This is a genomic window from Flavimobilis sp. BM9 (assembly GCF_058313055.1).
This window is the reverse complement of record NZ_JBZEMO010000002.1, coordinates 395,447-443,312: the sequence shown is the minus strand read 5'-3', so window position 1 is coordinate 443,312 and position 47,866 is coordinate 395,447. Positions and strand designations below refer to the sequence as shown.

At 71.9% G+C, this 47,866-nt stretch carries 43 protein-coding genes (1 of these 43 only partly in view); 20 read left to right on the top strand and 23 right to left on the bottom strand.

Annotated features, from left to right (window positions below):
- Positions 1 to 448: 448 nt before the first annotated feature.
- The gene (locus AC4F3Q_RS06105; protein WP_491039183.1) at positions 449 to 1,513 is read right to left on the bottom strand and encodes a LacI family DNA-binding transcriptional regulator; all 1,065 of its coding nucleotides are present in this window, start codon (positions 1,511 to 1,513) and stop codon (positions 449 to 451) included.
- A gap of 109 nt (positions 1,514 to 1,622) precedes the next feature.
- Here AC4F3Q_RS06105 and uidA point away from each other — a divergent pair, with 109 nt between their 5' ends.
- The 4 genes from uidA (at position 1,623) to AC4F3Q_RS06085 (ending at position 7,043) form a co-directional block, all read left to right on the top strand.
- Complete coding sequence (gene uidA, locus AC4F3Q_RS06100; RefSeq protein WP_491039182.1) at positions 1,623 to 3,401, top strand: beta-glucuronidase; 1,779 nt, start codon at positions 1,623 to 1,625, stop codon at positions 3,399 to 3,401.
- 26 nt (positions 3,402 to 3,427) lie between these two features.
- Positions 3,428 to 4,861 (top strand): glucuronide transporter, encoded by a 1,434-nt coding sequence (gene uidB, locus AC4F3Q_RS06095; RefSeq protein WP_491039181.1) that lies wholly within the window; start codon positions 3,428 to 3,430, stop codon positions 4,859 to 4,861.
- Positions 4,862 to 4,887: 26 nt separating this feature from the next.
- Positions 4,888 to 6,123 carry a D-mannonate dehydratase ManD gene (manD, locus tag AC4F3Q_RS06090; protein WP_491039180.1) on the top strand — a complete coding sequence of 412 codons (1,236 nt, stop codon included), beginning with the start codon at positions 4,888 to 4,890 and terminating at the stop codon, positions 6,121 to 6,123.
- 89 nt (positions 6,124 to 6,212) lie between these two features.
- Positions 6,213 to 7,043 (top strand): pentapeptide repeat-containing protein, encoded by an 831-nt coding sequence (locus tag AC4F3Q_RS06085; protein ID WP_491039179.1) that lies wholly within the window; start codon positions 6,213 to 6,215, stop codon positions 7,041 to 7,043.
- 24 nt (positions 7,044 to 7,067) lie between these two features.
- Here the strand turns inward: AC4F3Q_RS06085 and AC4F3Q_RS06080 are convergent, their stop codons facing one another.
- Complete coding sequence (locus AC4F3Q_RS06080; protein WP_491039178.1) at positions 7,068 to 7,838, bottom strand: hypothetical protein; 771 nt, start codon at positions 7,836 to 7,838, stop codon at positions 7,068 to 7,070.
- Between the two features lie 163 nt (positions 7,839 to 8,001).
- On the opposite strand from AC4F3Q_RS06080, the gene AC4F3Q_RS06075 reads away from it, so the two are divergent.
- The 3 genes from AC4F3Q_RS06075 to AC4F3Q_RS06065 all read left to right on the top strand — a co-directional run bounded on the left by AC4F3Q_RS06075 (position 8,002) and on the right by AC4F3Q_RS06065 (position 10,769).
- The gene (locus tag AC4F3Q_RS06075; RefSeq protein ID WP_491039177.1) at positions 8,002 to 8,310 is read left to right on the top strand and encodes a hypothetical protein; all 309 of its coding nucleotides are present in this window, start codon (positions 8,002 to 8,004) and stop codon (positions 8,308 to 8,310) included.
- Positions 8,311 to 8,371: 61 nt separating this feature from the next.
- A complete protein-coding gene (locus tag AC4F3Q_RS06070) occupies positions 8,372 to 9,625 on the top strand; it encodes an MFS transporter (RefSeq protein ID WP_491039176.1) in 1,254 nt (417 codons plus the stop codon).
- A gap of 163 nt (positions 9,626 to 9,788) precedes the next feature.
- Positions 9,789 to 10,769, top strand: coding sequence for a glycerate kinase (locus AC4F3Q_RS06065; RefSeq protein WP_491039175.1), 981 nt, complete (start codon positions 9,789 to 9,791; stop codon positions 10,767 to 10,769).
- Positions 10,770 to 10,964: 195 nt separating this feature from the next.
- On the opposite strand, the gene gtfA is transcribed toward AC4F3Q_RS06065, so the two are convergent.
- Positions 10,965 to 12,449, bottom strand: a complete 1,485-nt coding sequence (gene gtfA / locus AC4F3Q_RS06060; protein ID WP_491039174.1) for a sucrose phosphorylase — start codon at positions 12,447 to 12,449, stop codon at positions 10,965 to 10,967.
- Positions 12,450 to 12,542: 93 nt separating this feature from the next.
- Between gtfA and AC4F3Q_RS06055 the strand changes: the two genes are divergently transcribed.
- Positions 12,543 to 13,574: a LacI family DNA-binding transcriptional regulator gene (locus AC4F3Q_RS06055; RefSeq protein ID WP_491039173.1), complete on the top strand. Its 1,032-nt coding sequence runs from the start codon at positions 12,543 to 12,545 to the stop codon at positions 13,572 to 13,574.
- A 107-nt stretch (positions 13,575 to 13,681) separates the two neighbouring features.
- Here the strand turns inward: AC4F3Q_RS06055 and AC4F3Q_RS06050 are convergent, their stop codons facing one another.
- The 3 genes from AC4F3Q_RS06050 to AC4F3Q_RS06040 all read right to left on the bottom strand — a co-directional run bounded on the left by AC4F3Q_RS06050 (position 13,682) and on the right by AC4F3Q_RS06040 (position 15,878).
- Positions 13,682 to 14,398 (bottom strand): hypothetical protein, encoded by a 717-nt coding sequence (locus AC4F3Q_RS06050; RefSeq protein WP_491039172.1) that lies wholly within the window; start codon positions 14,396 to 14,398, stop codon positions 13,682 to 13,684.
- 154 nt (positions 14,399 to 14,552) lie between these two features.
- Positions 14,553 to 15,296 carry a hypothetical protein gene (locus AC4F3Q_RS06045; protein WP_491039171.1) on the bottom strand — a complete coding sequence of 248 codons (744 nt, stop codon included), beginning with the start codon at positions 15,294 to 15,296 and terminating at the stop codon, positions 14,553 to 14,555.
- A 60-nt stretch (positions 15,297 to 15,356) separates the two neighbouring features.
- A complete protein-coding gene (locus tag AC4F3Q_RS06040) occupies positions 15,357 to 15,878 on the bottom strand; it encodes an ASCH domain-containing protein (RefSeq protein ID WP_491039170.1) in 522 nt (173 codons plus the stop codon).
- Positions 15,879 to 15,940: 62 nt separating this feature from the next.
- Here AC4F3Q_RS06040 and AC4F3Q_RS06035 point away from each other — a divergent pair, with 62 nt between their 5' ends.
- The 4 genes from AC4F3Q_RS06035 to AC4F3Q_RS06020 all read left to right on the top strand — a co-directional run bounded on the left by AC4F3Q_RS06035 (position 15,941) and on the right by AC4F3Q_RS06020 (position 22,314).
- A complete protein-coding gene (locus tag AC4F3Q_RS06035; RefSeq protein WP_491039169.1) occupies positions 15,941 to 16,834 on the top strand; it encodes an EamA family transporter in 894 nt (297 codons plus the stop codon).
- Between the two features lie 412 nt (positions 16,835 to 17,246).
- The gene (locus AC4F3Q_RS06030; protein ID WP_491039168.1) at positions 17,247 to 19,526 is read left to right on the top strand and encodes an exo-beta-d-1,3/1,6-glucosidase; all 2,280 of its coding nucleotides are present in this window, start codon (positions 17,247 to 17,249) and stop codon (positions 19,524 to 19,526) included.
- 230 nt (positions 19,527 to 19,756) lie between these two features.
- Positions 19,757 to 21,538, top strand: coding sequence for a hypothetical protein (locus tag AC4F3Q_RS06025; protein ID WP_491039167.1), 1,782 nt, complete (start codon positions 19,757 to 19,759; stop codon positions 21,536 to 21,538).
- Between the two features lie 71 nt (positions 21,539 to 21,609).
- Entirely contained in the window at positions 21,610 to 22,314 is a 705-nt protein-coding gene (locus tag AC4F3Q_RS06020; protein WP_491039166.1) for a DNA alkylation repair protein, read from the top strand.
- Between the two features lie 60 nt (positions 22,315 to 22,374).
- On the opposite strand, the gene AC4F3Q_RS06015 is transcribed toward AC4F3Q_RS06020, so the two are convergent.
- Complete coding sequence (locus tag AC4F3Q_RS06015; protein WP_491039165.1) at positions 22,375 to 22,737, bottom strand: winged helix-turn-helix transcriptional regulator; 363 nt, start codon at positions 22,735 to 22,737, stop codon at positions 22,375 to 22,377.
- 105 nt (positions 22,738 to 22,842) lie between these two features.
- Here AC4F3Q_RS06015 and AC4F3Q_RS06010 point away from each other — a divergent pair, with 105 nt between their 5' ends.
- Positions 22,843 to 23,487, top strand: coding sequence for an NAD(P)-dependent oxidoreductase (locus AC4F3Q_RS06010; RefSeq protein ID WP_491039164.1), 645 nt, complete (start codon positions 22,843 to 22,845; stop codon positions 23,485 to 23,487).
- Positions 23,488 to 23,685: 198 nt separating this feature from the next.
- Here the strand turns inward: AC4F3Q_RS06010 and AC4F3Q_RS06005 are convergent, their stop codons facing one another.
- Positions 23,686 to 24,345, bottom strand: coding sequence for a pentapeptide repeat-containing protein (locus tag AC4F3Q_RS06005; RefSeq protein WP_491039163.1), 660 nt, complete (start codon positions 24,343 to 24,345; stop codon positions 23,686 to 23,688).
- A gap of 31 nt (positions 24,346 to 24,376) precedes the next feature.
- Positions 24,377 to 24,961 carry a TetR/AcrR family transcriptional regulator gene (locus AC4F3Q_RS06000; RefSeq protein WP_491039162.1) on the bottom strand — a complete coding sequence of 195 codons (585 nt, stop codon included), beginning with the start codon at positions 24,959 to 24,961 and terminating at the stop codon, positions 24,377 to 24,379.
- 134 nt (positions 24,962 to 25,095) lie between these two features.
- Here AC4F3Q_RS06000 and AC4F3Q_RS05995 point away from each other — a divergent pair, with 134 nt between their 5' ends.
- Positions 25,096 to 26,070 carry an NAD-dependent epimerase/dehydratase family protein gene (locus AC4F3Q_RS05995; protein WP_491039161.1) on the top strand — a complete coding sequence of 325 codons (975 nt, stop codon included), beginning with the start codon at positions 25,096 to 25,098 and terminating at the stop codon, positions 26,068 to 26,070.
- Positions 26,071 to 26,148: 78 nt separating this feature from the next.
- On the opposite strand, the gene AC4F3Q_RS05990 is transcribed toward AC4F3Q_RS05995, so the two are convergent.
- From AC4F3Q_RS05990 to AC4F3Q_RS05960, 7 genes are read right to left on the bottom strand one after another with little or no spacing between them, the layout of a single operon-like run.
- Positions 26,149 to 28,170, bottom strand: a complete 2,022-nt coding sequence (locus tag AC4F3Q_RS05990) for an FtsX-like permease family protein (protein ID WP_491039160.1) — start codon at positions 28,168 to 28,170, stop codon at positions 26,149 to 26,151.
- The gene (locus tag AC4F3Q_RS05985; RefSeq protein WP_491039159.1) at positions 28,167 to 28,859 is read right to left on the bottom strand and encodes an ABC transporter ATP-binding protein; all 693 of its coding nucleotides are present in this window, start codon (positions 28,857 to 28,859) and stop codon (positions 28,167 to 28,169) included. The genes AC4F3Q_RS05990 and AC4F3Q_RS05985 overlap by 4 nt, the downstream gene beginning before the upstream one ends.
- Positions 28,856 to 29,428: a PadR family transcriptional regulator gene (locus tag AC4F3Q_RS05980; RefSeq protein WP_491039158.1), complete on the bottom strand. Its 573-nt coding sequence runs from the start codon at positions 29,426 to 29,428 to the stop codon at positions 28,856 to 28,858. The genes AC4F3Q_RS05985 and AC4F3Q_RS05980 overlap by 4 nt, the downstream gene beginning before the upstream one ends.
- Positions 29,429 to 29,485: 57 nt before the next feature.
- A complete protein-coding gene (locus AC4F3Q_RS05975) occupies positions 29,486 to 30,316 on the bottom strand; it encodes an ABC transporter ATP-binding protein (protein WP_491039157.1) in 831 nt (276 codons plus the stop codon).
- A complete protein-coding gene (locus AC4F3Q_RS05970; RefSeq protein ID WP_491039156.1) occupies positions 30,313 to 31,377 on the bottom strand; it encodes a FecCD family ABC transporter permease in 1,065 nt (354 codons plus the stop codon). Before AC4F3Q_RS05970 ends, AC4F3Q_RS05975 begins: the two co-directional genes overlap by 4 nt.
- Positions 31,374 to 32,414: a FecCD family ABC transporter permease gene (locus AC4F3Q_RS05965; RefSeq protein ID WP_491039155.1), complete on the bottom strand. Its 1,041-nt coding sequence runs from the start codon at positions 32,412 to 32,414 to the stop codon at positions 31,374 to 31,376. Before AC4F3Q_RS05965 ends, AC4F3Q_RS05970 begins: the two co-directional genes overlap by 4 nt.
- Positions 32,411 to 33,466, bottom strand: coding sequence for an iron-siderophore ABC transporter substrate-binding protein (locus AC4F3Q_RS05960; RefSeq protein WP_491039154.1), 1,056 nt, complete (start codon positions 33,464 to 33,466; stop codon positions 32,411 to 32,413). Before AC4F3Q_RS05960 ends, AC4F3Q_RS05965 begins: the two co-directional genes overlap by 4 nt.
- Positions 33,467 to 33,695: 229 nt before the next feature.
- On the opposite strand from AC4F3Q_RS05960, the gene AC4F3Q_RS05955 reads away from it, so the two are divergent.
- Entirely contained in the window at positions 33,696 to 34,145 is a 450-nt protein-coding gene (locus tag AC4F3Q_RS05955; RefSeq protein WP_491039153.1) for a DoxX family protein, read from the top strand.
- A gap of 97 nt (positions 34,146 to 34,242) precedes the next feature.
- Here the strand turns inward: AC4F3Q_RS05955 and AC4F3Q_RS05950 are convergent, their stop codons facing one another.
- The 3 genes from AC4F3Q_RS05950 to AC4F3Q_RS05940 all read right to left on the bottom strand — a co-directional run bounded on the left by AC4F3Q_RS05950 (position 34,243) and on the right by AC4F3Q_RS05940 (position 37,221).
- Positions 34,243 to 35,286 (bottom strand): zinc-binding dehydrogenase, encoded by a 1,044-nt coding sequence (locus AC4F3Q_RS05950; protein WP_491039152.1) that lies wholly within the window; start codon positions 35,284 to 35,286, stop codon positions 34,243 to 34,245.
- A gap of 82 nt (positions 35,287 to 35,368) precedes the next feature.
- Positions 35,369 to 35,944, bottom strand: coding sequence for a hypothetical protein (locus AC4F3Q_RS05945; RefSeq protein ID WP_491039151.1), 576 nt, complete (start codon positions 35,942 to 35,944; stop codon positions 35,369 to 35,371).
- Between the two features lie 26 nt (positions 35,945 to 35,970).
- A complete protein-coding gene (locus tag AC4F3Q_RS05940) occupies positions 35,971 to 37,221 on the bottom strand; it encodes an AGE family epimerase/isomerase (protein WP_491039150.1) in 1,251 nt (416 codons plus the stop codon).
- A 211-nt stretch (positions 37,222 to 37,432) separates the two neighbouring features.
- Here AC4F3Q_RS05940 and AC4F3Q_RS05935 point away from each other — a divergent pair, with 211 nt between their 5' ends.
- Entirely contained in the window at positions 37,433 to 38,992 is a 1,560-nt protein-coding gene (locus AC4F3Q_RS05935; protein ID WP_491039149.1) for an Ig-like domain-containing protein, read from the top strand.
- Here the strand turns inward: AC4F3Q_RS05935 and AC4F3Q_RS05930 are convergent.
- A complete protein-coding gene (locus AC4F3Q_RS05930; RefSeq protein ID WP_491039148.1) occupies positions 38,970 to 39,575 on the bottom strand; it encodes a methylated-DNA--[protein]-cysteine S-methyltransferase in 606 nt (201 codons plus the stop codon). The genes AC4F3Q_RS05935 and AC4F3Q_RS05930 overlap by 23 nt on opposite strands.
- Entirely contained in the window at positions 39,572 to 41,257 is a 1,686-nt protein-coding gene (locus tag AC4F3Q_RS05925) for an AlkA N-terminal domain-containing protein (protein WP_491039147.1), read from the bottom strand. Before AC4F3Q_RS05925 ends, AC4F3Q_RS05930 begins: the two co-directional genes overlap by 4 nt.
- Positions 41,258 to 41,482: 225 nt before the next feature.
- Between AC4F3Q_RS05925 and AC4F3Q_RS05920 the strand changes: the two genes are divergently transcribed.
- The 3 genes from AC4F3Q_RS05920 (at position 41,483) to AC4F3Q_RS05910 (ending at position 44,437) form a co-directional block, all read left to right on the top strand.
- A complete protein-coding gene (locus AC4F3Q_RS05920; protein ID WP_491039146.1) occupies positions 41,483 to 42,706 on the top strand; it encodes an MFS transporter in 1,224 nt (407 codons plus the stop codon).
- Between the two features lie 112 nt (positions 42,707 to 42,818).
- Positions 42,819 to 43,277, top strand: coding sequence for a nitroreductase/quinone reductase family protein (locus AC4F3Q_RS05915; RefSeq protein WP_491039145.1), 459 nt, complete (start codon positions 42,819 to 42,821; stop codon positions 43,275 to 43,277).
- A 71-nt stretch (positions 43,278 to 43,348) separates the two neighbouring features.
- Complete coding sequence (locus AC4F3Q_RS05910; RefSeq protein ID WP_491039144.1) at positions 43,349 to 44,437, top strand: magnesium and cobalt transport protein CorA; 1,089 nt, start codon at positions 43,349 to 43,351, stop codon at positions 44,435 to 44,437.
- A gap of 21 nt (positions 44,438 to 44,458) precedes the next feature.
- On the opposite strand, the gene dnaB is transcribed toward AC4F3Q_RS05910, so the two are convergent.
- On the bottom strand, positions 44,459 to 45,823 hold the full coding sequence (gene dnaB / locus AC4F3Q_RS05905; protein ID WP_491039143.1) for a replicative DNA helicase: 1,365 nt from the start codon (positions 45,821 to 45,823) through the stop codon (positions 44,459 to 44,461).
- 329 nt (positions 45,824 to 46,152) lie between these two features.
- On the opposite strand from dnaB, the gene AC4F3Q_RS05900 reads away from it, so the two are divergent.
- Positions 46,153 to 47,493: an MATE family efflux transporter gene (locus AC4F3Q_RS05900; RefSeq protein WP_491039142.1), complete on the top strand. Its 1,341-nt coding sequence runs from the start codon at positions 46,153 to 46,155 to the stop codon at positions 47,491 to 47,493.
- A 117-nt stretch (positions 47,494 to 47,610) separates the two neighbouring features.
- Here AC4F3Q_RS05900 and rplI read toward each other — a convergent pair whose 3' ends face one another.
- Positions 47,611 to 47,866 carry the 3' portion of a 50S ribosomal protein L9 gene (gene rplI / locus AC4F3Q_RS05895; protein ID WP_168446795.1) on the bottom strand. It continues 194 nt past the right edge of the window, so only the last 256 of its 450 coding nucleotides appear in the window; the start codon falls outside the window, past its right edge; the stop codon is at positions 47,611 to 47,613.

The window sequence follows — 47,866 nt, the reverse complement described above, 5'->3', positions numbered from 1 at the left end:
CGAACCCGTCACACCGGTAGGAGTACGCCGGGTCATAGGAGACCGACGAGCCCGGCTGACACATCGCCGGGTCGATCACCCTGCTCTCGACAAGCGGCGGACCCTCGATTGGACGCTGTCGAGGCCCCAGCCTCATGTACCTATCCCGCATCACTTTCTCGCTCTCGAATGTCTGAGGCGGGCAGGCGCCTCCCGCACCCGCCTCACCGATCGCCCGCATCCACACCTCACGTGTGCACCGAGGCGATCCGTGCGCAGGAAGGTGAGGTGGGCCGCGCACCGATCGCCCGCATCCACACCTCACGCGTGCATCAGGGCGATCGGTGAGCGAAACAGGGAGGTGAGCCGGGACGAGAGTGATCGGCGAGAGAGGGAAGAAGCGCCGGGCCGGCAGACGATCGACACAGAGCGAGTGGGGACAGGGCGGACAGGGAACCGCCCGCCGGCCTCAGGCTGCGGGCGGCGTCGGCGTCCAGGCGCGTTGGCGGCGCGGGCGCGGGCCCGTCGACTCGCGGACGCGCAGCGCGGCCGGCAGCAGCGCGGGGCGCCGCGGCACGACCGTCCGGGCGCCTCGCAGCCCTACGGTGCTGAGCTGTTCGACGAGCATCGTGACGGCGTGCTTCCCGAGCGCGGCGAGCGGCGCGGCGACCGTCGTCAAGGCTGGCGAGCAGAAGTCCGCGCCGAAGATGTCGTCGAACCCGACGACCGACACGTCCCCCGGGACGGCCACGCCCCACGACTGCACCGTCTGCATGAAGCCGATCGCGATCAGGTCGTTGTACGCGACGACCGCCGTCGTGCGCGCCTCCGCGAACGCGCGGGCTGCCGCGCGCCCGCCGTCGATCGTCGGGGCGAACGGGCCGAGCCTGCGCACGCGCAGGCCGAGCTCGTGCCCCGCCTCCTGCGCCGCGCGCCACCGCATGCCGTCTGCCCACGACGCCTCAGGCCCCGCGAGGTACGTGATCGTGCGGTGGTCGAGCTCCGCGAGGTGCTCGACGGCGCGGCGCATGCCGCGCCCGTTGTCCGTCACGACGCTCGGCACGTCCGTGACGACCCTGTTGAGCACTACGGCGGGCTGACGCCGCGCGATCGCGCGGATGGACGTGTCCGAGAGGCGTGACGTCGCGAGCACGATCCCCTCGACGATGCCCGCCGTGCGGTCGAGCGCCTGGCGCTCGACCTCGGTCGACTCGTTCACGTCCGCGACGAGGAGCGTGTAGTCCTGCTCCGCGGCGGCACGCTCGGCGCCGCGGATGATCTCGAAGAAGAACGGGTTCGTCAGGTCGGACGCGACGAGCGCGACGAGCTTCGTGCGCGATCCCTGCAGGGCCTGCGCGAACGGGTTGCTGCGGTACCCCATCTGCTCGGCGACCTCGTGGATGCGCGCGGCCGTCGCCGCAGCGACGCGGCCGGGCCGGGAAAACGCCCGCGAGACGGTCGACGGGGCGACTCCGCAGGCCGCAGCCACGTCGTAGATCGTGGGCGGCTTGGCGCCTGTGTCGTCGTCGACCATGCGGCGAACGTACGGCACGCGGCAATCCATGGCAACCGCTTGCCGCGCCCCTGCGCGCAGGCGCTGAATGGCTCTACCAACCCCACCACCCCTGCGAGAGGAACCGACGATGCTTCGTCCTCAGGACACCACCACCCGCGAGCGCAAGTCCCTGAACGGCCTGTGGGAGCTGCGCCTCGACGGGACCGGCGCGGGGCACGACGCACGCTGGTTCGCCGCCCCCCTCGAGGGGTCGGTCGCGATGCCCGTGCCCGCCTCCTACAACGACATCCTCACGGACCCGGCCGCCCGCACCCACGTCGGCGACGCCTGGTACCAGACGACCGCCCGCGTCCCGCGCGGCTGGGCCGGCCAGCGCATCAGCCTCCGCTTCGACTCCGCCACGCACCGCGCGGTCGTCTGGGTCGGCGACACCGAGGTCGCACGCCACGAGGGTGGCTACACGCCGTTCGAGGTCGACATCACCGAGCTCGTCACGCCGGGCGAGGAGATCCGCGTGACCGCGGCCGTCAACAACGAGCTGACGTTCCAGACGATCCCCCCGGGCATCGTCGAGGACACCCCGCAGGGCCGCCGGCAGCGCTACTTCCACGACTTCTTCAACTACGCGGGCCTGCACCGCAGCGTGTGGCTCACCGCGACGCCGCGCACGCGCGTCGAGGACGTCACGGTCACGACGACGATCGACGGCACGACCGGCGTCGTCGGGTACGACGTCGTCACGGACGGCCCCGAGGACGTCACCGTGGTGACGGTCCTGCGCGACGCCGACGGCGTCGAGGTCGCGCGCGCCGCAGGCACGAGCTCCGAGCTGCACGTCGCCGACGCGCACCTGTGGGCGCCTGGCGACGGCTACCTGTACGAGCTCGAGATCCGCCTCGAGAACGGCGGCGAGCTCATCGACTCCTACCTTCAGACGGTCGGCATCCGTACGGTCGAGGTCGTCGGCACCGAGTTCCGCATCAACGGCGAGCCGTTCTACTTCACCGGCTTCGGCAAGCACGAGGATTCCCCCGTGCGCGGCAAGGGGCACGACGACGCGTTCCTCGTCCACGACTTCGCGCTCATGGAGTGGATCGGAGCCAACTCGTTCCGCACCTCGCACTACCCGTACGCGGACGAGGTCTACGACTACGCCGACCGCCAGGGCATCGTCGTGATCGACGAGGTCGCGGCCGTCGGCCAGAACATGGGCCTCGGTGGCGGCATCTTCGGCACGCAGGGCTACACGACCTTCTCCCCCGAGACCATCAACGACACGTCGCGCGAGGTGCACGCCCAGGCGATCCGCGAGCTGTTCGCCCGCGACAAGAACCACCCGTCCGTCGTGCTCTGGTCGATCGCCAACGAGCCCGAGTCAGACACGGACGCCGCACGCGCCTACTTCGAGCCGCTCTTCGAGCTCGCCCGGTCCCTCGACAGCACGCGCCCGATCGGGTTCGTCAACGTCATGCTCGCCCCGCACGGCAAGTGCCAGGTCTCCGAGCTCGCTGACGTCATCATGCTCAACCGCTACTACGGCTGGTACGTCAACACCGGCGACCTCGCGGCCGCCGAGGAGGCGTGGACCGCCGAGCTCGAGCAGTGGGCGGGCGACGGCAAGCCGATCATCATCACCGAGTACGGCGCCGACACGATGGCCGGCCTCCACTCCCTGCACCAGACGCCCTGGAGCGAGGAGTACCAGGTGGCCTACCTCGAGATGAACCACCGCGTCTTCGACAAGGTGCCCGCCGTCGTCGGCGAGCACGTGTGGAACTTCGCGGACTTCCAGACCTCCGACGGTGTGTTCCGCGCCGACGGCAACAAGAAGGGCGCGTTCACCCGCGACCGCCGCCCCAAGGCCGCCGCGCACGCGCTGCGCAGCCGCTGGACCGCCCGCCCCTGACCCTCCCCACGATCGAGGAAACGACCATGACCAGCAACGTCGCTGGGGTCTCACCGTCCGTGAACCCTGCCCTCACCGCCCCTCGCGCGGCCACCCCCACGCGGGGACTGCGGATGCGCCAGCTCGTCGGCTACGCCGCCGGCGACGCCGCGAACAACCTCGCGTTCTCCATGACGTCGATGTTCCTGCTGCTCTACTACACGGACGTCGTCGGCATCTCCCCCGCAGCCGCGGGCACCCTGTTCCTCGTCGTCCGCGCCTGGGACGCGTTCGCCGACATCTACGCCGGCCGGCAGGTCGACAAGACGATGACCCGGTGGGGCAAGTTCCGGCCGTTCTTCCTCTTCGGGTCGCTGCCCGTCCTGCTGCTCTCGGTCGCCACGTTCACCGTCCCCGGCGGGCTCGGTGGCACCGGCAAGCTCGTCTACGCCTACCTCACGTACGCGGCGCTCGGCCTCGCCTACTCGCTCGTCAACATCCCCTACGGCTCGCTCGCCTCAGCGATGACGCAGGTCCCGGAGGAACGCGCAAAGCTCGCGAGCTTCCGCACGATCGGCACGGCGACGACGATCATCATGCTGTCGTTCGTCGTCGCTCCTCAGATCCGTAACTCCGACAACCTGCAGCAGTCGCTCACGCTCACGACCCTCCTGTTCGTCGTCGTCGGGTTCGGGCTGTACATGCTGCTCTTCTCGACGGCACGCGAGACCGTCGTGCGCGACGTCGCGCAGGTCTCCCTCAAGCAGAGCCTCGCCACCCTGCGCGGCAACCGCCCGCTGCTCATGCTGTGCACGAGCGCGCTCATGTTCCTCGTCGGGATGTTCTCGCTCCAGACCGTGCAGGCGTACTACGCCCGCGACGTCCTCGGCGACGCGAACATGTTCATCGTCCTGACGGTCGTGTCGACCGGCGCGATGTTCGTCGTGGCACCGTTCATCCCGCGCATCGTGCGTCGCTTCGGCAAGAAGCGCTCCTACATCGTCGCGTCGCTCGTCGCGATCGTCGGGGCCGTCGGCGTCGCCGTCAGCCCGCCGTCGATCCCCGCGTTCGCGGTCGTCTCCTTCGGTCTGTACGGCATCGGCCTCGCCGCGGTGAACACCCTCATGTGGGCCCTCGAGGCCGACACGGTCGAGTACGGCGAGTGGCGCAGCGGAGTGCGCACCGAAGGCACGACGTACGCCGTCTTCTCGTTCGTCCGCAAGCTCGGCCAGGCGATCGGCGGCGCAGCCGCCGCCTACGCGCTCGGCTGGATCGGGTACGTGGCCGACGCCGACGTGCAGACCCAGGGCACGCAGGACGGCATCCGCCTCGTCGCAGGCTTCGTTCCCGCCGCGTTCATCGCGCTCGGCGTGCTGATCATGCTCGCCTACCCCCTCACCGAGAAGGTCTTCGGCCAGATGGTCGCCGAGGTCAAGGCGCGCCGCGAGGCGCTCTCGACCACGCCCGACGCCGACGCCTGAACCCCCCGCCCCCAAGGAGCAGGATCATGAAGATCATCGCCGCTGACGTCATCGTCACGAGCCCCAACCGCAACTTCGTCACCCTCAAGATCACGACCGACGACGGCGTCACCGGCCTCGGCGACGCGACCCTCAACGGACGCGAGCTCGCGGTCGTCGCCTACCTCAAGGAGCACGTCGCACCGCTCCTGATCGGTCGCGACCCGCACCGCATCGAGGACACGTGGCAGTTCCTCTACCGCTCCGCCTACTGGCGTCGCGGGCCCGTGACCATGGCCGCGATCGGCGCAGTCGACATGGCGCTGTGGGACATCAAGGGCAAGGTCGCCGGGCTGCCCGTGTACCAGCTGCTCGGCGGTGCGAGCCGCACCGGGCTCATGGCGTACGGGCACGCGTCCGGCAAGGAGCTGCCCGAGCTGTTCGGCTCGATCCGCTCCCACCAGGAGCAGGGCTACCGTTCGATCCGCGTGCAGACCGGCGTGCCGGGCCTCAAGGCGATCTACGGCATCGCGTCGCAGGCCGCGCTCGACGGCAACGACGAGCGCTACGACCACGAGCCGGCGCGCCGCGGGGCGCACCCGGCCGAGGAGGACTGGGACACGCGCGCCTACCTGCGCCACCTGCCCGGCGTCTTCGAGGCGGTGCGCAACGAGTTCGGGCCGGACCTTCCGCTGCTGCACGACGGCCACCACCGCATGACGCCCATCCAGGCTGCGAAGCTCGGCAAGTCGCTCGAGCCGTACGACCTGTTCTGGCTCGAGGACTGCACGCCTGCGGAGAACCAGGAGGCCCTGCGCCTCGTGCGGCAGCACACGACCACACCGCTCGCGATCGGCGAGATCTTCAACACCGTGTGGGACTTCCAGGGGCTCATCAAGGAGCAGCTCATCGACTACGTGCGTGCCGCCTCCACGCACTTCGGCGGGATCAGCCCGCTCAAGAAGGTCATGGACTTCGCGGCGCAGTACCAGGTCAAGTCCGGCTTCCACGGACCGACCGACATCTCCCCCGTCGGCCTCGCCGCGCAGATGCACGTCGGGCTCGCGATCCACAACTTCGGCATCCAGGAGTACATGCAGCACGGCGAGCGGACGAACGAGGTGTTCCAGCAGTCCTTCACCTTCACGGACGGCTACCTGCACCCGGGCGACCAGCCGGGCCTCGGCGTCGAGCTCGACGTCGACGAGGCGGGCAAGTACCCGTACGAGGTCGCATACCTCCCGTACAACCGCCTCGCGGACGGCACCGTCCACGACTGGTGACCTCGCGGTCCGCCGGCCCGGCACGCTGGACGTGCCGGGCTGGCGATTTGTCGTGGTCAGCGCCTCGTCCCCGCTCCTAGCCTGGTCGGGTGACCCCTCCCGACCGTGAACGGCTCGACGCGCGCACAGACCTGCGTGCCGACTGCGCCGCCTGCCTGGCGCTCTGCTGCGTCGCGCTCGACCTGTCCCGCTCGTCGGACTTCCCTGTCGACAAGCCAGCCGGCACCCCGTGCGGCCACCTCGACGCCACCGTGTGCGGCATCCATGACCGGCTGCGCCCCTCGGGATACGCCGGCTGCGTCGCCTACGACTGCTACGGCGCCGGGCAACGCATCACCGCCCTGCATCCCGGCCGCAGCTGGCGCACCGACCCTGCCGCCGCGGGCGCGATGTTCGCGCTGCTCCCCCGCCTCAGGCACGTCCACGAGCTGCTCCGGCTCCTCCTCGAGGCTGCCGAGCTGGGGTTCCCGAGCGCCGCGCTCGACCGCGCGATCGAGCGGTCCGAGCAGCTCGCCCACGCGCTGCCTGCTGAGATCCTCGCGGCCGACGCCGGAGCGCACCACGACTCGGTCGTCGCCGTCCTGCGGCACGTCAGCGACGAGGTGCGCGCGGCCCACGCGGGCGACCGCGCGCCGTCGGACCTTGCGGGTGCCGACCTCGTCGGTGCCGACCTGCGCCGGGCCGACCTCTTCGCGGGCAACCTCCGCGGCGCCGTGGCGGTGGGGGCGGACCTGCGCGGTGCCGACCTGCGCTGGGCGGACCTCACGGGGGCTGACCTGCGCGGTGCACGCCTCCACGGCGCGGACCTCAGCCAGACGCTGTTCTGCAGCCAGGCTCAGCTCGAGGCCGCTACCGGCGACGCGCTGACCAAGATCCCCGGGCGGCTCCGCCGGCCGGCCCACTGGACCGCGGCACGCTGAGCACGTCGCGCGACGGGCGCGGCGTCAGCGCGGGTCGGGGATCTCGACGGGCTCGCCCCAGCGGGAGAAGGTCTGCGTCGTCGTCGCAGACATGCCCGCCATCGATGCCGTCGCGACGGACTCGACGCCGAGGAAGTCCTCGTCGACCGTGAACCAGACGTCGCTCATCGACGACCCGGCGAACGTGAACGTGTCCGTGCAGTCGTAGCGGGTCTGCACGCCGTCACTGCCCTTCGTCGACCACGTGTCGCACGTGCCGAGGTAGGTCTTGATCATGAGCGGGTCGCTGAAGACGCGGGCGAGGCCGATCGCGGCGTCGACGAGCTGGTCGCCGCTGCCCTCCTGGACCCAGGTGCCGGCCTGGAGGAACCAGCCGGTCTTCTCCTCGAGGATCAGTCCGAGCCCGCCATCGACGCCGCCGGTGACGTAGGCGCTGTACTTCGGGTCGAACCGGAACACGACGGTGCTCGTGCTCGTCCCGTCCTCGACGACCATCTGTCCGGTGCCGGCGGCGGTCATGGCGTCGACGACGCACGTGCCGAGGGCCGTGCCGGCAACGTCCGCGCCTGCGGCGGTCGAGACGTCGGTGCACGAGTCGGGCGTTTGCGCGGGGGCGGGAGCAGTCTCGGTCGGTGCAGGCTCAGCCGGCTCGGAGGTCTTCGCGGGTGCCGCGCCGCTGCTCGACGACGTCGCGGGGGCGGGTGCGGGTGCGGCGGGGTCGTCGGACGAGCAGGCTGCCAGGCTCGTCGCGAGTACGGCCGTGAGGGTGAGGGAGGTGATGGTCTTGGCATTCACGTCTCAGAACGTAACAAAGAGTGGGGTCGGTGCAGATGAGACGTATCGCTGCAGATCAGAGCCGCCCGTCTAGGACCTCGGTCCTGACTCTGCCGAGAGTGATACATGACACTTCCGCCGCGTGGGCTTGACTCTTTCTTTACTCGCCTTCATGCTGTTGCCCATGACGATCACGACAAGCCTCGACGGACGTACCCACGCCCGGGCCTCCTATGTTCGTCGGCCCGCACCCGCCACGAACCCGTTCGTGAGCCTCCGCCTCGCCGACGGCGGGGCCCCCCACGGCGCACTCTCCGGCGCCGTCCGCCACGCGATCGAGGAGCACGGCAGCCTCACGCCGAGCCAGCGCCTCGCCCTCACCGCCCCCTCCGACCTCCCGCGCCTGTACACCCCAGCCGAGGCCGCACTGCTGATCGACGCCCTGGCCACCGCCGGCGCGTCCGTCACCGTCGTCGCGCCGCACACCTTCTGAGCCGCGCCGCCACCACGAGCACCCCGCGCGCCGCACCGGCTCGCGGTGACACACTGCGCTCGTGGCCATCGCACCTGACCAGCCCGAGACCGCGCACGCCCAACGCCGCACCCTGAACGTCCTCGTCGGCGCCCAGCTCCTCTCCGGGGCCGGGCTCGCCGCGGGCACCACGGTGGGGGCGCTGCTCGCCCAAGACCTGCTCGGCTCGACCGCGCTGTCCGGCCTGCCCACCGCCCTCTTCGCGGCGGGCGGGGCGCTCGCCGCCGCCGCCGTCGGGCGGGTGTCCCAGCTGCGCGGGCGCCGCCCCGGCCTCGCGCTCGGCTACCTCGCCGGCGCGCTCGGCGCGGTCGGCGTCATCGTCGCCGCCGTGCTCGGGTCCGCCGTGCTGCTCCTCGCCTCCCTGTTCGTGTACGGCGCGGGCAACGCGACCAACCTCCAGGCGCGCTACGCGGGCGCCGACCTCGCAGCTCCCACCAACCGCGGCCGAGCCGTCTCGACGGTCCTCGTCGCGACGACTCTCGGCGCGGTCGCCGGCCCCAACCTCGTCGGGGTGATGGGCGACGTCGCAGACACCCTCTCCATCCCGCGCCTCGCCGGCCCCTTCCTGCTCGCTGCGGTCGCGTACGGCGCCGCAGCCGCGATCCTCGCCGTCGCGCTGCGGCCCGACCCGCTGCTGCTCGCCCGCGAGCACGCGGCGACGGCACCCGTGCAGCCCGAGCCGGGCGACGACGTCAGCGGCGGTGACAGCGCGCCGGGGTCCGCGCCGGGCGTACGCCTCGGCGCGACCACCATGATCGTCACGCAGATCGTCATGGCAGCGATCATGACGATGACGCCGATCCACATGAAGGCGCACGGTCACGGGCTCGGCGCGACCGGGCTGGTCATCGCGATCCACATCGGCGCGATGTACCTCCCGTCACCGCTGTCGGGCTGGCTCGTCGACCGGCTCGGGTCACGCGTCGTCGCGGGTCTGGCCGGGCTGACGCTGCTCGCGGCGAGCTTCGTCGCGTGGCTCGCCCCCGAGTCGTCGGTACCGTGGCTCGCGTTCGCCCTCGGGCTGCTCGGCCTCGGATGGAGCCTGGGCCTCGTCGCCGGGACGACGGCGGTCGCCGAGAACCTCCCGCTCGACCGTCGCGCGCGCACGCAGGGGTCGGTCGACGTCCTCGTGTCGCTCGCCGGGGCCGGCGCGGGAGTGCTGTCCGGGGTCGTCGTGTCGACGTGGAGCTACGGCACGCTGTGCGTGCTCGGCGGTGTCGTCGCGGTCCTGCTCGTCGCGGCGCTCGCCCTCGTCCGGGCCCGGCCGCAGCGGTAGTTGCGGTCGGGTCGCCCGGCGTGAGGTAGGCCCTTCCGCGCGAGGTAGGCCCGTGGAGCGCGCTGTCTCGCGTGCCAGGCCCTACCTCAGCGATCCGGCGCGGCGGGGGGCAGCGTTGCGGCGCGGAGGCAGGGCATCGTTGCGGCGGGGCACGATGGGACCTGTGCACATCCTGATCTGCCCCGACAAGTTCAAGGGGACCGCGACCGCTCCGGAGGTCGCCGCCGCGATCGCCGCTGTCTGCGCGGAGCGCGGCCACACGACCGAGCTGCTGCCCCTCGCGGACGGCGGCGACGGCACGCTCGACGTCCTCGGCGGCCCGAACCGCACGACGACGGTGACCGGTCCGCTCGGCGCGCCAGTCACGGCGGGCTGGCGGCTCGAGGACGGCACGGCCGTGATCGAGTCTGCGCGAGCGTCCGGCCTCGCGCTGCTCGCCGGGCAGCGGCTGCGGCCGCTCGACGCGACGAGCCAGGGAACGGGCCAGCTCGTGCGTGCCGCGCTGGACGACGGCGCGACGCGCATCGTCGTCACGGTCGGCGGCTCTGCCATGACGGACGGCGGCGCCCCGGCCCTCGACGCCATCGGTGCGCTCCCGGCAGGCGTGACGCTCGAGGTCGCGTACGACGTCACCACGCGCTTCGAGGACGCGGCCCGCGAGTTCGGTCCGCAGAAGGGCGCGACACCCGAGCAGGTCGACACGCTCACGCGTCGTCTCGCGGCGCTGCGACGGCTCTACGAGCGGCGGTTCGGGGTGGACGTCGGCGCGATCCCGGGATCGGGGGCGGCGGGTGGCCTCGCGGGCGGGCTCGCGGCGCTCGGCGCCCGCCTCGTGCCGGGCTTCGACCTCGTCGCGGACGTCGTCGGGCTCGACGCCGCGATCGCCCGTGCCGACCTCGTGATCACCGGTGAGGGTCTGCTGGACGCGACGTCGTTCGCGGGGAAGGTCGTGGGCGGGGTCGCCGACCGGGCGCGCGCCGCGGGCGCGCCCGTCGCCGCCGTCGTCGGGGACCTCGCGCCGGGGGCCGTCACTCCGTTCGCGGTCGCGAGCCTCGTGGAGACGTGCGGCCGCGAGCGCGCTCTGGCCGACACGGGTGCGGCGGTCGGCGAGGCAACCGCACGCCTCCTCGAGCCACGGGCGTGACGGTCTGCCTCGTCGGGCACAGACCGCCTGTACCGGGCGCCTCCCGCTGCCCGTCGTGCGACCTGCTGCGGGTGCGAGACAGGGCCCCGCGCGCGAAGGAGGGGCTCGCCTGCGAGGTAGGGCCCCGGAAGGCGCTGTCTCGCGTGCCATCCCCTACCTGGGCGGCCCCGGCTCGGGAGACCGTCCAGGCCAGGCTCAGCCGAGAACCGACGTCCAGGTCCGCGGCGCGGGCCCGGCGACCTCGACGTCCGCCTCGCCCGTGGCGAGGTCGACGCGCAGGGTCGCGACGGCGTCGGGCACCTCGACGCCGCGGCGCACCATCGTCAGGACGCTGCCGTCGAGGCTCGCCTCGACGTCGCCGTCGAACGCGGGGACCTCGTTGCGCAGGCGGAACAGGTCGAGCTGGGCGCGCACGACCGGACGCTCGAGCGCCGCGTCGATCTCGGCGGGGGTGAAGTGGTGCCGGTTGATGTCCCGCCCGACACCCGTGCGCTCGAGGAGCTCGACGTCGTTGCCGCCCGCGAGCGCGCCGACGTAGTAGACCTGCGGCACGCCGGGCGTGAACACCTGGATGGCGCGGGCCGCGAGGTACCGGCGGTCATCGCCGCCGAGGGCGTCGTAGAACGTCGAGTTGACCTGGTACAGGTCGAGGTTCGACGCCGCGGCGCCGGTCGCGAGGCGGCTCGTGCCGCGCGTGTGCTCGTGGATGCCCTCGACGAGCTGGTCGATCTGGGCGGCGTCGAGCAGGCCGGGGCGCGGGGCCTCGCCGGGGCGCACGGTCTGGTCGGGGCCGACGTCGATCACGCCGATGCCGTCGTGCGTGTCGAGGACGGTCACGGCGTTGCGGGGGCGGATGCGCATCCACTCGGCGAGGACGGAGCCGTCGCCCGTATACAGGGCGTGCAGCACGAGGGGCGGCAGGGCGAAGTCGTAGACGAGGTCGACGGACCGGCCGATCTCGATCTGCCGCTGGTAGTACGAGTGCACCTCGACGAGGACCTCGACGCCCTTGGCGCGGGCCTCGGCGGTGAACTCTTCGATGAACGTGAACGTCTCGGGGGTCATGAAGCTCGTCGTGCCGGGCGTCTTGACGGCGTAGCCGACGGCGTCGAGCCGCACGAGGCTCACGCCGGCGGCGGCGACGGCGTCGAGGATGCTCGTGAGGTAGGCGCGGCCCTGCTCGGAGCGGATGTCGATGTCGACCTGCTGCGGCGTGAACGTCGTCCACACGAAGCGCAGCTCGTCGCCGAGGCGCATCGCGGTGAAGGGCAGGCCGGGGCGGGGGCGGTAGATGCGCGCGAGCTCGGCCTCGGTCGCGCCGTCGGGGAAGACGGACGACATGGTGAGGAACATGGGGAAATGCTGGGACGCCGTGCCGTGGCGCAGCACGTCCTGGAACGCAGCGGAGTCGGCGGAGACGTGGTTGACGATGAGGTCGACGACGGTGTCGTGCGTCTGGGAGAGGTCGCGGACGTCGTCCCACGAGCCGAGGCGGGGGTCGACGGCGGTGTGGTCCACGGGGTCGAAGCCCGCGTCGGCGCCGTCGAACGGCGTGAAGAAGGGCAGGAGGTGCACGCCGCCGAACGCTCCTGCGAAGCGTTCGCGCAGGATGCGCGCGGTGCCGGCGAGGTCGCCGCCGAGGCGGTCGGCGTAGGTGATGAGCTGGACCTGGTTCTTCATGTTCCCAGCATGGATCGGAAGCGCTTCCGACGTCAAGGGGCGATCCGCCGGAAGCGCTTTCTTTTGAGCCCGCTCCAGGCATACGATCGGCACATGTCCTCTGGAAGCACGCCGAGCCTCAACGACGTCGCCCAGGCCGCCGGAGTCTCCCTCGCGACCGCGTCGCGCGCGCTCAACGGCGCCTACGGCGTCGCCGCGTCGACCCGCGCCCGCGTCCTCGAAGCAGCGAGCGAGCTCGACTACGTCGCCTCCCCCGAGGCGCAGCGCCTCGCGGGCGGCGCCGCCCGCCGTGTCGCGCTCGTCGTCCCGCACATCAACCGGTGGTTCTTCGGCGAGATGGTCTCCGGGATCGAGCGCGTGCTGTCCCGCGCCAACATGGACCTCCTGCTGTACCACGTCGACGGTCCCGAGGACCGAGCCACGTTCCTCACCCGGCTGCCCGCGCGCCGCAAGGTCGACGCCGTCATCGCCGTCGCCTTCCCCGTCGACGCCGCAGAGCAGAAGCGCCTCGAGCTGCTCGGCGTCCAGGTGGTCGCCGCAGGCGGTCAGACGGCGGACTACCCGAACGTCCACATCGACGACTCCGCCGCGGGACGGCAAGCCGTCCAGCACCTGCTGGACCTCGGCCACCGGCGCATCGCCATGATCGCTGGCACCGACCCGCACCACCCCGACTGGCCCGACGCGTCCGGCCGGTCACGCGCCTGGCACGAGGCGCTGCGCGACGCCGGCGTCGCCGCCGACGGCAACCTCGTCCGGAACATCACCTGGGTCGGCACGGAAGCGGCCGCAGCGATGGACTCGATCCTCGACGGCTGCGCCGAGCGGGGCGACCCCATGCCCACCGCGGTCTTCGCGCACAGCGACGAGCTCGCCTACGGCGCGACCCAGGCGATCGTCCGGCGCGGCCTGCGCATCCCGGAGGACATCTCGATCGTCGGCATCGACGACCATCCCGTCTCGTCGTTCGTCGACCTCACGACCGTCAACCAGCAGGTCGCCCTGCAGGGCGAGCTTGCCGCGCAGCTTCTCCTCGACACCCTCGCGGGCCGGCCCACAGAGCACGAGACCGTCGTCGAGACGTCGCTCGTCGTGCGCGGCTCGACGGCGCCGCCCACCCGCTGAGCGCGGACCGACGGTCCGGTCGCTGACCGGGGCCTCGGACACGACGAACGCCTAGGTCCGGCGCCGGACGACGAGGGCCGGGCGCCTCAGCGCCCGGCCCTGTCACATCACTCAGCGGCGATCTTCACCGTCTGCACGGACTTCTTGGTCTTGATCTTCGACCAGACCTTCGTCTTGGTCTTGACGGTGACCTTCAGCGAGTCGACGGGGATGACATAGGACTCCTGCGACGTGGTGCGCATGAGGTCCTCGAAGGCGATGCCGTTGCCGCGAAGGTCGGCGCCGTACCAGGCGCCGTCGTTCTCGTCGTAGCCGAAGAGGACGTTCGAGAACTTGACGGTGCCCTTGGTCTTCGGGTCGGTGCACGCGACGTCGGCCATGTGCGTGAGCATCTCGACCGGCTTGATCTTCTCGACGTCGGACGCCTTGCACATCATCGGCGCCATGCCGTCGGTGAGCGGGACCGTGACCTTCTTCGTCGTGGTCTTCGTGGTCCACGTCTTGTACGTGACGGTCGTCTTGACCTTGTAGACGCCCGTGCCGAGCTTCGCGGACTTCTTGTTCTTCGCGACAGCCTTGCCCGCCTTGGTCACGGTGACGGTCGTCGAGAGGATCTTGACGTTGCCCTTGGCCCTGACGACCGGCTTGACCGTCGCCTTCTTGCCCTTGACGACCGACTTCTTCGCGATCTTGCCGATCGAGACGGTGGGCTTGACGTCGGCTGCGCCGGCAGGCGCGGCAGCGACGGCTGCGCCGGCGAGGATGAGCGCGGAGGTCGCGACGGTGGCGACGATCCTGCGCGCGCCGGAGGTGATGACTGACATGGTGCTTCTCCTTGGTGGTGGTGCCCGGATCCGGCGCGGCTCGGGCCCCTCAGATCCCCCCGGACGCACCGCTGCTCACCTATCGGCACCTCGGGCGTCGAGCATGAGCCTGGAGACGCGCGAGCCTGTGCGAGCAAGCCGGGGTCCCTGCAGGTCACCGGGGCCGGACGGTCACCCACTGCACCTTCTGCTTGGTCTTCTCGTACGACCAGTCCTTGACGGTGCGCGTCGTCCTGGTGGAGACGAAGGCCTTGAGCTCGTCCCTCGGGGCGACGATCGTGTCCTGCGCGCCCTTGGCCCACAGGTTCGCCAGCGCGAACCCGTCGCCCTGCAGGCCGTGACCGATCCAGATCCCCTGGTCCTTCGAGAACCACAGGTCGACGGGCCCATACGTGACCGTGCCGCGGGTCACCGGATCAACACACTCCAACGAAGCGCGATGCGTCGGGTCGCGGTGCGTGTACTCGAAGCTCACGATCCCGCCGACCGTGCACCGCAACGTCGCGGCGCCCTGCGTCAACGGGACTGTCACGGTCTTCAGCCTGACATCCGTGACCTTCCGCGGCCGCCATGTCTTGTACGTGATGAGGGTCGTGATCTTGTACTTACCGGCGGGGAGCTTGACCGACCTCTTGTAGCGGTGGAGGAAGTGGCGGTTCTTCACGACGTGCAGCTGCGCGCGGACGACCTTGACGTTGCCCTTGGTCTTGTAGACCGGCTTGATCGTCGCGGTCTTGCCGCGAGTGACGCTCTTGTTCTTGATCGTTCCGATCGTGATGGTGGGCTTCGGGTCGGCAGCGTGGGCGGGCGCGGCGGCCGTGGCCGCACCTACCAGGAGGAGCGCTGCGGTCGCGACGACGGCCACAGCCCTACGTGCGCCCGAGATCGTGCATGCCACCGCGTGCCCCCTGGTCGTGCTCGACATGGACGGCCTGGTCAGCGGCCGCGCAGGAGCACTTTAGCGGTCGGCGGCAGTAGCAGGCCAAACCACCTCGAAGCGCTCGAGGACGACGGGCGTCGCGTCCGTGAACACCTCGCCACGAGACGCGCAGATGCGTGTCCAGTAGCGACGGTGGACGTCGCGCCACTCGTCGAGTGTGCCGTCGCCCTCCGCGGCAGCGAACGACTCGTCGGCGGTCCAGATCGTGCCGAGGCGGAGGCCCAGGGTTCGCAGGACGTAGCGGGGCTTGCCGTCGCCGTCGCACACGACCCAGTGCGCGCCGACGCGCGGCAGCGGCACACCGCGCTGGAGGAACGTGTCGACGAGGTCCGACGTCGCGCGCTTGTGGCGCGTCTCGATCCACCCGGCGATCTCGGTCGCATAGTCGGCCGTGTCGGCGAACCGGTCGACCTCCCACTCGGGGTGCTCGGCGACCACGTCGGGGTGGGCCGCGGCGTACTCCTCCCAGAGGGCGCGCGCGGCAGCCATGTCGAAGGGTGCGGCGGGCCTGGTGGCGGCGTCGCTCGTGTGGGCGCTCACATCCACATGATCTCTCGACTGCCGGGTCCTGACATGTCCACCTCGGGTGAGACAGTGGTCACGTGCCGTCCGCCCGTCCGTCGTCCGTCCCCGCGCTGGGGCTCGTGCTCGGCTCGTGCGTGTCTCTCCAGCTCGGCGCCGCGGGCGCTGCCCACCTGTTCGACGACGTGTCCCCCGCCGGGGTGTCGTTCCTGCGGCTCGCGGTGGCCGCCGTCGTGCTGGGGGTGCTGTTCCGGCCGCGCGTGCGCGGATGGACAGCGGCGCAGTGGCGCGCCGCGGTCGTGTTCGGGGTGACGCTCGCGGCGATGAACGGCATGTTCTACGAGGCGATCGCGCGGATCCCGCTCGGGGTCGCGGTGACGATCGAGTTCGTGGGGCCGCTCGCGCTGTCAGCGGTGCTGACGCGCCGGGCGAGGGACCTGGTGTGGGTCGCCACGGCGGCTGCCGGGGTCGCGGTGCTGGGTCTGTCGTCGGACGACGTCGGCGGCCGGCTCGACCCGTGGGGCGTCGCGTTCGCGCTCGGCGCGGGAGCGTTCTGGGCGGCGTACATCCTCGCGAGCTCGCGCGTGGCGCGGACTGTGCCGGGGCAGGGTGGTCTCGTGGTCGCGGTGGCGGTCGCGGCGGTCGCGCTCGCGCCGTTCGGCGCGGCAGACGCGGTCGTTGTGCGCCATGACGCGTCGCTGCTTCTGCTCGCGGTCGTCACGGGCCTGCTGGCGTCGGTCGTGCCGTACACGCTCGAGCTCGCCGCGCTGCGGCGCCTGTCGCCACGACCGTTCGGGATCATGCTGAGCCTCGAGCCTGCGGTCGCGATGCTGTTCGGGTGGCTGCTGCTGAGCCAGGCGGTCGACGCCCTGCACGTGGTGGCGGCCGGGGCGGTCATCGCGGCGAGCCTCGGGTCGGCGGTGACGGCGCCGGAGCCGCCTCGACCGGCCGGTCCGCCCGCCCCGGCTCCCTGAGTCCAGGACCCGGGTGCGGATCGTGGCCCTGGCCCTGGCCCTGAGCCACCCCGCCGATCGCCCCGATCCACACCTCACGCGTGCACCCGGGCTATCGGTGCACGGAGCGGCCACGCACCCTCCCCCTCCGCCCGGCCGATCGCCCCGATCCACACCTCACGCGTGCACCCGGGCTATCGGTGCACGGAGCGGCCACGCACCCTCCCCCTCCGCCCGGCCGATCGCCCCGATCCACACCTCACGCGTGCACCCGGGCTATCGGTCAGCGCGGGGCGACGGAGAGCCGCTGGTCAGGGCCCGTGGCCTTGTCGGAACGATTCGACTATGCTCGCCTGTGCAAGTGTGGGAGCGCTGCCACACCCACCCCGGGCCCCCGCCCGAGACGCCGACGCCGCCGTGAGAGGACCCTCCCGTGACCCTGCCCTACCTCGACCCGACCCTCCCGGTCCCCGACCGCGTCGCGGACCTCCTCGGACGCATGACGCTCCCCGAGAAGGTCGGCCAGATGCTCCAGCTCGACGCGAGCTACGGCGTCCGCCACCTCATCGAGGAGAAGCACGTCGGCTCGATCCTGCACACGTCGCCCGAGCTGGTCCGCGAAGCCCACGAGGTCACCGAGACCACGCGCCTGCGCATCCCGCTCCTCATCGCCGAGGACTGCATCCACGGCCACTCCTTCTTCAAGGGCACGACGATCTTCCCCACCCAGCTCGGCATGGCCGCGTCCTGGGACCCCGAGCTCGTCGAGCGCGCCGCCCGCATCACCGCCGTCGAGGCCGCTGCGACCGGCATCCACTGGACCTTCTCCCCGGTCCTGTGCATCGCCCGCGACCTGCGCTGGGGCCGCGTCTCCGAGACGTTCGGCGAGGACCCGTTCCTCATCGGCGAGCTCGCGTCCGCGATGGTCCGCGGCTACCAGGGTGCCGGCCTCGACGACCCGACGGCGATCCTCGCGACCGCCAAGCACTTCGCCGCGTACTCCGAGACGCAGGGCGGTCGCGACGCGAGCGAGGCCGACGTCTCCCGCCGCAAGATGCGCTCCTGGTTCCTGCCGCCGTTCGAGCGCGTCGCCCGCGAGGGCTGCCGCACGTTCATGCTCGGCTACCAGTCGACCGACGGCGTGCCGATCACCCTCAACGACTGGCTGCTCAACGACGTGCTGCGCGGCGAGTGGGGCTACACGGGCACCCTCATCACGGACTGGGACAACGTGGGCCGCCTCATCTGGGAGCAGCACCTCATGCCCGACCACACGCACGCCGCCGCGGCGGCCGTGAAGGCCGGCAACGACATGATCATGACGACGCCCGGCTTCTTCGAGGGTGCGCAGGACGCCGTCGCCCGCGGCATGCTCGACGAGGCGCTCGTCGACGCCGCAGCCGCGCGCATCCTCACGCTCAAGTTCGAGCTCGGCCTCTTCGAGGACCCGCGCAAGCCCGACGACGCCCGCCAGCAGGCGGTCATCGGCACGGCCGAGCACACCGCCGCGAACCTCGACGTCGCGCGCCGCTCGATCACGCTGCTGACGAACGACGGCGTGCTGCCGTTCGCGGGCGGCTTCACCGCCGGGCCCGACGCCCGCGCGACCGGGGGCGACGCGACGCCGCGCCGCATCGCCGTCGTCGGCCCGAACGCCGACGACCCGCACACGACGCTCGGCGACTGGGCCGGCGCGTCCGGCCAGGCGCCCTGGCTCATGGACGGGCACCCGCGCGAGATGGTCACGACCGTCCTCGACGGGCTGCGCAACCACGTTCCCGCCGACTGGGAGGTCACCTACTCGCGCGGCGCGGACATCATCACGCTCGCCGACGACCCGGACGGCGCGTTCTTCCCCGACGGGCAGCCGCGACCGAAGGTCGCCGCGCCGACCGGGCCGGACGAGGCGCTCATCGCCGAGGCCGTCGCGGCCGCGCAGGACGCCGACTACGTCGTCGCCGTCGTCGGTGACCGCATCGAGCTCGTCGGTGAGTGCAAGTCGACTGCGACGCTCGAGCTGCTCGGCGGGCAGGTCGCCATGCTCGAGGCGCTCGCCGCGACCGGCAAGCCGCTGGTCGTCGTGCTCCTCGCGTCCAAGCCGCACGTGCTGCCGCAGGTCGTGCTCGACGCCGCCGCGTTCGTCTGGGCGGCCAACCCTGGCATGCAGGGCGGGCGGGCGCTCGCCGAGATCCTGCTCGGCATCACCGAGCCGTCGGGTCGCCTGCCGATCTCGTTCGCGGTGCACGTCGGCCAGCAGCCGACGTACTACAACCAGCTGCGCGGCCAGCACGGCTCGCGGTACGCCGACCTCACGCAGCGCACAGCGTTCGCGTTCGGCGAGGGCCTGACGTACACGACCGTCGAGTATGCGGACCTCACCCTCGCGGAGTCCGCGCTCAGCGCGGACGGCACCGTGCGCGGCACCGTCACCCTCACGAACACGGGCACGCGCCCGGCGCGCGAGGTCGTGCAGGTCTACGTGAGCGACGTCGTCACGTCCGCGAGCTGGGCCGACCAGGAACTCAAGACGTACCGCGTCGTCGAGCTTGCGCCCGGGGAGACGCGCGTCGTCGACGTCGAGCTGCATGTCGCGGAGTGCACGATCGTCAACGCCGCGGGCGACCGCGTCGTCGAGCCGGGCGACTTCGAGCTGCGCGTCGGCCCGAGCTCCCGCACGGAGACCTTCCTCAAGGCGCCCTTCACGGTCGCCTGACCCAGGCACCCCGCCTCGGCGCGCTTCCTCCGGGCGCGCCGAGGCAGGGGGTTCCTGCTGAGGTCGGGACTGCCCGTGAGGTAGAGCCCCGGTGGCCTGGTCTCGCGTGCGAGCCCCTCGGGGTCCGCGCGCACGTTGTACCCGGCCGGGCCGGATCGCTACTGTTCGCATCACGTCAGTCGGCCTCCACGATCCGCCCGGATCCGCCGCGGCGACGCCCGAGGAGAACGATGTCGTCTACCCCCACGTACCGCCGCGCGCGGACCGCGATCCTCGCCGCGCTCGCAGCCCTCTCCCTCGCGTGGGCGCCCGTGCCCGCCGCGCTCGCCGAGGACGTCGTCCCGTCGGTCGTCACCGGCCGCCTCGTCGACCTCGACGGCCCCGTGGCGGACGCGTACCTCGAGCTCGACTCCGAGGACCCCGACGCGTACACGTGGTCCGAGGCGGACGGGACGTTCACCATCGAGACGCTCGACGTCGGGCCCGCGACCGTGTACATCGACTCGGAGGACCACCGCCTCACGACGCGGGCGGTCAACCTTGCGGGTACCGTGGACCTCGGCTCGATCACGCTCACACAGATCCCCCGCCTCGTGGTGACGGTGACGACGACGACGGGCGATCCCGTACCCAACGCCGGGCTCGTGGTGACGTTCGGGCACACACCCCGGTGGGTCAGCACCGACGAGGACGGCGTCTACCGCTCGGACGAGCTCACGGTCGGCGACAGAGTCCACGTCGGGTTATCCGGCGACACCTGGGCGTACGACGTAGACGCGGGATCCGTGACGGTCACCGCAGACCGCCCCCGCACCCAGGTCAGCGTGAATGCGCACCGAGCGGCCTCGGTCGTGATGGAGGTCCAGACCGCCGACGGGACACCGGTCGAGCTGCCGAATCTCTTCGCCGAACGGATCGACGGCGGCCCCACACCCAGCACCACCTTCACGACCGGTCCCGGGACCGCAGTGGTGCGGCGGCTGCTGCCGGGCACGTACACGCTCTGGACGTCTGCCGATCTCTTCGACACGGCTCTCGGGACCGTGACGGTAGCCGAGGGCGAGAACGTGAACCTCGGGGTCAAGAAGGTCCGCTTCTACACCGCGACCGACAAGCACCGCCCCGTGATCGGCAGCCCCGAGCTCGTCGGGGGTTCGCGCTCCTACGACACCGAGAGGTTGGGGTTCCTCGCCGCCACGCTGACCGACTTTGACGAGAAGAGCGCGCGCGAGATCAAGGTCGACCTGCTCGACGCGCGCGGGACGGTGGTCCGTGCGGCCCACGTCGAGGACGGCCGCATCTACGCCCTCGTGGACAACACCCCAGGCACGTACTCGGGCTACCGATTCAAGCTCCGGGCGGACGGTCACCACCACGAGGCGGTCTCCCCCGTCTCGCGCACGTTCACGATCTCCAAGCGCCCGTCACGACTCACTGGGCTCAGGCTGAGCAGCGCAAAGACCCGTTGGGGAGTCCGGCCGACCATCTATGCGACCTACACGGGAGCGCTCAGCGGGACCTTGCAGCTCCTGGCCGACGGGAAGGTCGTGACCAGCCTCCTCGCGGGAACCGGTTCGACGTCCTCGACAGGCACGCAGAAGATCGACTTCCTCGTTCCGACCCTCGCCGTCGGCAAGCACAAGCTGACGATCCGGTACGCCGGAACCGCCTACGACGCGCCTGCCACGACGACGAGCGCCACGATCACCGTCACGAAGGCGGTCTCGAAGACCAAGGTCAGCGGCGAGCGCTTCGCGAAGGGCAGCCGCCCGACGGTCACCCTCACCGTCCCGCGCCTCAAGGACGGTCCGGACATCACCGGCAAGGTGCACGTCTACGTCGGCAAGAAGCGGGTCCGCACGATCAAGATCAAGGCGACCCGGCACGCGGAGTACACGGTGAAGCTGCCGGTGCGCCCGAAGTCCTCGATCAAGGTCCGCGCGGTCTACTCGGGCACGAAGAACATCAAGGGCTCGACCTCCAAGACGATCACCCTCAGGCCGCGCGGCTGACCGCGTCCCTGCGCGCCGTCAGGAGTGCGACGGCACTCGCATCCACGCTCCAGAAGGGCGAGGATCGACGCATGACGCCGCAAGCCACCACGACGGTGACCGTCGCCGAGGTCCAGGCGGAGCTCGCCGCGCTCGAGGACCCGAGGATCAGCGCGATCAACGAGCGGCACGGTGACGAGCACGGCGTGAACCTGACGAAGTTGCGGGCGATCGCGACACGGCTCAAGACGCAGCACGAGCTCGCGCTCGAGCTGTGGGCGACCGGCGACGCCGCCGCACGGCTCGTCGCGATCCTGATCAGTCGCCCGAAGGCTTTCTCCGCAGCCGAGCTCGACACGATGATGCGCGCGGCCCGGGTGCCGAAGGTGCTCGACTGGCTGCTCAGCTACGTCGTCAAGAAGAGCCACCACGCCGAGGATCTGCGCGTGGCGTGGTTCGACGACGCGGACCCCGTCGTCGCGGCCGCCGCCTGGGCGCTGACGTCGGTCCGGGTCGCGACGAAGCCCGAGGGGCTCGACCTGCCCGGCCTGCTCGACCTGGTCGAGAGGCACATGAAGGACGCCCCGGAGCGCCTCCAGTGGGCGATGAACGAGTGCCTCGCGACGATCGGCATCCACCACCCCGAGCTCCGCGAGCGTGCCGTCGCGATCGGGGAACGCCTCGAGGTGCTCAAGGACTACCCGACAGCGCCCGGGTGCGTCTCACCGTTCGCGCCGATCTGGATCGACGAGATGGTCCGCCGTCAGGCTTCCCCGAAGGCCACCTCGCCGACGTAGGTGCACACGTGCATCCCCGAGGACCCGAGGATCAGAGCGGTGGGAACCCACGCCACCCCACTAGGGTGCCGCGTCGAACTCTTCGCGGGCGACGACGATCCGGTCCATGTGGTCGACCGCCCATGCCGTGAGCGCGCTGAGCGGACCGAGGAGCGAGCGTCCGGCGTCGGTCAGCTCGTAGTCGACGCGCGGGGGGACGACGGCGTGGACCGTGCGGCGCACGAGGCCGTCGCGCTCGAGGGAGCGGAGCGTCTGGGTGAGCATCTTCTGCGAGATGCCGTCGACGTCGCGCGCGAGCTCGCCGAACCGGCGCGGTCCGTCCGCGAGCGCTCCGACGAGGAGGACGGTCCAGCGGTCGCCGATGCGGTCGAGGACGACGCGCGACGGGCAGTCCCGCGCGTAGGGGTCCCAGGGCTGTGTCATGGTCGCTCCTCGGTTACCGGAAAGTGCGTACTTTCGCGTGGAGAGTGACTCTCCTATGGTGAGGATAACCCCGGCGCGCAGCGCCCACCAGACCCAGGAGGACCCATGACCCGCATCACCGTGCTCGGCGGAACCGGCTACACCGGCGGCAACATCGTCCGCGAGGCTGCCGCCCGCGGTCACGAGGTGACGTCCATCAGCCGCACCCTCCCCGAGGACCAGGTCGACGGCGTCACGTACCGCACCGGCGATGCGCTCGACGCCGACACCCTCGCGCACGTCGCCGACGGGGCCGACGTCGTCGTGCACTCCCTCGCCCCCCGCGGCCCTCTCGCGGACACCTTCCAGGACGTGGTTCTCGCCGCTGCTGCGGCCACCGCGCAGGCCGGCGCCCGCTTCGGGATCATCGGCGGCGCCGGTTCGCTGCACGTCGTCGAGGGCGGGCCCCTGCTCGTCGACGGCCCCGAGTTCCCGGAGGCGTTCCGCGCCGAGGCGCGGACCATGGTGGGCGTCCTCGACGCCCTGCGCGACTCGGCCGAGGACCTCGACTGGTTCATGGTCAGCCCGGCCGCCGGCTACGGCTCCTACGCCCCCGGCGAGCGCACCGGGTCGTACCGCGTCGGCGGTGACGTCCTGCTCGCCGACGACGCCGGCACGTCCTTCATCTCGGGCGAGGACTTCGCGATCGCGGTCGTCGACGAGATCGAGCGTCCGGCCCACCGCCGCGCCCGCTTCACGGTCGCCTCCTGACCGACCGCCGTCGCCGGCCCGAGCGGGGTCGCCGAGGTAGGCCCGGGCCCGCGAGGTAGGCCCCATCGCTCGAGGTAGGGCCGTCCATGGCCCTACCTCGCGTGCACCCACCTACCTCGACGCAAGGCCGGGTGAGGGCAGGCCGGGCACGTAGTTCCGCCTGACGGCCAGACCGTCGCCCCGCACGCCGGTGTCGCGTCACTCGACGCGCAGGCCGATCTCGCGTGCGAGCAGCGGTGCGAGGCGGACGAGCTGGTGCCCGTCGATCGTCGCTCCGCGCAGGGACGCGACGCCGTCGATACCGTCGAGCTCCGCACCGCGGAGGTCGACGTCGGTGAGCGTCGCGTCCCGCACGTCGAGCCGGCCGACCGTCGTGTCGGCGAACGCGACCCGGTCGAGCTTCGCCTGCACGAGGTCGAGCTCGTCGATCGTGCAGTCGGTGAACAGGACGTCGCGCAGGTGCGCGCCGCGCAGGTTCACGTAGCCGAGCTTGCAGCCGACGACGTGGACCGAGCGCCACGAGGTGTCGTACAGCTCGGACGCGCCGAGGCGCCCGCCCTCGAGGACGACGTCGTGCCACGAGCCGCGAGCACCCCGCAGCACGGGGATGTTGGGCCGCTCGATGCGCGTCTCGAGGAGCCGCGCGGAGCGCAGCTCCGCCTCCCCTGCCGCGAGCGCGACGACGCGAGACTCGCGGATCGTCACTCCGGTGAGGTCGAGGCTCTCGACGGTCACGCCCTCGATCTCGAGCCCCTCGATGTCGTCCCCGCTCAGCAGCTCTGCCGCACCACCGGGCTCGAGGTGGCCGAGGGTGAGAGGACTGAGGTGCGGGGCGACGACGTCGCGCTTCGGAGGCATGGACCGATTCTCCCGCGCGACGCCCGAGCACCTAGGACGGCGAGGCCGGGTAGTCGACAGCCAGTGCACCACGGCGCAGTCCCGCGAGGGCGATCGTCACGGCGCGGTCGATGGCGATCGTCAGCTCGGCCCCGTCGTAGGACGCGAGGACGCCCTCGATCATCGTCAGGACGAGCTGGACGTCGTCGACCGTCACGGACGGGTCGACCTCGCCGCGGCGCTGCGCGGCGGCGAGCGGCGCCGCGAGGACTGCCGCGAAGCGCGCGCCGAGCGCGAGCAGGGCGTCGGCAGCCTCGGGCGTCGAGCGCAAGAGCGGGAAGAGTCCGGCCAGGCGGCTCTGGCCTGCGACGATGCGTCGCACGACGAGCTCGAGCGGGCAGTCGTCCCCGCCGTTCGCGGCAACGAACGCCACGACGTCGTCGATGTGCTGGTGGTAGACGGCAGCCGCGAGGAGGTGCCGTTCCGGGAAGTGTCGATGGAGGGTCGCGCGCCCGACCCCCGCCTCGCTCGCCACCTCTGCGAGCGGCGCTGCGGCACCGCGCTCGGAGAACACGCGCGCGGCGGCGGCGACGAGAGCGGCACGGTTGCGGACGACGTCGCGTCTCTCGGTGGGCACACCTGAGTGTAGGAGGGCCCGGACGACCGGGGTCGGGGGACGTTCTTCCCACGCGAGGGGCGTCGCGCGCTCGAATACTGGAACCAAGAAACGGGCACCAATGCCCGTTTCACGGCACACCCGGAGGAGATCCCATGAGCAAGGTCCTCGTCGTCGGAGGCTCGGGCCTCCTCGGCTTCCACTCGATCCTCGAGCTCGTCACCCGCGGCCACGACGTCACCTCGCTGTCGCTGCCCATGGACCAGGTCGACGTCGAGTTCCCCGCCGGTGTGACGACCCTCTGGCGCGACGTCAGCGCCATGACCGACGCCGAGCTAGCCTCGCTGCTCGAAGGCATGGACGCCGTCATGTACGCCGCCGGGGCTGACGAGCGCGTGGTGCCCGCCGCGCCGTCGGGTCGCTTCTTCTACGAGGCCAACGTCCTGCCGACGCAGCGCCTCGCCCGCCTCGCCCGCGAGGCCGGCGTCAGTCGCTTCGTGCTCTTCGGCTCCTACACCGCCGAGTTCGCGGACCGCTTCCCCGACCTGGGCTACCGCGAGCAGCAGGGCTACCCGCGCGCCCGCCTCGCGCAGGAGGAGATGGCGATCTTCGAGGGCGCAGGTGCGATGGACGTCATGGTGCTGCGCCTCCCGTACATCTTCGGCATCGTGGGCCAGCGCAGGCCGCTGTGGCAGTTCATCGTCGACGGCGCGCGGCGCCCCGCTCCCGTCGCGGTCCTCGGAGGGTCGACGTCGTCCGTCACCGTCCGTCAGGTCGCCCAGGCCGCGGTCGGCGCGATGGAGAACGGGCGCCACGGCGCCCGCTACCCGATCAACGGCTACGACCTCACGTACGCGGAGCTCAGCCGCCTCGCCTGCGAGGCGATCGCACGAGACCCCGAGGACGTCGTCGTCGTGCCGCTCGACGCCATGCTGCCGTACGGCGAGCAGGCGGACGCCGCGTGCGCCGCCGAGGGCACCGAGCACGGTATCCACGTCGTCGACTCGATGCGGTTCCAGGACCGCGCAGCGACGAGCCCCATCGAGCCGACGGCGTCCGAACTGGGCATCGAGCCCGACGACGTCGTCGCCGCGATCCGCGAGACCATGCGGTGGTGCGTCGAGCACTGAGCCGGGTCGCCGGCCCGGGCCGGGTAGCACCCTTCTCCGCGTGTCGTGCCGGCCCCCTGCACCGGCACGACACGCGCCTCACTCCTCGCGGAGGAGCTCTGGGGTGAGCCGGGTCGTCGCGGCAGGCAGCGTGAGGAGCGGCACGAGGGTGACGACACCGGCGACGACGCCGAGGAAGAGCGGCACCCCCGCGCCGATCACACCAAGCCCCGTGCCGGTCGACCAGGCGACCGCCCCCACGAGGATCAAGCCGCAGCCGGCAGCGAGGACGATTCCGGCCCCCAGCGGCAGGAGCACCTGCACGGCCTGCGCGGCGAGGAGGGTCCGCGGCGGCACACCGACGGCGACGAGCCTGGCCACCGTGCGACGACGCTCCTGCTGACGGTCGAATGCCGCGAGCACGATCCCCAGGCACCCGAGGCCGACGAACCACGCGACGAACGTGAGCAGCAGCGAACGCTGCGCCTGCACGGACGCGTACGTCTCGAGGTCGGGCAGGTGTGCGGCGACACCGAGCGTCGCGAGCTCGTCCGCGACCTCCTGCGCTGCCTCGGGGCCGCCGTGCGCGAACAGCGTGGCCATCATGACGGGCGGTGGATCCGCCCCCAGGAGCGCGGTCGGCACGAAGAGGCCGAACGGCACGGGACCGATGCTCCCCCCACCGCCGACGACACCCTCCCATAGCTCGCCCGTCGCGTCGGCGTCAGCCACGATCGGGTCGTCGGAGACGTCGACGGTGATGGCGCCCTGATCCTCGATGCTCACGTGGCTCATGAGCGTGACCGATGTGTCGGCAGCCCTCTCGTGGCCTCGCCCGACGATGTGCGCCGCCCGGTCATCCCGGCACCCCGTCACCACGACGAGGCGAGCGAGCTGCTCGCACGTGCCGACGAACACCTCGCTGCCCTGGACGGGCAGCCCGTCGTCATCCAGCCGCATGTAGGACGGCGCGACAGCCAGGACCCGCGGCAACGCCGTCGCAGCCCTGACGTCCCCCGCCGTCAGGCCGTGCGGACGCCCGACCTCCGAGACGGCCGCGCTCTCGTCATCCTCGACCGCACCCTCCACCTCGAGCAGGAGACTGATCGGCCCACCGTCCGCCGCGAGCTTCTCGAGCCGGTACTGCTCGTCGTACGTCAGCGCTCCGAGGTAGCCCGCCGCACACGTCGTCAACAGCACGACCACCGACACGCTCGCCACGACGCGCGAGACCGACGTCGGCTCCGTCTGCATCCCCCGACCTGCAAGGACCGCGGCCGTGCGGCGGGTGCCCACGAGGATCCCCGCGCACCACGACGCGACGAGCGACGGCACATAGGCGGAGCCCACGCCGAGCAGTACCACGCAGACAGCGATCACGAACCCGACCGGGACGTCCGACTCCTGGATCTGGGCGAGACGTACCGCTCCCCCCACAACGGCGCCATCAGGCTCCAGCGTCTTGACGGTCCCGGGCATGCCCGCCGCGAGCCACGCGGTGAGCGCGAGTCCCGCGCCGAGCGGCGCGAGCGCCCACGGCAACGGCAGACGACGCGTGCTCGCGGCCCGCCGAGCAAGAGGGGAGGACGCGAGCCGCCACGTCCCGGCCACAGACGCGAGGCCCGCGGTCGCAACGAGCACGACAACGACCCCTGCGGCGACTGATGGAGTGACACGGAACGGCTCGGGCAACCCGTGATAGGTGCCAGCGACCGTGTACCGCCACCCTGCACTCAGAGGTGCCACGGGGATCGCGAGGAGCACGCCCACGACCGCACCCGCCGCAGCCAGCAGGCCGGCTTCGAGCGCGCCGACGGTGCGCGTCCGCGCGGGAGTGAGCCCGAGGACCCGCAGAGAGGCGAGCCGCCGGTCACGCGTCGCGGCAGACAACCGGCCGACCGTGACGAGCAGGATGACAAGGGGCAGGAGCACGACACCCGTCCCGGCGGCGAGCACGAGGCGCGCGGAACCGGAGGTGGTGTCGGTCAGGACGGCGCCCTGCAGAGCCGCGGCGAGCGCGAGCACGAACCCACCCAGGACGTTCGCGCCGAGCTGCGCGCCTACCCGCAGCCGCCCTCCCGCCCGGGCCAGCCGCCAGGCGAGGTCGACGAGGGATGTCATCGCGGGTCGCCGATGTATGCGGCCTGGTCGACGCTGCGACCGTCTCGCACGAGCACGTCACGGCTCGCGTACGACGCGACGCGCAGGTCGTGCGTGACGAGGACGACGGCGGTGCCCTGGTCGCGCGCCGCATCGACGAACGCTTCGAGCACGAGCTCACCCGTGAGCGTGTCGAGCGCGCCGGTCGGCTCGTCGGCGAGGACCACGGGCGGTGCGTGCACGAGCGCGCGGGCGACCGCCGCCCGCTGGGCCTGTCCCCCCGACACCTCGGAGAGGCGACGGTCAGCCTCACCGGCGACCCCGAGCCGGTCGAGTGCCTCGAGCGCGCGGGCCCGGGCTGGTCGCGCGCTCACGCCCGTGAGGCGCAACGGCAGCTCGACGTTCTCGACGACGGTGAGCTCCGGGACGAGCTCGCCGTGCTGGAAGACGAAGCCGAGCTGCCGCAGCCGGACGTCGGAGCGCTGCCGCTCCGACATCGTGTCGATCCGTGCGCCTGCGATCTCGACGGTGCCAGCGTCCGGACGCAGGAGACCGGCGAGGAGGTGCAGGAGTGTGGACTTGCCCGAGCCGGACGGTCCCATGATCGCGACGATCTCCCCGGGTGCGACGGCGACGCTCGCGTCGACGAGCGCGGTCGTCGCGCCGAAAGCCTTGGCGAGGTGGGTTCCTGTGAGGACGGGCGTGGTCATCGGTCGTCCTCGGTGCTCGTCCTGGCCGTCACGGTCGGGTTCGCCGCGCTGCCGCGGACCTGTTCCGCGAGCGTCTCGAGGCGCGTGCCTGCGAGCTCGATCCAGCGGAGGTCGGCCTCGAGGTGGGCGATCTCGTAGTCGGCGGCCAGCCGGTCGACGACGTCGCCGTCGCGCCGGGCGGCGGTGAGCTCGCGCATGCGTCCGAGGTAGGCGCGGCGCTGGGTGTCGAGGACGTCGTCGGCGGCGCGGCCTGCGACGAGGGCGAGGACGACTTTCGTGAAGAGCTCCGAGGGCCTGCCCGTGGGGACGTGCGGCGAGCTCAGCCAGGCGTCGAGCTCGCCAGCGCCTGCGGGGGTGATCGCGTAGACCTTCCGATCGGCGCCGTCGCCGTGCTCGATGCCCACTCCGCCAGCGAGGCCGTCGCGCTCGAGCCGCGCGAGCGTGGCGTAGACCTGGCCGTACTTGAGCTCCCTGCCGTGACCGAGCAGTTCGTCGTACCGACGCTTGAGGACGAACCCGTGCGTCGGGCCGCTGTCCAGGAAGGCGAGGATTGCCATCGGAACTGTCATGACCAGGAGACTACACCCGATGTATACACTGCGTGGACATCCCTCCCGAACCGCTGCTCAGCGCACCGGCGCACCGCCCACGCCGGTCGTCGTCACGCCGTGGCGTCCGAGCGGCAGCATCATCGGTCGGCCGGACGTCGGATCCTCGATCACCCGGCTCTCGAGGCCGAAGACCGTCCGCACCGTGTCCTCGGTCAGCACGTCGCCCGGGGCGCCGGCCGCGTGCACCGCGCCGTCGACCATCGCGACGAGGTGGTCGGCGTAGCGGGCGGCGAGGTTGAGGTCGTGCAGCACCATGATGACCGTCGTGCCGCGAGCGCGGTTGAGGTCGGTCAACAGGTCGAGGACCTCGACCTGGTGCGCGACGTCGAGGAACGTCGTCGGCTCGTCGAGCAGCAGCAGGTCCGTCTGCTGCGCGAGCGCCATCGCGATCCAGACGCGCTGCCGCTGCCCGCCGGAGAGCTCGTCGACCGGCCGGTCGATCAGGTCGGCCGTGCCGGTCGTCTCGAGGGCCTGCGCGACGGCGACGTCGTCGGCTGCGGTCCACCGCGACATGAGGCCGTGGTGCGGGTGGCGACCGCGCCCGACCAGGTCACCGACCGTGATCCCGTCGGGCGCGACGGGCGACTGCGGGAGCAGCCCGAGGGTGCGTGCCAGCTGCCGGGCGGGTGTCGCGTGGACGGCGCGACCGTCGAGCAGCACGTGCCCCTGCTGCGGGGCGAGCAGCCGGGACATCGACCGCAGCAGCGTCGACTTGCCGCACGCGTTCGCGCCGACGATCGCGGTCACGGCGCCGGGCGGCACGGTGAGGTCAAGATCCTCGATGACGACCCGGTCGCGGTAGCCGACCGTGAGGCACGAGGCAGCGAGCGTGTGGGCAGCGGTCATATCGACCCTCCTGCACGGTGGGAGCGGATGATCAGGTAGACGAGGAACGGCGCGCCGAGCACCCCCGTGACGACGCCGACGGGGAAGCGTGTGCCCACACCGTGCTGGCCGACCACGTCGGCGAGCAGCACGAGGAGCGAGCCCGTCAGCGCGGCCGGCAGGAGCAGCGAGCCGTTCGGACCGACGAGCCGCGACGCGATGGGGCCGGCGAGGAACGCGACGAACGCGATCGGTCCGGTCGCGGCCGTCGCGAAGCCGATGAGCCCGACAGCCGCGACCACGACGCCGAGGCGGGTCCGGCCGACGCGCGTACCGAGGGCCGACGCCGTGTCGTCGCCCAGGCGCAGCGTCTCGAGGTCGCGTGCGAGCGCTACGAGCACGGGTCCGAGCACCGCGAGCGCGGCGGCCACGGGCACGACCTCGCTCCAGCGGGAACCGTTGAGGGAGCCGGTGAGCCACCGCATCGCCTCGTTGACGTCCCACTCGGACGCCCGCTGCAGCAGGTAGGTCGTGACGGCCTCGAGCATCGCGGTGACGCCGATCCCCACGAGGACGAGCCGCGTGCCCGCGACGCCGTCCTTCATGGACAGCACGTAGATGAGCAGGGCGACGCCGAGCCCGGCGACGATCGCGAAGAGCGACACCTGCGCGCCGTCGAGGCCGAGCACGACGATCGCGAACGTCGCGGCGACGCTCGCACCGGAGCTGATGCCGATGATGTCGGGGCTGGCGAGCGGGTTGCGGAGCATCGTCTGGAACGTCACGCCGGCGAGGCCGAAGCACGCTCCGGCGAGCAGCCCGAGGGTCGCGCGCGGGAGGCGCAGGCGGCCGACGGCGAACGTCGCGCCGTCGGCGTCGCGCCCCAGCAAGACGTCGAGGACGACGCCGGGCCCGTAGAACGTCTTGCCGATCATGAGGCTCAGCGCCCAGACCACGACGATCGCGGCGACGAGCGCGAGGGTCACGCCGGTGCGCCGCCGGGCGCGCCGACGGCGCTCGGCTGCGACCTTCTCGACGAGCGCGGCACCCGCGAGCGCGGGCGGGGCGACGGTCGCGGTCACAGCTCCCGCACCTTCCTGCGCCGCACGATCGCGATGAAGAACGGCGCACCCACGATCGCGGTGACGATGCCGACCGCGATCTCCTCCGGCCTCGCGACGACGCGTCCGACGACGTCGCCCAGCAGCAGCAGGCATGCGCCTGCGAGCGCGGAGAACGGCAGGAGCCACCGGTGCGCGGGCCCGACGATCAGGCGGCACGCGTGCGGGACGACGAGCCCGACGAAGGCGATCGGGCCAGCGACCGAGGTCGCGGCACCGCACAGGACGATCGCGCCGAGGGACGCGACACCGCGCGCGACGGCGACGTTCTCGCCGAGGCCGGCTGCGACGTCGTCCCCGAGCGCGAGGGAGTCGAGGCTCCGCGCGCACGCGAGGCACACGACGAGACCTGCCGCGAGGAACGGCAGCACGGGAGTCATGGTCGCGAAGGCCGCTCCGCCGACGCCGCCGACCTGCCACGAGCGGACCGTCCCGGAGATGTCGTTGCGGCCGAGCACGACTCCCGCGATGAAGGACGAGAGGGCCGCGGACGTCGCAGCGCCTGCGAGCGCGAGCTTCAGCGGGGTGGCACCGCCGCGGCCGAGCGACCCGATGACGTACACGAACACCGCGGTCACCCCCGCGCCGACGATCGCGACCCACACCTTGCTCGTCGCGGTGGTCAGCCCGAACCAGGCGATGCCGACGACGACGGCGAGCGACGCTCCGGTCGTCACGCCGAGGATCCCCGGGTCGGCGAGCGGGTTGCGCGTCACTCCCTGTATGACCGCGCCGGCGAGGCCGAGCGCCGCCCCGACGAGGGCGGCGAGGACGGTGCGCGGCACGCGCACCGCGACGGCGGCGTGGTCGATGCCGTCACGTGCGCCACCGAGGGCGGCGACGACGTCGTGCCACGCAATCTGGCGCGAGCCGACGGCGAGCGACGAGACCGCTGCCGTGACGAGAAGCGCAGCGAGCGCGACGAGCCACAGGAGGCGCACGCGCGCCGACCGTCGCACGAGGGCGACGGTCGGCGCGGGGGTGGCGGTCGCGGTCACTTCACCTTGGCGGCGGCGTCGGCGAGCATCGTCACGTACTCGTCGAGGACCCACGAGATGGCGAGCGGCGTGGGGTTCGCGGCCGTGCCGATCGGGTCGGAGCCGGGCAGCGAGACGATCGCGCCGGCCTTGACGGCGGGCATCTGCGACAGCAGCGGGTCCTTCTCGAGGGCCGCGACGATCTCGTCGCCGCCGTACGTCACGATGAGCTCGACGTCGTCGAACGTGTCGACCTGCTCAGCGGAGACCGTGCCGGAGAACGCCTCGGGGTCCTTGCTCGCCGCCGTCACGGACGCGGGGGTGGTCAGTCCGAGGTCCTCGAAGAACGCGGCGCGCGTGTCCTTCGGCGTGTAGAACGACACCTGGCTGAGGTCAGCGGTGTCGACGTGGGTGAGGAACATCGTCGACGTGCCGGCGAGGCCCTCGTGCTTGGCCACCGCTGCGGTCATCTGCGCCTCCAGGTCGGCGACGAGAGCGTCCCCCTCGGCTGCGAGGCCCAGGGCCTTCGCGTTGAGGCGGATCATGTCGCGCCACGACGTGACCCACGGCCCCTCGGGGTACGCGACGACGGGGGCGATCTCGCTGAGCGTGTCGTAGTCCTCCTGCGTGAGGCCGGAGTAGGCGGCGAGGATGACGTCAGGCTCGGTCTCGGCGACAGCCTCGAAGTCGATGCCGTCGGTCTCGTCGAACAGCACAGGGGTCTGCGCGCCGAGCTCGGTGAGCTTCTCCTCGACCCACGGCAGGGTGCCGTTGCCGTCGTCGTCGCCGAAGTTGGCGGCAGCCATGCCGACGGGGACGACGCCGAGGGCGAGCGGCACCTCGTGGTTCGCCCAGTTGACGGTCGCGACGCGTTCGGGCTTCTCGTCGATCGTCGTCGTGCCGAGAGCGTGCTCGATGGTGACGGGGAAGGTCGCGGCGGGAGCCGTCGTCGACGGGGCGACGCCCGTCGGGGCGGCGCTGGGGGTGGAGGGCTCGGTCGTCGAGCCGCACGCGGCGAGCGCGAGGGCGAGGGTCGAGGCCGCGAGGGCGGCGAGGATCCTGGTGGGACGCATGGGGGTGCTCCGGTCTGCGGGGAGGGTGACGTGGGGCAGATCGTCATCCACCCATTAGGCAAGCCTTACCTCACGGAAAGGTAGCGGAGGTGGGATGACCTGCGCAACGGGCGCGTCACCTCGCGAGACGGCCGCTACGGGCGACCCCAAGGGCAGCCCGGTCTCCGCCCGGTCGGAGCGGGGCGCGTCCCTGCTCGCGCGAGACCGCGTCGACCCGCACGATGGAGGCATGCGCCCTCTCCTGACCGCCGCTCCGCCCGCCGACACGATGCCGCGACGCCTGGCACGCGTAGGCCTCGGCCTCGCCCTCCTGTTCGCAGGGATCAGCCACCTGTCGTTCGCGCGGGACGAGTTCCAGGCGCAGGTCCCGAGCTGGTTCCCCGCGAAGGACTTCACGGTGCTCGCGTCGGGCGCTGTCGAGATCGCTCTCGGCTCGTCGCTCGTGGCGCTCTCGCGGTGGCGGGTCGCCGTCGGGCTGGTCGTCGCCGCGTTCTTCGTCGCGATCTTCCCGGGCAACATCGCGCAATGGCTCGAGCACAAGGACGGTTTCGGGCTCGACACGGACGGCAAGCGGTTCGGCCGGCTGTTCTTCCAGCCGGTGCTCGTCGCATGGGCGCTCTGGTCGACAGGCGCGCTCAAGGCCGTCCGCGGTCAGGGCGCACGGCCGGAGCCGCGCTGAGGTAGGTGCTTGCACGCGAGGTAGGCCCCTTCAGGGGACTACCGCGCGTGCAAGCACCTACCTCGCGTCCAACGCCCTACCTCACGGCGCGACGGGCTCAGGGCTTGACCATCACCTTGAGCGCCTCGCGCGAGTCCATGAGCCGGTAGCCCTCGGCGACGTCGTCGAGGGTGACCGTCCGGTCGAACACGCGGCCCGGGTTGATCGCCCCGGACAGCACGCGGCCGACGGCGTCATCCAGGTAGGCCCGGACGGGCGCGACGCCGCCGGTGAGCGTGACGTTCTGCCCGAAGAGCGACGGGAAGCCGACCGGCGCCTCCTCGTACTGCGGGACCCCGACGCGCGAGATCACGCCGCCCGGGCGCACGACCTTGTACGACTGCTCGTACGCGGGCATGTGCCCCACGGCCTCGAGCACGACGTGCGCCCCCTCGCCGTCGGTCAGGTCCATGACGCGCGCGACACCCTCGTCGCCGCGCTCGGCGACGACGTCGGTCGCGCCGAACTCCCGCCCGAGGTCCGTGCGTGCCTGGTGACGACCCATGAGGATGATGCGCTCGGCGCCCAGCTCGTGCGCGGCGAGGACGGCACTGAGCCCGACCGCGCCGTCGCCCACGACCGTGACGGTCTGTCCGGGCCGCACGCGGCCCAAGTGCGCGGCGTGATAGCCGGTGAGGTACACGTCGGAGAGCGTCAGCAGGGAGGCGAGCATCGCGTCGTCGGCGTCCTCGAGCGGGATGCCCGTCTTGACGAGGGTGCCGTCCGCCTGCGGGATGCGCATGGCCTCGGCCTGCGCCCCGCCGACGCCGTTCGAGCCGTAGTAGCCGCCGTGCTTGCACGACGTGTGGACGCCCTCACGGCAGAACGTGCACGTGTTGTCCGAGTACGTGAACGGCGCGATGACGAAGTCACCGGGGGCGACGGTCGTCACGTCGCCGCCGACGGCGTCGACGACGCCGATCATCTCGTGCCCCATCGGCCGCCCGCGCCCAGCCGGCATGGAGCGGTAGGGATGCAGGTCGGAGCCGCACACGCACGCGCGCACGACGCGCACGACGGCGTCGGTCGGCTCGACGATCGTCGGGTCCGGCACCTCCTCCACGCGGACGTCTCCAGCGCCGTACATGATCGTTGCTCGCACGTCGTCTCCTCAGGTCTGCGGGCGGTCGGACGCACGCCCGACCTGGTCCATCATCGCGCGTCCGCGGCGGGCTGGCCGGGTGTCAGCCGGACCCGAGGTGCGCGACCTCGACGCCCGCGGTCCAGCCAGGGGCGGAGCCGCCTTCGGGCGGCGGCACGTCGGTCGGCAGGCCGACGACGGCGAGCAGCCACGACACGAACGAGTTCGAGCTCCACATGTCACCCGATGGTCCGGCGGCACGCCCCCACACGAGCAGCGGCACCTGCGGTGCCGTCGCGAGGACCTGCGCGACGACGTCGGGATCCCGGCTGAGCTCGTGGACCGTACCGGAACGCGCCGGCCGGTCGGGCCAGGTGCGCACCTCGTAGCGGAAGAACCGCGAGCGCCCGAGCCAGCGCGCGCCCACAGGCCCCTGCGCGACGGCGCCGCGGTCCCGCTCGCTCGTCCCCCAGGCGGGGACGAGCTCGACGTCGTACCGGCGCCCCGCCGCCGTGACCTGCAGGCTCGCGTGGAACAAGCGCTGCGGCGCGCGTCCCTGGACGCGGGCGCAGGCGACCTCCCACCACCAGGACGTCTGGCGCGCGACACGGCCGCCCTCGCCGACGGGCGCCCACCGCAGCACGACGACGTCCGTCTCGTCACCGGGTCGAGGAGCCACGGGATCACGGTAGACCGCGGACCCGCCTACCTCCCGAGCCCGAGCCCGGCCACCTGTCCGTCCGCGACAGCACGGGCGATCGACGGGCCGAGCGGGAGTCGCGGCAGGAGGGTCGCCTGGACCGCGTGGTAGAGGTCGGGCTTGCCCGGCCACACGGTGCCGGCGGGTGCGAGGGTCGGGTCGAGCTCGTGGTGCCACGAGCCACGCTCGTGGTCGACGACGTGCGTGGCGATGTGGTCCCACCACGTCGCGTAGAGCTCGGCGTAGCGGGCGTCGCCGGTGCGGCGGTGCAGCGCGTCCGCCGCTGCGGTCGCCTCGGCGGCGACCCAGTGCATGCGGTCGCGCACGACGGGCGTGCCGTCCCAGCCGGTCGTGTAGACGAAACCCTCGGCGTCGTCGGCGGCCCAGCCGTCGGCGACGGCACGCTCGAAGAGCGCGACGGCGGCGGGCAGCAGGTCGTCCGGCGCGTCGTCGCCGAGCGCGCCCTCGACGTGCAGGAGCAGCCGGGACCACTCGAGGCCGTGCCCGATCGTCGCGCCGTAGGGCTTGAACTGGTCGCCGGGGCGGTCGGCGTTGAGCTCGAGGTCAGCGGTCCACTCGGCGTCGAAGTGCTCGGGCAGCCGCCCGTCGTGCTCGGCGGCGAGCTCGACGACGAACGCGGCGATGCGTGCGGCACGCTCGCGCCACGCCGGGTCACCGGTCGCGTCAGCGACGGCGAGCATCGCCTCGACCGAGTGCATGTTCGCGTTGATGCCGCGGTAGCCGTCGAGCTCGGCGAACGTCACGTCCCACGTGTCGACGGCCCGGCCGGCGTCGTCGTCCCAGAACCGGTCGAGGTAGACAGCGCACGCCTCGTCGAGCAGCTCGCGCGCGCCTGGCAGCCCGGCGAGCAAGGCGCTCGACGCCGCGAGCAGCACGAACGCGTGGTCGTAGCAGGACTTGCCGGACGCGCTGTCGGGGACGCCCGCCGCGTCGACGGCGTGGAACCAACCGCCGTGCTCGTCGTCGTGCAGCACCCCCATCAGGCCCGTGAGCGCGCCTGCCGCGACGGGGGCGCAGCCGGGCACGCCGAGCATCGCACCGAGCGAGTACACGTGCACGGTGCGGCACGTGATCCACGCCTGGACTCCCTGGCTCGGGTCGGGGCGTCCGTCGTCGTCGAGGTAGGCGGCCCCGCCACCCGGTGCGACGAGGCCACCGCGGCCGAAGTCGAGGAGGTCACGGGTGTGCTGGTCGAGCCACGCGAGGTGGGTCGTGCGCGAGGTCCAGGGCAGCATCAGCGCTCTCCTGCAGTGGGAAGGGCGGGTCGCGGATCGCCCGGCACGCCGGGTCACGACCTTAGTGGCGAGTCTAGGTCCGAGGCATGTCCGGCCCACAGGCCCCGATGGGTCGGCTCCTTCCCGAGCAACGCTCTGACCAGCCTTTCCCTGCTATCCCTCTGACCGATACCGTGGTCGCCGACCCGCCAGCCACGCCCAGAGGAACCCCATGCGACACGACGCGACAGCCCGTCGCTCTGCGACCGCGATGCTCGCCGTCGTCATGCTTCTCCTCTCCGGGCTGAGCACGGCGCCCCCCGCGAGCGCGGCCCCCCTCACGGTGACCGTGATCGTCGAGACGAGCCGTGGGATCCCGGTGGAGCGTGCCAACGTCTCGATACGGACGACCTACTCCACGGGCTGGGACGTCCGGGAGGCCGAGACGAACCCTGCCGGCGAGGCGACGTTCACGGTTCCGGCCGCGGGCCTGTACACCGTCGATCTGTTCAACGGCCCGGCCTCCGTCGAGAAGCTAGTCCTCGTCGCTCCCGGGCTCAACCCGATCGTGCGGCTCACGGCATGGTCTCCAGCCTCGATCTCGTTCACGGCCATGAGCGCGGTCGCCGACACGCGCACGGTGGACTACGGCGTCGAGCAGCTCGTCGACGGCAAGTGGCGAACTGCCCACCACGGCAGGCAGGCCGAGCGCGTCTCGGGTGGGTGGCGCGTGACGGTCGACGCGCTCGCTCCGGGGACGTACCGGATCCACGTCGGCGGATGGTTCCACCCACAGACGATCACTGCCGGGACGACCGTGCGCGCAGGTGAGGACGTCGACCTCGGCAGGCACGCCGTCGTGTCGTACAGCGAGAGGAAGCTTCGCCCGACGATCTCACGCCCGACAGCCGGCTTCACGACTCGCGAGTGGGACTGGGACGGGTACGCGATGATGTGCGCCCAGGTCAGCGGCGCTCGGCTGGGGGCTCACGCTACGGCCCGGGCCGAGGTGCTCGATCGCTCGGGCAAGGTGCTCGGCCCCGCCATGTGGGTCTCAGATTCGAAGCTCTGCGCGATCGAAGTGACGGACATCGGCACCTACGGCCCCTACCGGTTCCGCCTCCAGGGCGACGAGTACCACCACACCGTGTCGTCGCCGCTCTCGAAGCGGGTCTCGGTCACGCGCCGCGCCTCGACCGTGAAGGTCCGCCTCGAACAGACGACCATCGAGCGGTACGACAACGCGACGGCGCTCATCACCGTCACGGGACCCCTGACCGGGGAACTGGAGATCCGTGTCGACGGGGAGTACGCCCCCACCGTGTGGCTCGGGTCTGTGCGCCACGTCGAACAGAAGCGCGGCCCGAAGACTTACCGGGTCAAGCTGCACGTCCTCGGGAAGCCCGGCCGCCACACGATCAGCGTCCGCCGAGTCGCCAGCGAGTATGACAAGGGCGCCGTGGCGAAGCCTGTGCACGTCAACGTCGTCACGACGAAGCTGTCGGGTCGCCCTACCGTCAAGGTCCGGCCGTTCGCCAAGGGCGCTCGACCGAAGGTGACGGTCTCGGTGCCGCACGCGACGACGGCGATCCCCGTCACCGGGACGGTGCGGTTCTACGTCAACGGTCGCTCGGTCGCGACGGCGAGGCTGAAGGCGTCCGACAACGGCCGGACCACCGTCACCCTACCGGTGAAGCCGACGGGGAGGATCAAGGTGCGCGCGGTCTACGAGGGTTCGAAGCGCCTCCCCGGGGCGGTCTCGAAGACCGTCACCGTGAAGCCGACGAAGTAGCCGCAAGCACCTGCTCGGGACTACGTTCTGCGACGGCTCCGGCACCCCGCGCCTCGCGGTCGAGCAGGCTGCGCTTGATCGGCAGGCCGTACCGGAAGCCGCCGAGGCTGCCGTCGGTGCGCACGATGCGGTGGCAGGGCACGAACAGTGCGGCGGCGTTCATCGCGCAGGCGCCTGCGGCGGCGCGCACGGCGAGTGGGCGTCCGGCGCGCGCGGCGTACTGCGTGTACGTGATCGCCTCACCCGGCGCGACGGCGCGCAGCGCGTCCCACGCGTGCATCCGGAACTCGCCGGACGCCTGGTGCACGGGCACGCGTGCAGGCGCGTCGAGGTCGCCCTCGTAGTAGGCGGTGACTGCCGCGACGACGTCGGCGACGCGGCCGGCCGTCGTCGGGACGGTCTCGACGACGGCCGGCCGCAGGGTCGGGTGGACGAGCGCGACGAGGTCAGCGATCTCGTCGGTCCAGCCTGAGGCGAGGACCGCGCCGTCGCGCACGAGCGCGGTGAACGGCCCGTCAGGGGTGGCGAGCGTGGCGGCGGTGGCAGCGGCGGTGCCGCTGGCGGGCGCGGTGGTGGCGGTCATGACTGGTCCTTCCGGGTTGCGGGGCTCGTGGTCGCGGCGTGCTGCGTGGCAGCGCGCCAGAGGTGCACGACGGCGTACGAGCGCCACGGCGCCCACTGTTCGCTGCGCTCGACGAGCGCACGGTGCGCGGCGGCGACGCTGACGTCGCCGTCGAGGATGCCGACGGCACGCGCCCCGGCGACGAGCGCGACGTCCCGCGGGAGCCACACGTCGGGGTCGCCGAGGACGCGCATGACGATGTACGACGCCGTCCAGTCCCCGATGCGCGGCCGAGCGAGCAGGTCGGCGCGCAGAGTCTCGGCGTCGGCGCCGACGTGGACTGCGAGCTCGCCGTCCGCGAGCGCGCGGGCGGTCGCGAGGACGGCGCGGACCGCGTCGGCGGGCAGGCGCAGCGGGCGGTCGGGGTCGAGGGGCTCACCCGGGACGGGCTCGGGGACGGCCGCGACGATCTGGGCGGCGGTCGGAAAGAGCGTCGTGAGGCCGTCGATGCTCGCCGCGTACGGCGTGCCGGCGGTGGCGGCGAGCCGGCCGAGGTGGGTGCGTGCAGCGGCGACGGAGATCTGCTGGCCGACGATCGCGCGGACCACGAGCTCGTGCGGGTCGACGGCGCCGGGCACGCGGATCCCGGGAGTGGCCGTGACGAGGGGTGCGAGGTCGGGGTCCGCGCCGAGCGCGGTGTCGACGGCGACCGGGTCGGCGTCGAGGTCGAGCATGCGGCGCACGCGTGCGACGGCGGGGGCGACGTCCGCGAGCGCGGTCAGCTCGAGCCGTGCGGCCAGGCGCCACCCGGTGCGTCCGCGCACGGCGCGGACCTCGATCGCCCCAGGGCCGTGCGGGAGGGTGAGGGTGCGTGCGTAGGTGAGGGCGTCGTCGTCGGCGACGTCCGCCGTCTCGACGCCCGTGACCGCACGCGCTGCGAGGAAGCGGAAGGTGCCGACGGCGTCGAACGGCTCGCGGACGGGCAGCTCGACGTCGAGGCGCACGTGGGGGTCCGCGCTCCCCGAGGCGTGGGGCGTGACCGGGCGGCGCGCGCGGGCGCGCAGCTCGGTCGGGCTGACGTCGAAGACCGCGCGGACCGTGTCGTTGAACTGGCGCACCGAGCCGAAGCCGGCGGCGAACGCGACCTGCGTGAGCGGGAGGTCTGTGCCGACGAGGAGTGCTCGCGCGGACTGCGCCCGCCGGGCGCGGGCGAGGGGCAGCGGCCCGGCGCCGAGCTCGCTCGTGAGCACTCGCTGCACGTGCCGCGGCGTGTAGCCGAGGCGGGCGGCGAGGCCGTCCACGCCTTCGCGGTCGACGACGCCGTCGGCCACGAGCCGCATCGCCCGCGCTGCGAGGTCGCGGCGCAGGTCCCACGCGGGGGTCCCCGGCGTGGCCTCGGGCAGGCAGCGCTTGCACGCGCGGAAGCCTGCCTCCTGGGCTGCGGCGGACGTGAGGTAGAAGCGGACGTTCTCGGGTCGCGGCGTCCGGGCGGGGCAGGAAGGTCGGCAGTAGATGCCGGTCGAGGTGACGGCGGTGAAGAACTGGCCGTCGAAGCGGGCGTCGCGGGCGTCGATCGCGCGGTATCGCTCGGCGAAGGTCCGGTCTGCGATGGTCGGGGCTGCGATGGTCGGGGCGGCGTCGGGGTGCGCGGGCGCGACCGTCGCGGGGTGCGCTGCGGTTTCGGTGCGGGCCGTCGTCGTCATGGGGACAGTCCACCACCTCCCGCCGCCCGTGTCTGGCGGGATTCGGACATGGCTGCGGGACCCCGGGTTGGCGCCCGCTCCTATCGACGCGCGCCCCGGTCGCCAAGTCCTCCCGGACGCCGCGGTCGTAACGTTTCGACCGTGGCGTCGACAGTCGCTAGGCTCGGACCGCACGTGGCCGCCATGTGCGGCTCCCCGCAACCCGCACGAAAGGCAGGACCCGCCATGTACGCGGCTCTCCTCTCGATCATCTACGTCGCCTTCGTGAGCCTCGGTCTCCCCGACTCGCTCGTCGGTGCCGGCTGGCCCGTCATGCACAAGGACCTCGGGGTGCCGCTCGCGTTCGCGGGCATCGTCACGATGGTCATCGCGAGCGGCACGATCCTCTCGAGCCTCGCGTCCGACCGTCTGACCCGCCGGTTCGGTGCGGGCCTGGTGACCGCGACGAGCGTGGGCATGACGGCTGCTGCGCTCATCGGGTTCTCGCTGTCCGACCAGTTCTGGATGATCTGCCTGTGGGCGATCCCCTACGGCCTGGGCGCCGGCGCGGTCGACGCGGCGCTCAACAACTACGTGGCCCTGCACTACGCGGCGCGTCACATGAACTGGCTCCACAGCTTCTGGGGCGTGGGCGCGTCGATCAGCCCGTTCATCATGAGCTACGCGCTCACGTCCGGGCAGGGATGGTCGGGTGCCTACCGCACGGTCGGCCTGATCCAGGTCGTCCTCACGGTCGCGCTCGTCGCGACGCTCCCGCTCTGGCGGAGGGTCAACTCGCTGCCCGCGCCCGACGCCGCGGACGCCACGCCCGAGCCCGCAGCCGACGACGCTGTGCCACTCTCCCTCGCCCGTGCGCTGCGCATCCCGGGGGTTGCGCCGGTGCTCGTCGCGTTCTTCGCGTACTGCGCGCTCGAGACGACGGCGATGGTGTGGGCGTCGACGTACCTCGTGACGGAGCGCGCCGTCGACCCCGCAACGGCTGCCGCGTTCGCGTCGCTGTTCCTGCTCGGCGTGACCGGCGGACGGTTCCTCGCAGGCTTCGTCGCGGACCGCATCGGGGACCGCCTCCTCATCCGCTGGGGCTTCACGACGGTCGGGCTCGGCACGGTCATGGTGCTGCTCCCTCTCGGGACCGACGTCGTCGCGCTGGCCGGGCTCGTCATCGCGGGCCTCGGTTGCGCGCCGATCTACCCGGCGATCATCCACTCGACGCCCGCGAACTTCGGCCGCGAGAACTCCCAGGCGATCATCGGCGTCCAGATGGCTGCCGCGTATGTCGGGTCGACCCTCGCGCCGCCCCTGTTCGGGCTGCTCTCGAGCAGCGTCGGCACGTGGACGTTCCCCGTCTTCCTCACGGCGCTCGCCGTGCTGGGTCTCGCCATGTCGCAGCGGCTCAACGCCGTCGTCGACCAGCACCGGCGGCCCGAGGCCACGCGCGCGACCGCCTGACGTCGCCGCACCTCACCTGATCCCGAGGCTCCGCGGGTCGCCCCGCGGGGTGGTCGCGCCACCCGGCCGGGGCCATAGTGGAGGTCGAGGCACGACGAGCCGGAGGAGAGCCATGAGCTTCAGTAACCCGCGCGGGACCCGTGGCGGCGCGATGCCGCGCGGACCTGTCATGCGCCTGGTCAACAAGCTTGCGGCGCGCCGCGTGCGCCGGACCGGCGGGCAGGCGATGGGCATGGACCTGCTCGTGCTGCACACGGTGGGCCGCAAGAGCGGCGAGGAGCGCACGACGCCGGTCGCCCGGTTCAGCGCGCCCGACGGCGGCTGGTACGTCGTCGCGTCCGCGAACGGCGCCGTGGAGAACCCTGCCTGGTACCTGAACATGGCCGCCCACCCGGACCGGGTGAGCGTCGAGCTGGAGGGTCAGCGCTTCCCGGTCGACGCCGATGAGCTGCACGGCGACGAACGCGCGGCTGCATGGGACCTGATCACGCGCGAGGTGCCGCGCTTCACGAAGTACGAGGAGAAGACGGACCGCGCCATCCCGGTGGTCCGGCTGCGGCGCCGCGGCTGATCGGCGGGCCGCGGCTGATCGGCGGGCAGCGGCTGGCTAGGCTCGAGGGGTCCACCTCCCGAGGAGCGCTCATGCCTACGAGATCAAGCCGTCACGACCGTTCGCGGCGTCTCCTCGACCTCGTGGCACGGCACGATGTAGCCCCTGCCGAGTCGCGCCTTCCCGCGTTGCGAGTGTCCCGGCTGCGCGACGGTCAGGTTCTCGAGTCTCAGACGGTCGGCGTCGAAGCGTCCGACGACGCGGCTGAGGCAGCGTTCGCGGCAGCGGCGACCGAGCGGGACACGCTGGTGGTCCTGGAGTACGACATGCCCACGGCGGAGCAGGTCGCTCACCTTGGCCAGGCGTGGGACCTGCATCCGCTGGTGGTGGAGGACCTGCTCAAGGCGGGTCAGCGACCCAAGCTCGAGCGCTACGGGGACGTGCTGTTCGTGGTGGCGCGCCTCGCGTCGTACGACGACCCCACCGAGGATGTGCAGGTCACCGAGTTCCACCTGCTGCTGCGCGCCAACATCGTCGTCATCCTGTGCCAGGCGCGCGACGGGGAGGCCGTGGGGTACGTCCACCGGCTGGCGCGCGATCCCGCCGTGCTCCGCCTGGGCGCAGAGTCGATCGTCCACTCCTTCCTGAACACCGCCGTCGGCGGGTATGTCCAGGTCGTCGCGGATCTCGAGGCGGACCGGGAGGCGATCGAACGGCAGGTCTTCGACGGCGATGACGCGGTCGCCGAGCGCATCTATCGACTCACGCGCGAGATCATCGACCTGCAGCACGCGGCCGTTCCCCTCATGGATGTTGTCGAAGCCTTGCAGGCGGGGTCCGGCCACCACGAGATCCACCCGGGTCTGCATGCGTACCTGCAGGACGTTCTCGACAACCTGACGCGTGTGACTGGTGCGATCGCCGAGCTTCGGGAGGCGCTCACGCAGATCCTCAACGTGAACGCGACTCTGGTCAACCAGCGTCAGAACGAGAACATGAAGAAGATCTCGGGGTGGGCCGCCATCCTGTTCGCGCCGACTCTCGTCGGCGCGATCTACGGCATGAACTTCGACCACATGCCTGAGCTGCACTGGGCCTTCGGGTACCCGATGGCGCTGGCGCTCATGGTCGCGCTCGGCGGGAGCCTGTGGCTGCTCTTCCGCCGCAACCGCTGGATGTAGGTCAGCCGCCCACCGGTGCGCTCACGCCTGCATGTCGACGAAGCGTGAGTAGTGGCCCTGGAACGCGACCGTGATCGTGTCGGTGGGGCCGTTACGGTGCTTGGCGACGATCACGTCGGCCTCGCCCGCGCGCGGGGACTCCTTCTCGTAGGCGTCCTCGCGGTGCAGCAGGATGACCATGTCGGCGTCCTGCTCGATCGAGCCAGACTCGCGAAGGTCGCTCATCGCGGGCTTCTTGTCGGTGCGCTGCTCAGGGCCACGGTTCAGCTGGGAGAGCGCGATGACCGGGACCTCGAGCTCCTTGGCGAGGAGCTTGAGCGCACGCGAGAACTCCGAGACCTCTTGCTGGCGGGACTCGACACGCTTGCCGGAGCTCATGAGCTGCAGGTAGTCGATGACGACGAGCTTGAGGTCGTGACGCTGCTTGAGCCGGCGGCACTTCGCGCGGATCTCCATGAGCGACATGTTCGGCGAGTCGTCGATGAACAGCGGCGCCTCGGAGATCTTGCCCATCGTGTTGGCGAGCTTCTGCCAGTCGTCGTCCCCGAGGGAGCCGTTGCGCAGCTTCTGCAGGTGGATGCGCGCCTCAGCAGCGAGCAGACGCATCGTGATCTCGTTGCGCCCCATCTCGAGGGAGAACACGCACGTTGTTGCGTTATTCTTAATTGCAGCAGAACGTGCAATATCTATGGCAAAAGTTGATTTCCCCATGGCGGGCCGAGCCGCGATGACGATCATCTGCCCCGGGTGCAGGCCGTTCGTGAGGCGGTCGAGGTCCGCGAAACCGGTGGGTACACCGACCATGCCCTCGCCGCGGTGCCCGGCAGCCTCGATCTCGTCGACGGTCCCGCCGAGGACCTCGCCGAGCACGACGTAGTCCTCGCTCGCGCGCGTCTCCGTGACGGAGTAGACCTCGGCCTGGGCGTTGTTGACGATCTCGTCGACGTCGCCGCCGTCGGCCGCGTAGCCGAGCTGGACGATGCGCGTGCCAGCCTCGACGAGGCGGCGCAGGATCGCACGCTCGCGCACGATGCGGGCGTAGTACCCCGCGTTCGCGGCCGTCGGGACGGACGAGATGAGCTCGTGGAGGTAGGGGGCACCACCGATGCGTCCGGCCTCGCCGCGCTTCGTGAGCTCGCCGAGGACGGTGATCGCGTCGGCGGGCTCGCCGCGGCCGTAGAGGTCGAGGATCGCGTCGTAGATCGTCTCGTGGGCGGGCCGGTAGAAGTCGTTGCTGCGCAGCTGCTCGATGACGTCGGCGATCGCGTCCTTCGAGATGAGCATGCCGCCGAGGACGGACTGCTCAGCCGCGACGTCCTGCGGCGGGGTCCGGTCGAAACCGCCCGAGGACGGACGTCCGAACTGCTCGAGCTCTTCGACCGACATGGGACTCCTCAATCATCGTGCTCGCCGCGCCGTGGGGGCTCTGCCCTGCCCGCCCACGGACTTTCTACCTCCCACCTCTGACATGCGCCGCGTGGTGGCGGGCCTCGAGAAGAGGGTGGGGTCCAGCGCAGCGTACGCTCCGGGGAGTGCGGGGTCGAATGCCCCGTCCACCGAGTTATCCACAGCACTGGACAGTGCTGTGGGAATCGCAGGACAGGCCGTGCACAGACTGTGGACAGGGCCGGGGATAACATGGTGGCGAGCGTTAACACCGGCGAGTTTTCCGCAGGATTCCAACGATCCGACCTGTGGACAGAAGATTGGTTTCCATGCGTCCACAGGGTGAGTCACCGAAGGATCAGTCCCTGGACCGGCAGATCGTCTCGCTCGCGCTCCCGGCTCTCGGCGCACTCGTCGCCGAGCCGCTCTTCGTCCTCGTGGACTCGGCCGTCGTCGGCCGCCTGGGCACCTCGGAGCTCGCCGGCCTGTCGGTCGCCTCGACCCTCCTGATGACCGTCGTCGGGCTGTGCATCTTCCTCGCGTACGCCACGACTGCCGCCGTCGCGCGCCGCACGGGCGCCGGCAGGCGCGCCGAGGCGCTCCAGGCCGGCATCGACGGCCTGTGGCTCGCCCTCGCGCTCGGTCTCGCCCTTGCGGCCGCCCTCGTCCTCGCCGCGCCGTGGGCGGTCGCCCGGCTCGGCGCCGACGGCGCTGTCGCGACGAACGCCGTCTCCTACCTGCGCTGGTCCGCTCCCGGCCTGCCGGGAATGCTGCTCGTCCTCGCCGCGACAGGCGTGCTGCGCGGCCTGCGGGACACGCGCACTCCCCTGTGGGTCGCTGCCGGCGGCGCACTCCTCAACGCGATCCTCTCGGTCACCCTCGTGCACGTGGTCGGTATGGGCATCGCCGGTTCCGGCTTCGGCACGACCATCGCCCAGCTCGCCATGGCCGTGGTCCTCGGCACCGTCGTCGTCCGCGGCGCACGTCGCGCCGACGCATCGCTGCGGCCGCACCGCGCGGGCATCTGGGCGCAGGCGCGCCAGGGCCTCCCCCTCTTCGTACGCACCCTCTCCCTGCGCCTCGCGATCCTCCTGACCGTCTTCGTCGCGACGGGCCTCGGCGCCCTGACTCTCGCGGGCCACCAGGTCGTCAGCGCGATGTGGGGCCTGACGGCGTTCGCCCTCGACGCCCTCGCGATCGCCGCCCAGGCGCTCGTCGGCACCGCCCTGGGCGCGGGCGACGTCGCCCGCACCCGCGACGTCCTGCGGCGCTGCCTGCGGTGGGGCGTCGTCGGTGGCGCGGCGCTCGGCGTCACCGTCGCGGCCGTCGGGCCGCTCGTCACGCCTCTCTTCACGTCCGACGCCGCGGTGCAGGACGCCGTCGTCGCCGGGTTGGTCGTCGCGGGCGTCCTCATGCCGCTCGGCGGCTGGGTGTTCGTGCTCGACGGCGTCCTCATCGGCGCCGGTGACGGCCGGTACCTCGCATGGGCCGGCATCCTGACGCTCGTCGTCTACACCCCGTGCGCCCTCGCCGTGCGCGCGTTCGCGCCGGGCGGGTCTGCGGGCCTCGTCTGGCTGTGGGTGGGGTTCGCGGGAGTGTTCATGCTCGCCCGCGCGCTGACCACCGGCCTTCGCGCCCGCACGACGGCGTGGATGGTCACGGGCGCCTGACGCCGGTCGCCTCCGTGCACACCCCAGGTGCGCGCCGACGCGATCCGTCAGAGAGGTGGGGAAAGCACGAGGCCCGGCTCCCCCACGGGGGAACCGGGCCTCATCAGGACGACACCGTCAGGCGGCGACGACCTTCAGCTTGATGTTCGCCGACACCTCAGGGTGCAGGCGGATCGAGACCGTGAAGTCGCCGGTCGACTTGATCGGCTGACCGATCTCGACCTTGCGACGGTCGATCTTCTGCGCGACGGACGCCTCGACGGCCGCGGCGATGTCCGCGGTCGTCACGGCGCCGAACAGACGACCGCCGTTGCCAGCCTTCGCCTTGACGACGACGGCCTTGGACTGCAGCGAGTCGCGGATCGCACGGGCG

What these genes read in the sequence shown, in the direction of transcription:
- uidA (WP_491039182.1), top strand. Translation starts at nt 1,623, where the DNA reads ATGCTTCGTCCTCAGGACACCACCACCCGCGAGCGCAAGTCCCTGAAC.
- AC4F3Q_RS05980 (WP_491039158.1), bottom strand. Translation starts at nt 29,428, where the DNA reads ATGACAGTTCCGATGGCAATCCTCGCCTTCCTGGACAGCGGCCCGACG.
- AC4F3Q_RS05995 (WP_491039161.1), top strand. Translation starts at nt 25,096, where the DNA reads ATGAGCAAGGTCCTCGTCGTCGGAGGCTCGGGCCTCCTCGGCTTCCAC.
- dnaB (WP_491039143.1), bottom strand. Translation starts at nt 45,823, where the DNA reads ATGTCGGTCGAAGAGCTCGAGCAGTTCGGACGTCCGTCCTCGGGCGGT.
- AC4F3Q_RS05910 (WP_491039144.1), top strand. Translation starts at nt 43,349, where the DNA reads ATGCCTACGAGATCAAGCCGTCACGACCGTTCGCGGCGTCTCCTCGAC.
- AC4F3Q_RS06105 (WP_491039183.1), bottom strand. Translation starts at nt 1,513, where the DNA reads ATGGTCGACGACGACACAGGCGCCAAGCCGCCCACGATCTACGACGTG.
- manD (WP_491039180.1), top strand. Translation starts at nt 4,888, where the DNA reads ATGAAGATCATCGCCGCTGACGTCATCGTCACGAGCCCCAACCGCAAC.
- AC4F3Q_RS05925 (WP_491039147.1), bottom strand. Translation starts at nt 41,257, where the DNA reads ATGACGACGACGGCCCGCACCGAAACCGCAGCGCACCCCGCGACGGTC.
- AC4F3Q_RS05940 (WP_491039150.1), bottom strand. Translation starts at nt 37,221, where the DNA reads ATGCTGCCCTGGACCTCGCGCACGACCCACCTCGCGTGGCTCGACCAG.
- AC4F3Q_RS06025 (WP_491039167.1), top strand. Translation starts at nt 19,757, where the DNA reads ATGTCGTCTACCCCCACGTACCGCCGCGCGCGGACCGCGATCCTCGCC.
- AC4F3Q_RS06015 (WP_491039165.1), bottom strand. Translation starts at nt 22,737, where the DNA reads ATGACACAGCCCTGGGACCCCTACGCGCGGGACTGCCCGTCGCGCGTC.
- gtfA (WP_491039174.1), bottom strand. Translation starts at nt 12,449, where the DNA reads ATGAAGAACCAGGTCCAGCTCATCACCTACGCCGACCGCCTCGGCGGC.
- AC4F3Q_RS06050 (WP_491039172.1), bottom strand. Translation starts at nt 14,398, where the DNA reads ATGTCAGTCATCACCTCCGGCGCGCGCAGGATCGTCGCCACCGTCGCG.
- AC4F3Q_RS05955 (WP_491039153.1), top strand. Translation starts at nt 33,696, where the DNA reads ATGCGCCCTCTCCTGACCGCCGCTCCGCCCGCCGACACGATGCCGCGA.
- AC4F3Q_RS06075 (WP_491039177.1), top strand. Translation starts at nt 8,002, where the DNA reads ATGACGATCACGACAAGCCTCGACGGACGTACCCACGCCCGGGCCTCC.
- AC4F3Q_RS06010 (WP_491039164.1), top strand. Translation starts at nt 22,843, where the DNA reads ATGACCCGCATCACCGTGCTCGGCGGAACCGGCTACACCGGCGGCAAC.
- AC4F3Q_RS06005 (WP_491039163.1), bottom strand. Translation starts at nt 24,345, where the DNA reads ATGCCTCCGAAGCGCGACGTCGTCGCCCCGCACCTCAGTCCTCTCACC.
- AC4F3Q_RS06020 (WP_491039166.1), top strand. Translation starts at nt 21,610, where the DNA reads ATGACGCCGCAAGCCACCACGACGGTGACCGTCGCCGAGGTCCAGGCG.
- AC4F3Q_RS05900 (WP_491039142.1), top strand. Translation starts at nt 46,153, where the DNA reads ATGCGTCCACAGGGTGAGTCACCGAAGGATCAGTCCCTGGACCGGCAG.
- AC4F3Q_RS05990 (WP_491039160.1), bottom strand. Translation starts at nt 28,170, where the DNA reads ATGACATCCCTCGTCGACCTCGCCTGGCGGCTGGCCCGGGCGGGAGGG.
- AC4F3Q_RS05975 (WP_491039157.1), bottom strand. Translation starts at nt 30,316, where the DNA reads ATGACCGCTGCCCACACGCTCGCTGCCTCGTGCCTCACGGTCGGCTAC.
- AC4F3Q_RS05985 (WP_491039159.1), bottom strand. Translation starts at nt 28,859, where the DNA reads ATGACCACGCCCGTCCTCACAGGAACCCACCTCGCCAAGGCTTTCGGC.
- AC4F3Q_RS05930 (WP_491039148.1), bottom strand. Translation starts at nt 39,575, where the DNA reads ATGACCGCCACCACCGCGCCCGCCAGCGGCACCGCCGCTGCCACCGCC.
- AC4F3Q_RS05935 (WP_491039149.1), top strand. Translation starts at nt 37,433, where the DNA reads ATGCGACACGACGCGACAGCCCGTCGCTCTGCGACCGCGATGCTCGCC.
- AC4F3Q_RS05920 (WP_491039146.1), top strand. Translation starts at nt 41,483, where the DNA reads ATGTACGCGGCTCTCCTCTCGATCATCTACGTCGCCTTCGTGAGCCTC.
- uidB (WP_491039181.1), top strand. Translation starts at nt 3,428, where the DNA reads ATGACCAGCAACGTCGCTGGGGTCTCACCGTCCGTGAACCCTGCCCTC.
- AC4F3Q_RS05915 (WP_491039145.1), top strand. Translation starts at nt 42,819, where the DNA reads ATGAGCTTCAGTAACCCGCGCGGGACCCGTGGCGGCGCGATGCCGCGC.
- AC4F3Q_RS06055 (WP_491039173.1), top strand. Translation starts at nt 12,543, where the DNA reads ATGTCCTCTGGAAGCACGCCGAGCCTCAACGACGTCGCCCAGGCCGCC.
- AC4F3Q_RS05960 (WP_491039154.1), bottom strand. Translation starts at nt 33,466, where the DNA reads ATGCGTCCCACCAGGATCCTCGCCGCCCTCGCGGCCTCGACCCTCGCC.